Origin of the sequence: Arthrobacter jiangjiafuii (assembly GCF_018622995.1) — a bacterium.
Classification (GTDB): Bacteria; Actinomycetota; Actinomycetes; order Actinomycetales; family Micrococcaceae; genus Arthrobacter_B; species Arthrobacter_B jiangjiafuii.
The window spans coordinates 1,417,990-1,475,660 of record NZ_CP076022.1 but is presented as its reverse complement, the minus strand read 5'-3'; the positions used below and the strand labels follow the sequence as shown (position 1 = coordinate 1,475,660).

Annotated in this window: 45 protein-coding genes (2 of these 45 only partly in view); 21 read left to right on the top strand and 24 right to left on the bottom strand. The window is 67.1% G+C overall.

Features of this window, described 5'->3' with window-relative positions:
* Positions 1-1,705 carry the 5' portion of a bifunctional acetate--CoA ligase family protein/GNAT family N-acetyltransferase gene (locus tag KKR91_RS06860; protein ID WP_210230954.1) on the bottom strand. It extends 992 nt beyond the left edge of the window, so only the first 1,705 of its 2,697 coding nucleotides appear in the window; it begins with the start codon at positions 1,703-1,705; its stop codon lies off the left edge, out of view.
* 114 nt (positions 1,706-1,819) lie between these two features.
* On the opposite strand from KKR91_RS06860, the gene KKR91_RS06855 reads away from it, so the two are divergent.
* Positions 1,820-4,345: a DNA gyrase/topoisomerase IV subunit A gene (locus KKR91_RS06855; RefSeq protein ID WP_210230953.1), complete on the top strand. Its 2,526-nt coding sequence runs from the start codon at positions 1,820-1,822 to the stop codon at positions 4,343-4,345.
* Positions 4,346-4,811: 466 nt separating this feature from the next.
* Here the strand turns inward: KKR91_RS06855 and KKR91_RS06850 are convergent, their stop codons facing one another.
* From KKR91_RS06850 to KKR91_RS06835, 4 genes are all read right to left on the bottom strand, one after another.
* Positions 4,812-7,286, bottom strand: coding sequence for a heavy metal translocating P-type ATPase (locus KKR91_RS06850; protein ID WP_210230952.1), 2,475 nt, complete (start codon positions 7,284-7,286; stop codon positions 4,812-4,814).
* 83 nt (positions 7,287-7,369) lie between these two features.
* Positions 7,370-7,591 carry a heavy-metal-associated domain-containing protein gene (locus tag KKR91_RS06845; RefSeq protein WP_210230951.1) on the bottom strand — a complete coding sequence of 74 codons (222 nt, stop codon included), beginning with the start codon at positions 7,589-7,591 and terminating at the stop codon, positions 7,370-7,372.
* A 90-nt stretch (positions 7,592-7,681) separates the two neighbouring features.
* Positions 7,682-8,029: a metal-sensitive transcriptional regulator gene (locus tag KKR91_RS06840; protein ID WP_273544735.1), complete on the bottom strand. Its 348-nt coding sequence runs from the start codon at positions 8,027-8,029 to the stop codon at positions 7,682-7,684.
* Between the two features lie 142 nt (positions 8,030-8,171).
* Positions 8,172-8,747: a TetR/AcrR family transcriptional regulator gene (locus tag KKR91_RS06835; RefSeq protein ID WP_210230950.1), complete on the bottom strand. Its 576-nt coding sequence runs from the start codon at positions 8,745-8,747 to the stop codon at positions 8,172-8,174.
* Between the two features lie 151 nt (positions 8,748-8,898).
* On the opposite strand from KKR91_RS06835, the gene KKR91_RS06830 reads away from it, so the two are divergent.
* From KKR91_RS06830 to KKR91_RS06820, 3 genes are all read left to right on the top strand, one after another.
* A complete protein-coding gene (locus KKR91_RS06830; protein ID WP_210230949.1) occupies positions 8,899-9,930 on the top strand; it encodes an NAD(P)-dependent alcohol dehydrogenase in 1,032 nt (343 codons plus the stop codon).
* A 105-nt stretch (positions 9,931-10,035) separates the two neighbouring features.
* Positions 10,036-10,746 (top strand): metal-dependent transcriptional regulator, encoded by a 711-nt coding sequence (locus KKR91_RS06825; protein ID WP_210230948.1) that lies wholly within the window; start codon positions 10,036-10,038, stop codon positions 10,744-10,746.
* Between the two features lie 4 nt (positions 10,747-10,750).
* On the top strand, positions 10,751-11,326 hold the full coding sequence (locus tag KKR91_RS06820; protein WP_210230947.1) for a hypothetical protein: 576 nt from the start codon (positions 10,751-10,753) through the stop codon (positions 11,324-11,326).
* Between the two features lie 171 nt (positions 11,327-11,497).
* On the opposite strand, the gene KKR91_RS06815 is transcribed toward KKR91_RS06820, so the two are convergent.
* The 4 genes from KKR91_RS06815 to KKR91_RS06800 are packed head-to-tail and all read right to left on the bottom strand — an operon-like array spanning position 11,498 to position 18,715.
* Positions 11,498-12,493 (bottom strand): GNAT family N-acetyltransferase, encoded by a 996-nt coding sequence (locus KKR91_RS06815; RefSeq protein WP_210230946.1) that lies wholly within the window; start codon positions 12,491-12,493, stop codon positions 11,498-11,500.
* Positions 12,494-12,527: 34 nt separating this feature from the next.
* A complete protein-coding gene (cydD, locus tag KKR91_RS06810; protein WP_210230945.1) occupies positions 12,528-16,040 on the bottom strand; it encodes a thiol reductant ABC exporter subunit CydD in 3,513 nt (1,170 codons plus the stop codon).
* Positions 16,037-17,056 carry a cytochrome d ubiquinol oxidase subunit II gene (cydB, locus tag KKR91_RS06805; protein WP_210230944.1) on the bottom strand — a complete coding sequence of 340 codons (1,020 nt, stop codon included), beginning with the start codon at positions 17,054-17,056 and terminating at the stop codon, positions 16,037-16,039. The genes cydD and cydB overlap by 4 nt, the downstream gene beginning before the upstream one ends.
* Before the next feature lie 18 nt (positions 17,057-17,074).
* A complete protein-coding gene (locus tag KKR91_RS06800) occupies positions 17,075-18,715 on the bottom strand; it encodes a cytochrome ubiquinol oxidase subunit I (RefSeq protein WP_210230943.1) in 1,641 nt (546 codons plus the stop codon).
* Between the two features lie 220 nt (positions 18,716-18,935).
* Between KKR91_RS06800 and KKR91_RS06795 the strand changes: the two genes are divergently transcribed.
* Positions 18,936-19,313 (top strand): BlaI/MecI/CopY family transcriptional regulator, encoded by a 378-nt coding sequence (locus tag KKR91_RS06795; RefSeq protein WP_210230942.1) that lies wholly within the window; start codon positions 18,936-18,938, stop codon positions 19,311-19,313.
* 27 nt (positions 19,314-19,340) lie between these two features.
* Positions 19,341-20,306, top strand: coding sequence for a M56 family metallopeptidase (locus KKR91_RS06790; protein ID WP_210230941.1), 966 nt, complete (start codon positions 19,341-19,343; stop codon positions 20,304-20,306).
* A 117-nt stretch (positions 20,307-20,423) separates the two neighbouring features.
* Here the strand turns inward: KKR91_RS06790 and KKR91_RS06785 are convergent, their stop codons facing one another.
* Positions 20,424-22,535 carry a DNA gyrase/topoisomerase IV subunit B gene (locus tag KKR91_RS06785; RefSeq protein ID WP_210230940.1) on the bottom strand — a complete coding sequence of 704 codons (2,112 nt, stop codon included), beginning with the start codon at positions 22,533-22,535 and terminating at the stop codon, positions 20,424-20,426.
* 254 nt (positions 22,536-22,789) lie between these two features.
* Here KKR91_RS06785 and KKR91_RS06780 point away from each other — a divergent pair, with 254 nt between their 5' ends.
* Positions 22,790-23,014, top strand: a complete 225-nt coding sequence (locus tag KKR91_RS06780) for a DUF7455 domain-containing protein (RefSeq protein ID WP_210230939.1) — start codon at positions 22,790-22,792, stop codon at positions 23,012-23,014.
* A gap of 288 nt (positions 23,015-23,302) precedes the next feature.
* On the opposite strand, the gene KKR91_RS06775 is transcribed toward KKR91_RS06780, so the two are convergent.
* The 4 genes from KKR91_RS06775 to KKR91_RS06760 form a co-directional block, all read right to left on the bottom strand.
* Complete coding sequence (locus KKR91_RS06775) at positions 23,303-24,598, bottom strand: RNA polymerase sigma factor (protein WP_210230938.1); 1,296 nt, start codon at positions 24,596-24,598, stop codon at positions 23,303-23,305.
* Between the two features lie 389 nt (positions 24,599-24,987).
* Complete coding sequence (locus tag KKR91_RS06770) at positions 24,988-26,313, bottom strand: DUF4192 domain-containing protein (RefSeq protein ID WP_210230937.1); 1,326 nt, start codon at positions 26,311-26,313, stop codon at positions 24,988-24,990.
* Between the two features lie 114 nt (positions 26,314-26,427).
* Positions 26,428-27,786 (bottom strand): MFS transporter, encoded by a 1,359-nt coding sequence (locus KKR91_RS06765; RefSeq protein WP_210230936.1) that lies wholly within the window; start codon positions 27,784-27,786, stop codon positions 26,428-26,430.
* Between the two features lie 15 nt (positions 27,787-27,801).
* Positions 27,802-28,842, bottom strand: a complete 1,041-nt coding sequence (locus tag KKR91_RS06760) for a proteasome assembly chaperone family protein (RefSeq protein ID WP_210230935.1) — start codon at positions 28,840-28,842, stop codon at positions 27,802-27,804.
* A gap of 308 nt (positions 28,843-29,150) precedes the next feature.
* Between KKR91_RS06760 and KKR91_RS06755 the strand changes: the two genes are divergently transcribed.
* The 5 genes from KKR91_RS06755 (at position 29,151) to KKR91_RS06735 (ending at position 35,162) form a co-directional block, all read left to right on the top strand.
* Positions 29,151-30,683 carry a leucyl aminopeptidase gene (locus KKR91_RS06755; RefSeq protein ID WP_210230934.1) on the top strand — a complete coding sequence of 511 codons (1,533 nt, stop codon included), beginning with the start codon at positions 29,151-29,153 and terminating at the stop codon, positions 30,681-30,683.
* A 206-nt stretch (positions 30,684-30,889) separates the two neighbouring features.
* Positions 30,890-32,272 carry a dihydrolipoyl dehydrogenase gene (lpdA, locus tag KKR91_RS06750; RefSeq protein ID WP_210230933.1) on the top strand — a complete coding sequence of 461 codons (1,383 nt, stop codon included), beginning with the start codon at positions 30,890-30,892 and terminating at the stop codon, positions 32,270-32,272.
* A gap of 119 nt (positions 32,273-32,391) precedes the next feature.
* Entirely contained in the window at positions 32,392-34,146 is a 1,755-nt protein-coding gene (gene sucB / locus KKR91_RS06745; protein ID WP_210230932.1) for a 2-oxoglutarate dehydrogenase, E2 component, dihydrolipoamide succinyltransferase, read from the top strand.
* A gap of 159 nt (positions 34,147-34,305) precedes the next feature.
* Positions 34,306-34,653, top strand: a complete 348-nt coding sequence (locus KKR91_RS06740; RefSeq protein ID WP_210230931.1) for a hypothetical protein — start codon at positions 34,306-34,308, stop codon at positions 34,651-34,653.
* An 80-nt stretch (positions 34,654-34,733) separates the two neighbouring features.
* Positions 34,734-35,162 carry an OsmC family protein gene (locus tag KKR91_RS06735; RefSeq protein ID WP_210230930.1) on the top strand — a complete coding sequence of 143 codons (429 nt, stop codon included), beginning with the start codon at positions 34,734-34,736 and terminating at the stop codon, positions 35,160-35,162.
* A 92-nt stretch (positions 35,163-35,254) separates the two neighbouring features.
* Here the strand turns inward: KKR91_RS06735 and KKR91_RS06730 are convergent, their stop codons facing one another.
* Both KKR91_RS06730 and KKR91_RS06725 read right to left on the bottom strand, forming a co-directional pair.
* The gene (locus KKR91_RS06730) at positions 35,255-38,887 is read right to left on the bottom strand and encodes a S41 family peptidase (protein WP_210230929.1); all 3,633 of its coding nucleotides are present in this window, start codon (positions 38,885-38,887) and stop codon (positions 35,255-35,257) included.
* 64 nt (positions 38,888-38,951) lie between these two features.
* Positions 38,952-40,634: a serine/threonine protein kinase gene (locus tag KKR91_RS06725; protein ID WP_210230928.1), complete on the bottom strand. Its 1,683-nt coding sequence runs from the start codon at positions 40,632-40,634 to the stop codon at positions 38,952-38,954.
* A gap of 123 nt (positions 40,635-40,757) precedes the next feature.
* Here KKR91_RS06725 and lipB point away from each other — a divergent pair, with 123 nt between their 5' ends.
* The 3 genes from lipB (at position 40,758) to KKR91_RS06710 (ending at position 43,374) form a co-directional block, all read left to right on the top strand.
* Positions 40,758-41,474 (top strand): lipoyl(octanoyl) transferase LipB, encoded by a 717-nt coding sequence (gene lipB, locus KKR91_RS06720; protein WP_210230927.1) that lies wholly within the window; start codon positions 40,758-40,760, stop codon positions 41,472-41,474.
* Positions 41,471-42,475, top strand: a complete 1,005-nt coding sequence (gene lipA / locus KKR91_RS06715) for a lipoyl synthase (RefSeq protein WP_210230926.1) — start codon at positions 41,471-41,473, stop codon at positions 42,473-42,475. Before lipB ends, lipA begins: the two co-directional genes overlap by 4 nt.
* A 146-nt stretch (positions 42,476-42,621) precedes the next feature.
* The gene (locus tag KKR91_RS06710; RefSeq protein ID WP_210230925.1) at positions 42,622-43,374 is read left to right on the top strand and encodes a DUF4191 domain-containing protein; all 753 of its coding nucleotides are present in this window, start codon (positions 42,622-42,624) and stop codon (positions 43,372-43,374) included.
* A 312-nt stretch (positions 43,375-43,686) separates the two neighbouring features.
* Here KKR91_RS06710 and KKR91_RS06705 read toward each other — a convergent pair whose 3' ends face one another.
* Positions 43,687-44,133: an RDD family protein gene (locus tag KKR91_RS06705; protein ID WP_210230924.1), complete on the bottom strand. Its 447-nt coding sequence runs from the start codon at positions 44,131-44,133 to the stop codon at positions 43,687-43,689.
* Between the two features lie 252 nt (positions 44,134-44,385).
* Between KKR91_RS06705 and glnA (KKR91_RS06700) the strand changes: the two genes are divergently transcribed.
* Both glnA (KKR91_RS06700) and yczE read left to right on the top strand, forming a co-directional pair.
* A complete protein-coding gene (glnA, locus tag KKR91_RS06700; RefSeq protein ID WP_210230923.1) occupies positions 44,386-45,810 on the top strand; it encodes a type I glutamate--ammonia ligase in 1,425 nt (474 codons plus the stop codon).
* A gap of 161 nt (positions 45,811-45,971) precedes the next feature.
* The gene (gene yczE / locus KKR91_RS06695) at positions 45,972-46,592 is read left to right on the top strand and encodes a membrane protein YczE (protein ID WP_210230922.1); all 621 of its coding nucleotides are present in this window, start codon (positions 45,972-45,974) and stop codon (positions 46,590-46,592) included.
* A 15-nt stretch (positions 46,593-46,607) separates the two neighbouring features.
* On the opposite strand, the gene KKR91_RS16995 is transcribed toward yczE, so the two are convergent.
* From KKR91_RS16995 to glnA (KKR91_RS06665), 6 genes are all read right to left on the bottom strand, one after another.
* Complete coding sequence (locus KKR91_RS16995) at positions 46,608-47,315, bottom strand: DUF2510 domain-containing protein (protein ID WP_237687523.1); 708 nt, start codon at positions 47,313-47,315, stop codon at positions 46,608-46,610.
* Positions 47,316-47,433: 118 nt separating this feature from the next.
* The gene (locus KKR91_RS06685; RefSeq protein WP_210230921.1) at positions 47,434-47,607 is read right to left on the bottom strand and encodes a hypothetical protein; all 174 of its coding nucleotides are present in this window, start codon (positions 47,605-47,607) and stop codon (positions 47,434-47,436) included.
* A gap of 186 nt (positions 47,608-47,793) precedes the next feature.
* Positions 47,794-48,522, bottom strand: a complete 729-nt coding sequence (locus tag KKR91_RS06680; protein WP_210230920.1) for an amino acid ABC transporter ATP-binding protein — start codon at positions 48,520-48,522, stop codon at positions 47,794-47,796.
* Complete coding sequence (locus KKR91_RS06675) at positions 48,519-49,985, bottom strand: amino acid ABC transporter substrate-binding protein/permease (protein ID WP_337925048.1); 1,467 nt, start codon at positions 49,983-49,985, stop codon at positions 48,519-48,521. Before KKR91_RS06675 ends, KKR91_RS06680 begins: the two co-directional genes overlap by 4 nt.
* Positions 49,986-50,096: 111 nt before the next feature.
* A complete protein-coding gene (locus KKR91_RS06670; protein WP_210230918.1) occupies positions 50,097-53,114 on the bottom strand; it encodes a bifunctional [glutamine synthetase] adenylyltransferase/[glutamine synthetase]-adenylyl-L-tyrosine phosphorylase in 3,018 nt (1,005 codons plus the stop codon).
* Positions 53,115-53,169: 55 nt separating this feature from the next.
* A complete protein-coding gene (gene glnA / locus KKR91_RS06665) occupies positions 53,170-54,510 on the bottom strand; it encodes a type I glutamate--ammonia ligase (RefSeq protein ID WP_210230917.1) in 1,341 nt (446 codons plus the stop codon).
* A gap of 231 nt (positions 54,511-54,741) precedes the next feature.
* Between glnA (KKR91_RS06665) and panB the strand changes: the two genes are divergently transcribed.
* Together panB and KKR91_RS06655 are read left to right on the top strand one after the other, a co-directional pair.
* Positions 54,742-55,620: a 3-methyl-2-oxobutanoate hydroxymethyltransferase gene (gene panB, locus KKR91_RS06660; protein WP_210230916.1), complete on the top strand. Its 879-nt coding sequence runs from the start codon at positions 54,742-54,744 to the stop codon at positions 55,618-55,620.
* Positions 55,621-55,808: 188 nt separating this feature from the next.
* The gene (locus KKR91_RS06655) at positions 55,809-56,267 is read left to right on the top strand and encodes a hypothetical protein (RefSeq protein WP_210230915.1); all 459 of its coding nucleotides are present in this window, start codon (positions 55,809-55,811) and stop codon (positions 56,265-56,267) included.
* 48 nt (positions 56,268-56,315) lie between these two features.
* Here KKR91_RS06655 and KKR91_RS06650 read toward each other — a convergent pair whose 3' ends face one another.
* Positions 56,316-56,492 carry an SPOR domain-containing protein gene (locus KKR91_RS06650; protein ID WP_210230914.1) on the bottom strand — a complete coding sequence of 59 codons (177 nt, stop codon included), beginning with the start codon at positions 56,490-56,492 and terminating at the stop codon, positions 56,316-56,318.
* Positions 56,493-56,577: 85 nt separating this feature from the next.
* Between KKR91_RS06650 and map the strand changes: the two genes are divergently transcribed.
* Both map and ppgK read left to right on the top strand, forming a co-directional pair.
* Positions 56,578-57,456: a type I methionyl aminopeptidase gene (map, locus tag KKR91_RS06645; protein ID WP_210230913.1), complete on the top strand. Its 879-nt coding sequence runs from the start codon at positions 56,578-56,580 to the stop codon at positions 57,454-57,456.
* Between the two features lie 39 nt (positions 57,457-57,495).
* Positions 57,496-57,671 carry the beginning of a polyphosphate--glucose phosphotransferase gene (gene ppgK / locus KKR91_RS06640; RefSeq protein WP_210230912.1) on the top strand. 631 nt of this gene lie beyond the right edge of the window, so 176 of the gene's 807 nt are visible here — the first part of the coding sequence; it begins with the start codon at positions 57,496-57,498; the stop codon falls past the right edge of the window.

The following is a 57,671-nucleotide window of genomic DNA, read 5'->3' as shown; positions in this document are numbered from 1 at the left end:
CGATCTGCTCCACGGTCAACCCGGGTGCGGGCAGCAGGGTCACGACGCCGGCGTGCACGGCGTCGTCGGCGAGCGCCTTGGTGACGGCGGCGCGCAGCAGCGGCAGCGCCACGCTGAGTCCGGCGTCCAGTACCAGGTCCGTCTGCAGGCTGCCCACTTCCAGCCTCAGGCCGACGGCGGCGTCGGCCACCACACGGCCGAGTGCGGTGGAGTTGCTGAAGACGGCCAGTGACGGACCGGTCGGCAGCGGCTGGCTGACGGCAATCTGCGCCACGTCCATGAGTTGTTCGTTGGTGCTGACCCGGATCACTCCGGACTGGCGCAGCATGGCGTCCAGGGCGCCCGGGGGTGCCTGGGTGGTGCGCACGGCGTGGCCGGGCGGCAGCTGCAGCCCGGTGACATCGGACTTGGCGACGATGACCGGCTTGGAGGTGGCCAGGCGGCGGGCGATCCGGGAGAACTTACGCGGGTTGCCCACGGATTCCAGGTACAGGCCCACCACCTTGGTGTCGGTGTCGTCCTCCCAGTACTGCATGGCGTCGTTGCCTGAGACATCGGCGCGGTTCCCCGCGGAGATGGTGGAGGACAGCCCCAGGTTGCGGCGCTGCGCTGCGGCGTAGAGCAGGACCCCGATGGCAGCCGACTGGCTGAACAGGCCCAGTCCCCCGGGCACCGGCAGCGCCGGCGCCATGGACGCGTTCAGGCATACCCCGGGGCGGGTGTTGATCAGGCCCAGCGAGGCCGGCCCCACCACCCGCATGCCGTTGGCGCGGGCGTGGCGCACCAGGCGACGCTGCCGGGCCAGGCCGCGTTCGCCGTCGTCGGCAAATCCGGCGCTGGCCACGAGCAGCCCCTTCACCCCGGCCCGGGCACACTCCTCGGCGACGGCGAGGACCTGGTCGTAGGGGACGGCGATAATCGCCAGCTGCACCGGTTCGGGGATATCGCCGATCCTGGCGTACGAGACCATGCCGGCCACTTCGAAGGCCTCGGGATTCACGGCATACACGGAGCCGGTGAAGCCGCCCTCGACAATGTGTTCGAGCAACTGGTAACCAACGGTGCCCCACTCGCGGCTGGCGCCGATGACCGCCACCGACGACGGCGAGAGCAGGTCTGCGACGCTGCGGGCCTCGGCGCGGTGCTCACGGGATTCCATCACGGCCCGGGATTTGTCCGTCGGGTCGATGTTGAAGTCCAGGGCGATGACGCCGTCGTCGAAATGCCGGCGCACCTCATAACCGGCGTCGGCGAAGACGCCGATCATCTTGCGGTTCTCGGGCAGCACCTCGGCGGAGAACCGGCGGATCCCGTTTTCGCGGGCGGCGGCGGCCAGGTGTTCGAGCAGGATCGATCCCAGCCCGCGGCCCTGGTGCCCGTCGGCGATATTGAACGCCACTTCGGCTTCGGTGGGGTCATCCAGCCGGTCATACCGGCCAATGCCGATGATCTCCGAGCCGATGGTGATGACAAACGCCACCCGGTCCCGGTAGTCCACGTTGGTGAACCGCTCCAGCTCCTTGTTGCTGAGCTTGGCCTTGTAGGTGAAAAAGCGCAGGTAGATGGAGCTTTGCGACTGCTTCATGTGGAATTCCTGCAGGGCTTGGGCATCCGCCGGTGACACCGGTCTCAGATGCCCGGTGCCGCCGTCACGCAACACCACGTCAGCTTCCCAATATTCGGGGTAATGTCCCTGCTCAGCCATAGACTCAGAGTAGTGGGAATTTTTCTCCACTGTCTGCAGGGCACCCCGGCCGCAGCGCCGCGGTCTCCCGCTCACCCGTTTGCCCCCTAGACAATGCAAGGACCCGACAACAGCATGGCCCGGCGCCAACCCGTCTCCAAGACCTCACCCGGCGAGCAGATCGCCGAGAACATCATCGACATTGATGTCACCACCGAGATGGAAGGTTCCTTCCTCGAGTACGCGTACTCGGTGATCTATTCCCGCGCCCTCCCCGATGCCCGCGACGGCCTCAAGCCCGTCCAGCGGCGCATCCTGTACATGATGGCGGATATGGGCCTGCGGCCGGACCGCGGCCATGTGAAGTCCGCCCGCGTGGTGGGCGAGGTGATGGGCAAGCTGCACCCGCACGGCGACTCGGCCATCTATGACGCGATGGTGCGGATGGCCCAGAGTTGGGCCCTGCGCCTGCCGCTGATCGACGGGCATGGAAACTTCGGTTCGCTCGACGACGGCCCCGCCGCCTCCCGGTACACGGAGGCGCGGCTGGCCGCACCGGCCCTGACGCTGACGGACCACCTGGACGAAGACGTGGTGGACTTTGTCCCCAACTACGACAACCAGCTGCTGCAGCCCGAGGTGCTCCCGGCGGCGTTCCCGAACCTTCTGGTCAACGGAGCCACCGGCATCGCCGTGGGTATGGCCACCAACATGGCCCCGCACAACCTCGGCGAGGTCATTGCCGCCACCCAGCACCTGATCGCCAACCCGGACGCCACGCTGGAAGAGCTCATGCGCTTCGTTCCCGGCCCCGACCTGCCCAGCGGCGGCCGGATCGTGGGCCTGGACGGCATCCGCGACGCCTACGCCACCGGCCGCGGCTCCTTCAAGACCCGCGCCAAGGTGGAGGTGGAACAGCTCAGCGCCCGCCGCACCGGGCTGGTGGTCTCCGAACTGCCGTACATGGTGGGCCCGGAAAAGGTCATTGAGAAGATCAAGGACGCCGTCACTTCCAAGAAGCTCCAGGGCATCTCCGACGTGGTGGACCTGACCGACCGCAGCCACGGGCTGCGCCTGGTGATCGAGCTGAAGAACGGCTTCAATCCCAACGCCGTGCTGGCCCAGCTCTACCGGTACACGCCCATGGAGGATTCCTTCGGCATCAACAACGTGACCCTGGTGGACGGCCAGCCGCGCACCCTGGGCCTGGTGGAACTGCTGCAGGTGTACGTGGCGCACCGCCTGGGCGTGGTCCGGCGGCGCACCGCCTTCCGGCTGCGCAAGAAGCAGGACCGGCTGCACCTGGTGCAGGGCCTGCTCATTGCGATCGTGGACATTGACGAGGTCATCCAGATCATCCGTTCCTCGGATGAGACCGCCCAGGCCCGCGAACGCCTGATGGCCATCTACGACCTCACCGAGATCCAGGCCAACCACATCCTGGAACTGCGGCTGCGCCAGCTGACCAAGTACTCCCGGATTGAGCTGGAGAAGGAGCAGGAGGAACTGCTGCTGGCCATCAAGGAGCTGCAGGACATCCTCGATTCCGAGCCGCGGCTGCGCGCCCTGGTCTCCGACGAGCTCGGTGAAGTGGCTGCCAAGTACGCCACGCCGCGGCGCACGGTGCTGCTCGAATCCGAGGCCGCCTCACCGCTCAAGGGTGTTGCCGCTGCTCCCGCCGCCACCGGCAAGGGCGCCAAGGCTGCCCTGCCGCTGGAAATCGCCGACGATCCCTGCTGGGTCATCCTCACTGCCTCGGGCCAGCTGGCCCGGACCTCGAACCAGGAGCCGTTGACCGAAGCGGGGCAGCGGGTGCGGCACGACGTCTTCCGTTCGGTGGTGAAGACGACGGCGCGCGGCGAGATCGGGGCGGTGACGTCCTCGGGCCGGATGGTGCGTATCCAGGTGCTGGACATGCCGGCACTGCCGCCCACCTCCGGACTGCCGAACCTGGCCGGCGGGGTGCCCGTGAAGGATTTCATCACCCTGGGCAAGGGCGAAAAGCTGATTGCAATGGTGCCGCTGAACGAGGTCGTGGCGCTGGGTACCCGCAACGGCACGGTGAAGCGGGTCAACCCCGACTATCCGTTGAACCGCGACGACTGGGAAGCGATCACGCTCAAGCCCAAGGATGAAGTGGTGGGCGCAGGCGTGGCACAGAACGACACCGACGAGCTGGTGTTCATCACCGAACAGGCGCAGCTGCTGCGCTTCAGTGCAGGTCTGGTCCGGCCGCAGGGCCGCACCGCCGGCGGTGTTGCCGGGATCAAGCTTGGCGCCGATGACAAGGTGGTGTTCTTCGGCGTGGTGGCGCAAAACGATCCGGCCGCCGTCGTTGTCACCGTCTCCACCGGCAGTGAGACCCTGCCGGGCACTCCGGGCGGGTCGGTGAAGGTGACCCAATTCGCCGAGTATCCGGTCAAGGGCCGTGCCACCGGCGGCGTCCGGGCGCACCGTTTCCTCAAGGGCGAGGACGCCCTCTCCGTGGCGTGGGCCGGGCACGGTCCGGCCAAGGCCGCGGCAGCCAACGGCGTGGCGCGGGCGCTGCCCACCGAGCACGGGCGGCGGGACGGCTCCGGTATTCCGCTGACCAATCCGGTGGACCTCGTGGGCCCGAGCTGCACGCCCGTGGAGCCGGGCGAGGACCCCGCGGCCGGCTGACCCGGGCCCCGGCTTCCGGGCCAACGCTCCGGCGTCCCCTGGGGCCAGCACTCTCGGCGGCCCGGGCTGCCCGTATCCCACCGGACGTGTACGTTCGGTGCAACCGGGCCGCCGAGTGTGCAGCTATGGCGGGTTGAACACGGCCCGCGGCGCCGAGAGCGCAGCTATGGCGGGTTTGACCACAGCCCGGGGCGCCGGGAGCGCAGCTATGGCGACTTCGCCGCCGGGAAAATCACCAGATGTGTACTCTCGACGGCCCGGGCTGCCCTTATCCCACCGGACGTGTACGTTCGGTGCAACCACGGCGCCGAAAGCGCAGCTATGGCGGGTTTGGACAGAGCCCGGCCCGCCGAAGGCGCAGCTATGGCGACATCAGCACGCCGGTCCGGGCAAATCCACCGAACCGGATAAGCCTGATGGCCGCCATGGATTGCCCAGCCGGTGCCGCCCCCGCACCCCGGCACCCTTAGTTCGCAGGAAGGCGTTGCCCCGTCTTACCGAAGCGGCGCAGCCGCAGCGAGTTCCCCACCACCAGCACGGAGCTGGCGGCCATCGCGGCACCGGCGATCATCGGGTTCAGCAGCCCCAGGGCCGCCACCGGAATGCCGACCGCGTTGTAGAAGAAGGCCCAGAACAGGTTGGTCTTGATGGTGGCCAGGGTGCGCCGGGAGAGCTCGATTGCGGTGGCCACCTGTCCCAGGTCGTTGCCCATCACGGTCAGGTCTGCCGCTTCGATGGCGACGTCGGTGCCGGAGCCCATGGCGATGCCCAGATCCGCCTGCGCCAGTGCCGGGGCGTCGTTCACGCCGTCCCCGGCCATGGCTACCGTGGCACCTTCGGCCTGGAACCGCTTGATCGCCTCGACCTTGCCTTCAGGGCGCACGTCGGCCAGCACATCGGCCGGAGCGATGCCGACGGCGTCGGCCACCCGGGCGGCCACCACCGCGTTGTCACCGGTCAGTAGCACCGGGCGCAGGCCCAGGGCCCGCAGCCGGGCGATGGCGGCCACCGAGCCCGGCTTGAGGTTGTCCTGCAGGCTGATGATGCCGGCAGTCCGCCCGTCCACCGCCACCAGAATGGCCGTGGATCCGGCCTCCTGTTCCGTGCGGAGGGCGGTCCGGGTTTCCCCGGTCAGGGTGATGCCGTTCTCCTGGAGCCAGCCGGGACGGCCGGCGACGACGGCGTGGCCTTCCACGGTTCCGCGGACGCCGCCGCCGGGGGCCGAATCAAACCCTGTAACCGCCGGCAGCGGGGACAAACCGTGGCCCGGCAGGGCGCCGTCGTCGGCTGCGTTCTGCGCCGCGGCAGCGATGGCGACGGCGATGGGATGCTCCCCCGCCGCCTCCACGGCTCCGGCCAGCCGGAGCAGTTCGGCCTCGGCCGCCCGGCTCGCAGGCGAGGCGGCGCCGGCTTCGGCAGGCGCGCCGGAGGCGGCCGTCGCGAAGGCCAGGGTCCGCACCACGGAGAGCCGGCCGTCCGTCACAGTGCCGGTCTTGTCCAGCACGATGGTGTCCACGGTCCGGGTGTCCTCGAGCACCTGCGGGCCCCGGATCAGGATGCCCAGCTGGGCGCCGCGCCCGGTGCCGGTGAGCAGGCCCACCGGGGTGGCCAGGCCCAGCGCACACGGGCAGGCGATCACCAGCACGGCGACGGCGGCAGTGAACGCTGCCTGCAGGTCGCCGCCCAGGAGCAGCCACAGCACAAAGGTCAGCACCGCAATACCCAGCACGATCGGCACAAACACGGCGCTGATCCGATCCGCCAGCCGGGCGATTGGCGCCTTGCCCGACTGTGCCTCGCTGACCAGCCGGCCCATCTGGGCCAGGGTGGTTTCGCTGCCCACCCGGGTCGCGGTGACCAGCAGCCGGCCCGAGGTGTTCACGGTGGCGCCGGTGACAGCGTCGCCCGGGCCCACCTCCACGGGAACCGATTCGCCGGTGATCAGGGACGTGTCTACAGCGGACTGGCCCTGCGTGACGATGCCGTCGGCGGCGATCTTCTCGCCGGGGCGGACCACAATCAGGTCTCCGACGCTGAGGGTGTCGGCCGGGATCCGGACCTCGGTGCCGTTGCGCAGCACCACTGCGTCCTTCGCCCCCAGGGTCAGCAGGGCCTTGAGGGCATCTCCGGCGCGTGTTTTGGCATTGGCTTCGAGGTACCTGCCCAGCAGCAGGAAAGTGGTCACCACTGATGCCACCTCGAAGTAGAGGTGGACCTCCCCCGCTCCCCCCATGCCGGCCATTTCCGGGGCTGCGGTCAGGCCCGGGTCGGCGGCGAGGGTGGCCAGGGAGAACAGATAGGAGGCCGCGACGCCGATGGAGACCAGCGTGTCCATGGTGGAGGCAAGGTGCCGGGCATTGATGGCTGCCGCCCGGTGGAAAGGCCATGCTGACCAGGTCACCACCGGCAGCGCCAGGAGCGCGGCGACCCAGCCCCAGTTGCTGAACTGCAGGGCCGGAAGCATCGAAATCAGCAGGACGGGCACGGTCAGCACGCCGGCCAGGATCAGGCGCGGGCGGAGTGTTGCGGCGGTGCCGCCGTGGGCCATGTGGTCCATGCCGTCGTGGTCCGTGTCCTCGGGGCCCATGCCGGTGTGGTCCGTGCCGGTGGGTCCGGTGCCTTCGACGCTGTGGCGGCCGCCGTCGTCATTCCCGGTTCCAGCCCGGGCCGCCGTATGCGTGGCCCGTGAACCGTGCGGGTGCACCAGCCGTGCCTTGTAACCGGCGGAGTCAACGGTCTGCAGGATCTGCTCGTCGCTCACGCCCTCGGGCACGTGAACCCGCGCGGATTCCAGCGGAAGGTTCACCGTGGCTTCGACGCCGTCGATCTTTCCGAGTTTGCGCTCCACCCGGTTGACGCAGGAAGCGCACGTCATGCCCTCGATCTTGAGGTCAACTACCCGCACCTGCGGTTGTTGCAGCAGTTTGTCGTTGCTGGTCATGATGCTGTCCTTCCAATACCAATGGCTGCGCGCAGGAATCGGCCTGCGCGCCGTGCGCCTGTGCGGCGGCGGTAGGCCCGCGGCTAGGCGGAGAGTTCCACCACGAGGTAGCCGGCCTCGGCCACCGCTTCGCCGAGCTCGGCGGGGGAAAGGCTGCGGCTGGAGGTCACCACGGCGGTTGAGATACCGCCTGTGTTGAGCTCGACGCTGACCCGCTCGACGCCATCGAGGGCCTCAAGTTCCTCGGTCACCGACGAGACGCAGTGTCCGCAGGTCATGCCGGATATGTTCAGTGTGGTTTCCATGGGTGTTCCTCTTTCGAATGCGCGTGCCGCACACCGGAACCCGGTGCGCAGCGTAGTGGGGTGCGACGAGCGCTGGGCCTCGGTGCGGGATTAGCGCAGCAGGCGTCCGATGGCGTCGGTGGCCTCCTGGACCTTGGCCTGGACCAGGGCGGGATTGCCGGTGGCGTCTGCCTCCCGGGCGGCTCCGACCACGCAATGGGACATGTGGTCCTGCACCAGGCCCAGGCTCACGGCATGCAGCGCCTTATTGATGGCTGCGACCTGGGTCAAGATGTCGATGCAGTATTTGTCTTCTTCAACCATGCGGGCGATCCCGCGGACCTGGCCCTCGATGCGGCGAAGCCGCTTCAGGTAGGCCTCTTTGTCAGTGGTGTAGCCGTGTTCGGCGGGTGCAGGATCCAGGTCAAGTTCCCGCTCAAGTTCCGGTGACTGGCTCAATGTTTCTCCCCTTAGGTATGGAATCCGGTTCTCAACTTATACCCCCCTAGGGTATCCGTCAAGTACCCCCAGGGGGTATTAGCAGAGATCGAAACGGTTGTAGCGCTCCAGTGCACCGCTGATCTGCCCCGGCCGGCTCCAGCTACGTTGCCGGCGCGAAGGTTCTGTGGACGATTCTGGTTAATACCTCGCGTCGGCGTTGATGTTCGGCGGGTGCGTCGGCCGACGTCGCAGTGAACGTTGTGCTGGCCGGAGACCAGGTCATTGAGATTGCGATAACCGTAGTCAGCACCTCGAACGGGGTGAAGTACTTGTCGATATAGCCGGCGTTCTGGGCGTCTGCGATATTGGCGAGCTTGTCCGAATCGAGCCGGTCAGCGTCGGCGGTCAGGTGCCCGGCCGGACGCCGCTCCAGGCGGGCCCAGGTCGCCAGGCGGACCAGTTCGGGGTGCTCGAGATATTCGTTGTAAAGCCGCACCGCATATCCCGGAAGATCTTTTCCGTCTATCGGAACGGCGTTGACGATGCCGTCAAGGGCTGCACTGAAGACTCTTTCAAACAAGGCCTCCTTGCTGCCGTAGAACGCGTAGAGCTGGGCCTTGTTTGCCTGGGCGTTGGCCGCGATCCTGTCCACCCGGGCGCCGGCAATCCCGTATGCCGCGAACTCCTCGCTTGCGGCAGCGAGTAGGCGTTCGCGGGTAGCGTCTCCTGGCTTCATCCTTCCACCCTAACAAACTAGTTGGTTTGTCTTTTTTACGCACACGGCGTAGTGTCGCCGAATCAAGTAACTAACTAGTTTGTTTTTGAGGCTCTTGAAGTACCCGCTCCCACGCCCGCCAGCAGCAGTTCCCACCGGAAAGAAGATTCCCATGCGGAAAACCACGGCACTCACCGCTACCGCAGCCAACCAGCCCCTGACGGTTGAGACCATTGAACGGCGGGACCTCCGCAGCAACGACGTCGCCATCGATGTGACCTTCTGCGGGGTCTGCCACTCCGACCTCAACGAGATACACCGCCCCGGAAACAAGCCACTGGTGGCAGGCCACGAATTCGTCGGCACTGTCACGGAAACAGGACGGGACGTCACCAGGTTCCGTCTTGGGGATTCAGTTGCAGTCGGCAATATCGTGGATTCCTGCGGCAGTTGCACCATGTGCACCGCCGGCCAGGAGAACTACTGCGAGCAATTCCCCACTCTGACGTACGGCGGCACCGATCGGATTGACGGGTCCACAACCCAGGGCGGATTCGCCCGCGAATACATTGCCACTGAAAAGTTCGTCTATCCGCTCCCCGAAAACCTCGACCCCGCCGGAGTCGCCCCGCTCATGTGCGCCGGGGTCACGGTATGGGAACCCCTTGTCCGCTGGAACGCAGGACCAGGCATGACTGTAGGAATCGTCGGCCTCGGAGGCCTGGGGCACCTCGCCGTGAAGTTCGCCCACGCACTCGGCGCGCACGTCGTCCTGTTCACCACATCCCGGGAAAAAGCCTCCGGCGCCAAACAACTGGGGGCCGACGAGGTTGTCGTATCGAAAGATTCAGCCGCTATGCAGGCCCAGTCAAACCGCTTTGACCTCATTCTTGACACGGCCTCCGCTCCTCACGACCTCACCCCTTACCTCCGCGCCCTCGGACTTGACGGAACACTCTGCGCACTCGGCGCACTCGGATCCATGGAGTTCGATCCATTGGCGTTGCTCATCGGCAGAAAGAGTATTGCCTCTGCCGGCAGCGGCGGGATCGCCGGGACACAGGCCATGCTCGATTTCTGCAGCCGCCATGGAATCACCGCAGATGTGGAAGTACTGCCGGCACGGGACATCAACACTGCCCTCGCCAGACTCGAACGCAATGACGTCCGGTTCCGCTTCGCCTTGGATATGAAGGAATTCTGAGCCGGGAACCCCGGCGCGGAGTGAACGGTGCACCGGGCACGCGTGACGACTGACCCGCGGCAGGTGCCGCCCGCCGATCCGGACCGCAACACGTAAGGTAAAGGGGTGGGTACCAAACAGCTTTCAACCGCGTCCGAGGACTATCTCAAGGTCATCTGGACCGCCCAGGAGTGGACCGACGCACCCGTGACCGTATCGGCACTGTCGGCCCATGTGGGAAACTCGCCCTCGTCGGTCTCCGAAGCGGTGAAAAAACTGACGACCCAGGGGCTGCTGACCCACGCACGGTACGGATCAATCACCCTGACCGAGGCCGGAACCCGCGAGGCCGTGGCCATGGTGCGCCGGCACCGGCTGATCGAGACCTTCCTCGTGGAGTACCTGGACTATGGCTGGGACGAGGTCCACGACGAGGCCGAACACCTGGAGCACGCGGTGTCGGACAAGATGGTGGATGCCTTGGACCGGCGGCTGGGGTATCCCGTCCGCGATCCGCACGGCGATCCCATTCCGTCCAAAGACGGCAGCTTCCCCCCGCTGGCCGCGGTCCGGCTCAGTGCCTGCGAGGACGGCACCAGCGCCACAATTGCCCGCGTCTCGGACACCGACCCGGAACTGCTGCGGTATCTGGCGACCCTGGGCCTGCATCTGGATGTGCAGGTGCAGGTGCTGGCGCGCCAGGCCTACGCCGGCACGCTGACTCTGGCTACCGGCGGGAAGAGGCTGGAGCTGGGGCTTCCCGCGGCCCAGTCGATCTGGGTCCTGCCCGCCGCCCTTGACCCGGCTGCCGCCCAACCCACAGCCGCGCACCCCTAGCGCCATGGATACGGCCCGGGTACAGCTGTGGTGGCTGCCGGTCGGAGCGGGCGGACACGTGGTGGTCCACACCAGCCGATGGTGGGAATCCGTCCACGCCCGGCTGGAGCACCGTGTACCGCAGCCGCTGTTCCACAGTGCCCTCATCGTGCTTCTGGGCGGGGCGGAGTACGTCATTGAAATGTCCCCGGCCTGGGTCCGGCAGGATCCAGCCCGCGGGGTCGTAGCCACGGGACCGGTGGGGCTGGGCTGGCTGGGCCGCTCACGACTGTTCCGCTACGAGGTCCGCTGCTGGCGCGACGGCGTCCTGCCGGACCGCCCGTATGCGGCCGCGGCACCTGTCGAATTCCGGCTCTCCCCCTCAGCCGGCGCCGCGATGCTGCAACGCACAGCCCAGGTGCCGCGCCATATCTGGGGACGCAAGGTGCCCGGCTCGGCCGACATGTGGAACTCGAATTCGCTCGTGTCCTGGCTGCTTCACGGCGCGGGGATCGACGCCGGAACCATCCGCCCGCCGCACGGCGGCAGTGCGCCGGGCTGGGCCGCGGGTTTAGCGGCCGCCCTCGTCCAGCGTCCCTAACCTCTTGAATGCCGACCGGCCGTCACTCCGGCCCATCGCTCAGCTGCCCATCGCTCAGCTCGGACCTCTGTGCGGCCGGCATCGAGTGTCGGGCTCACGCCCCTGCCGGACGGCCGTTAGGGCATCAACTCCACAGTGGGAGTACCGGCCGGGCGATCTTCGACTTGCGCCTTACGGCAGCACGTGGAAGTCGAAAAAGACCTCGCGGAAGGTCGGCTCGTACCCGAGCCGCTCATAGAGCCCCAGCGCGCCGGAGGGGTTTTCGGTGTCCACGCCCAGACCGGCACGCTCCATGCCCGACGCCTTGTACCGGCGCATCGCTTCTCCCAGCATGGCCGGTGCCAGGCCCAGGCCCCGCCAATTCCGGCGCACACCGAGCAGCTCGGTGTAGCCCTCGGTGTAGCCGGTGAGGTTTTTGGCCTCCGGATCAAAGGAGGCGATGTTGTAGCCGGCAATTTCCCCGGCGGCGGTGTCCATCACCACGAAGGTCCAGTCCGCGCGGAAGTGCGGGTGTTCCACGTTGTGCTGCCAGCGCTCGGAATCCCGTTCCTCGCTGCCCCAGTGGTCCCGGAAGACTTCGTTGTGCGCTACGCGCAGTGCCTCGGAAATGTCCTCGTGGAAGGTGACGTATTCCAAACCCTCCGGCAGCGGCACGTCCGCAATGCCGGCATCCAGCGGCCGGCTCATCTCCGTAAAGTAGCGCACCACCTTCCCACCGGCCGCGTGGAACAGTGCCACGTGCGAGGCGTTGTCCTCCTCGGCCATGAACCGCAGCAGGCCCTTCTCGTGGCCGGTTTCCAGCAGGCGTTCGCGGGCGCGCTGCTGCTGCCAACGCAGCATGGCGGTCCCGATACCGCGACGGCGCCACTGCGGGTCCACTCCCCCGGCACCGTGGATTTTGTCTGAACCTTCGGTCCGGACCAGGTAGCCGTAGGCGCGCGGCACGCCGTTGCGGTCCAGTCCCAACAGGGTGTCCCTGGCCGGGTTGTCCGAGCTGGCGGCCAGGACATGCTCCAAATCCGCACGCTGCTGGACATATCCCGGCTTGTCCACTGCGGCGATGCGCCGGACCAGTTCCAGCCAGGCGTCAACGTCTTCGGCCGAGATGGCCCGCCAGCGCAGGCCCGTCGCGGGTCCAGGAATTTCCGGAGGCATGGAGATCGTCATGTTTCCAGCCTATGACAGGGACCCTTGGGCACTCTTACGCCTGTGGTGCCGCACACACCGGCTCGCCCAGGGTGATGCTGCTGCTGCACCATGCGGCATCGGCCGGATTGTGTGTCACCACCACCACGGATTTGCCGCGCAGCCCGCCGGCCAGGTCCGCCATCAGCTGCTCGCCTGCCTCGGCATCCAGGTGCGCCGTGGGCTCGTCCAGCAGAACGACGTCGGCCTCGGTCAGGAGGGCGCGCGCCACCGCCAGGCGCTGGCGCTGTCCGCCGGACAGGAAGTGTCCGCCGGCGCCGACCCGGGTATCGAGGCCGTCGGGCAGTCCGGCCAGGAACGGGCCCAGGCCGACGGCGTGCAGTGCGTCAGCCATTTCCGCTTCGCTTGGAGCATGGCGGCGGTCGCGGGCCAGCAGCAGGTTCCCGCGCAGGGTGGAGTCAAACAGGTGGGCCTCCTGCGGGCACCAGGCCATCCGCCGGGCAGCGGCGGGCAGCGCCGCGGCCTCGACGCCGTTGATCCGGAAGGATCCTTCCTGCGGGGTCAGGAATCCGAGCAGGACGCCCAGCAGCGTGGATTTTCCGCTGCCGGATTCTCCGGTGACCGCCAGCCAGGAGCCGCGCTCCAGGTCCAGGTCCAGGTTTTCGAAGACCGGCCGGGTTTGGCCCGGATAGCTGTAGCTGATGCCGCGCAGCTGCACGGTTTCCACGGCGGGGATTTCCGGCTCCGGACCGTCGTGCCGCTCGCCCAACTCATCGTCCAGCTCATCCCCGGACGCTTCCCGGGGCTCGACGTCGTCGGTCCCCAGATCCGGCAGGACCTTGTCGCCGAGCGTCCGCCAGGCAGTGAACTGCTGGATGGACCCGTTGACCGCAACGAACGCTTCGATCAGGGCCAGCTGCATAAGTACGACGACGGCGGCCACCGTAGCGGGCACCGAGCCAGCCAGCGTGAGCATGTACAGCGCGCCGAGGGAGCAGACCAAGGCCGTGAGGGCGTTGGCCAGACCTTGTGCCCAGGCGCTGCGGCGGACCGCTGCGCCGGCACGGGCGTCGAGTTCCTGCTGCCGGGCAAAGACGGCGGTGGCACTGGCGTTGGCTTCCAGGTCCGGTGCCGCAGAGAGCAGTCGGGCCATGGCGGACATGGACCGGGACTGCAGGCGCACGGTTGCGGCGCGGGCAGCGGAGTCGGCGGCGTGGGCCAGCAGCGGAGCGAGGAGGAGTCCGGCCACGCAGACTCCGATTTGGGCGGGCAGCGCCTCGGGCAGCAGCAGGCCGGTGGCGATGCAGGCGGCCACCGCGGTGAAGAATCCGGTCAGCGGTGCGAAGACGACACGGGGCGCGATATCGCGCAGCTCGTCCACATCACCGACCAGGCGTTCCAGGGCACCGCCGCCGCGGGCAAGCCGGCGCCACCCCTCGGGGCGCTGCAGCAGCCCGTTCCAGAGCCGGATCCGGATCGAGTTGGTGCCCCGGAAGACGGCGTCGTGCAGGCGCAGCCGTTCCATGTACCGCAGGATCGACCGGCCGATGCCGAAGAACCGCACGCCCACGATCGCCATGAGCAGCAACAGGATCGGAGGCTGTTCGTACGCACGGACAATCAGCCAGCCGGACAGCGAGGTCAGGGCAACGGCAAAGAGCGTGGCGCCGGTGCCCAGGAACAGTGCCAGCAGGAACTGCCGGCTCCAGGGGCGCAGGACCATGAGGTTTTTCCACAGCGGCTGGTGCACCGGGTGGGTGCCGGTATCGGCGAGCTCCTCCTGCCAGCGGGCGGAAGAAGCGGTTGGTGCAGGAGCGGCGGCGGGACCGGTGTCGCGGCGGCCGTCCGGTTCGTTGCCGGAAAGACTGTCGGCGTCGGAACCGGCCAAAGCGGCGGAACCGGCCAACGATGCAGCCCCGGCGTCGCGGACGGCGCCGGCAGCGGCTGTCTCCTGCGCGGCGTCCCCCTGATGATTCGTCACCGGAATCAGCTGCCCGGCAATCGCTGCGGCGTCCTGGTCATGGGCCACCAGCAGCACGGTCACGCTTCCGCGCAGGCGTTCGAGCGCCTCGATAACGGCGGCAGCGCTACGGGCATCCAGGTGTGCGGTCGGCTCGTCGGCGAGGAGGATGCGCACCTGCGGCTGACAGGCGACCCGGGCCAGGGCACGGGCGACGGCGACCCGCCGCTGCTCCCCCGGGCTCAGGTCGGCGGTGCATGCGTCCAGCAGGTGCAGGGAATCGATGGCGGTCAAGGCCTCGATGGCAGCCTGCCGTCCCTCCTGCGCGTCCAGTCCGGAATAGAGGGCGATCTCGGCGGCGGCAGTATCCTCCACCAGCACCGGGTGCTGCGGAATCCAGGCAACCGCTGCCCGGTCCACACCGGCTACGGTGCCTTCGATCGTGGTGTCACCGCCGCTGCGGCGCAGCCCGGCGAGTGCCTCCAGCACCGAGGTCTTGCCGGTGCCGCTGGGTCCGGTCAGGGCAGCGATGCTGCCGCTGGGCACGGTGAAGCTCAGGTTTGAAACCGCCGGCTGCGGCCGACCGGCGTACCGGATGCTCAGCCCGGACACCGCCAGGCCCGCTCCAGCCGGACGCCCGGCCGAGCCTGCCTTTTCCGGCACCAGCGACACAGCCGCGGGGGCATCCAGCACGGCGTTGGTGCGTTTGAGGGCTTCCAGTCCGTCCTCGCTGGCGTGGTGGGCGGTGCCCAGATCACGCAGCGGCTGGTAGCACTCGGGGGCCAGGATCAGGGCCAGCAGGCCCAGTTCCAGCGACATGTCTCCGTTGACCAGGCGCACGCCGATCACAACGGCCACCAGGGCCACTGAGATAGTGGCGATCAGTTCCAGCGCCATGGAGGACAGGAACGCCACCCGCAGGGTTTCCAGGGTGCGGAGCCGGTAACGGTCGGCGACGTCGCGCAGTGCGCGGGTCTGCGCACGCGCCCGGCCCAGGCCCACCAGGACCGGCAGCCCCTTGGCCAGTTCAAGCATGTTGTCCGAAAGCCGGTTCAGGGCATCCACGGCTGCCGCCGTCTTGTCGCCGGTGTGCAGGCCGATCAGGATCATGAACACCGGAATCAGCGGCACGGTCAGCACCACCACGAGCGCGCTGAGCCAGTCCGCGGAGAGGATCCGCAGTCCCACCAGCAGGGGCACGACGGCGCAGGTCACCAGGGCGGGCAGGTACTTGGCGTAGTAGTTATCCAGGCCGTCCAGGCCGCGGGTGATCAGGACGCTCAGCGCGCCGCTGCCCATTCCCGGAACGCTGCCGCCGTCGTCGAGCACGCGTTTGGTGAGGGAGGCACGCAGTTCCTCCTTGACCCCGGCCGCTGCCCGCTGGGACACCGTCTCAGTGCCCCAGACCGCCAGTGACCGCAGCGCCGCGCCGGCGACGCCGTTGGCCAGCACCCAGCGCCAATCGGGGCCGCCGGCGGCCAGCCCGGCCACGCCGGCGGCTATGCCGGTGGCCAGCAGCACCAGGCCGGCGGCCTTGACGGCAGCCAGGAGTCCCAGGAGGTACAGCGCCCGCCGGCTGGCAGCACTGACCGGAAGGACCGGTTTCACTGCGCGTTCACCGTGTGGGCAGCCGGAATCGACGCAGCCGTGATGCGCTTACGGAAGACCCAATAGGTCCAGCCCTGGTAGAGCACCACCAGGGGCAGGCCGAACAGTGAAACCCAGGAGATCACGGTCAGGGTGTAATCGGAGGAGGAGGCGTTGTCCACGGTCAGGCTCCAGGCCGGATCCAAAGTGGAGGGCAGCACATTCGGGTACAGCGAGGCGAAGATGGTGACTACTCCGGCCACCAGGAACAAACCCATCCACGTGAAGCTCCAGCCTTCGCGGCCGCGGCGTGCCGTGATCCAGGCCAGCACCACGGCCGCTACGGCGATCACCAGCGGAATCAGGGTCAGCGCCTTGCCGTTCTGCAGCTGCACCACAATGGCCCAGGCGGCCATCGGGAGCACGCCCAGCGGCAGCCAGCGGACGACGGCGCGGCGGGCGCGCACCTCGATGTCGCCACGGGTCTTCAGCGCCAGGAAGGCGCAGGCGTGGACCAGGCAGAAGGCGACGACGGCGAAGCCGCCCAGCACGGCGTAGCCGTTGAACCAGGCGAAGGCCCCACCCACCCGGTCGCCGTTCTCGTTCAGCGGCAGCCCGGTGGTGGTCAGGGCCAGCGCGGCGCCGACGCCGAACGCGGACACGAAGGAGCCCAGCGCCATGGCCCAGTCCCAGCGGCTGCGCCACCGGTCATCGTTGTGCTTGCCGCGGTACTCAATTGACACGGCCCGGAAGATCAGGCCGAGCAGCACGAACACCAGCGGGATGTAGAGGGCCGAGAACAGGGCGGCGTACCAGAGCGGGAAAGTTGCAAAGGTCATGGCCCCGGCGGTGATCAGCCACACCTCGTTGCCGTCCCAGACCGGGCCGATGGTGTTGAGCATGACCCGGCGGTCCTTCTCGGTGCGGCCCATGAGCTTCATGAGCATGCCGACACCGAGGTCGAATCCTTCGAGGAAGAGGTAGCCGGTCCAGAGAAAGGCCAGGACGATGAACCACAGGGTAGGTAGCGAAATCACAACTGGTCTCCAGAGCGTCTAGTAGGCAAAGCCGAGGACATCGTCGGGCTGCTTGGTCTTGGTGGTGCCGCCGGATCCGTCGCTGCCGGAGCCGTCGTCGCCGCCGGCGGAATCCATGCCGCCGGAGGAGCCGCCGTCGTGCCCGTCACCGTGCAGCAGTTCGGGCATTGCGGAGGGAACACCGCCGCGGGTGAACTTGAACAGCAGCCTCACTTCCACGATCAGCAGGGCCAGATAGACCAGGACGAAGGCGGCGAGCGAGAACAGCAGCTCGGCCCGCGAGACCCCCGGCGACACCGCGGAGGCGGTGAACATGAACACCTGGTCGATGCCGGTGAAGCTCGGGTTGGGCGCCACGACAAAGGGCTGGCGGCCCATCTCGGTGAAGATCCAGCCGGCGCTGTTGGCGCCGAACGGGGCAAGGATGCCAAACACGGCCAGCCGCATCAGCCACTTGGACGCCGGCACGGTGCCCTTGCGGGTCACCCACAGGGCAGCGGCTGCGGCAACTGCGGCAACACCGCCGAAGCCGATCATGATGCGGAAGCCCCAGTAGGTCACCGACATCACCGGCAGGTAGTCAATCTCGGTGCCGGCCTGCTCCCCGTACTTGGGATCGTCGGGAATGTGCGTGCCGTAGGCCTCCTGGTATTCCGGAATCAGGGTGTTGACACCCTTGACCTCGGTATCGAAGTCGTTGTTGGCCAGGAAGGACAACAGACCGGGGACCTCGATGACCGCCGTGACGTCGTCGCAGTTCTTGGCGCCGACATCGCCGACGGAGAGGATCGAGAAGGAGGTGCCGTCGTGGCAGGCGGCTTCGGCTGCGGCCATCTTCATGGGCTGCTGATCAAACATGAGCTTGCCCTGCAGGTCACCGGTGATGGCCGTTCCGGCAAAGGAGATCATCGCGACGACAGCACCGATACGCAGGGATTTGATCCAGACACTGTGGTCGGTCGTGTCGCGGCCGGTTTCCGGGCGCGAACCGACGGTCACCGTACCGTCGGCATTGACGGTGTCGATGCCGTCCCTGCGCCGCTTCCAGAGGTGGAACCAGGCGATACCCAGCAGGAAGCCGCCGGCCACCGAAAGGGCAGCGGTGATCTGGTGCGGAAAAGCAACGAGCAGGGTGTTGTTGGTCAGCACGGCCCAGATATCGTTCAGGACCGGGCGGCCGTCCACCATTTCAACACCCACGGGGTGCTGCATCCAGGAGTTGGCAGCGAGGATGAAGTAGGCCGAGAGCACAGATGCAAGGGTGGCGATCCAGATGGTTGCCAGGTGCAGTTTCTTGGGCAGCCGATTCCAGCCGAAGATCCACAGGCCCAGGAAGACCGACTCGGTGAAGAAGGCCAGGAGGGATTCCAAGGCCAGCGGTGCGCCGAAGACGTCACCAACGAAGCGGCTGTATTCGCTCCAGGCCATGCCGAATTGGAATTCCTGCACCAGGCCGGTGGCCACACCCATGATGAAGTTGATCAGGAACAGCTTGCCCCAGAACTTGGTCATCCGCAGGTACTGCTCTTTTCCGGTGCGGACCCACATGGTCTGCAGAGTAGCCACCACCAGCCCCAGGCCGATGGTCAGGGGCACCATGAGGAAGTGGTAAACCGTGGTGATGCCAAACTGCCAGCGGGCAATATCGAGTGCTTCCAAGGGATGTTTCCTTTACTCGGACCAGAAGTTCTACAGACGGTAGAAGTTCATTCTGCTGACGATCCTAGAACACTTCCCAAGACTTTTCTACGTGATGTAGAACCAGCCCCGGAAACCCTGTACATTAGAGGGATATTGACCCTCCTCCGGTCCCGGCACCTCCGCGATAATCACGGAGCGGCCAGGGCCGGCGGATTTAGTGGAAAGACGGGAACATCAGATGGCTACCCTCGGCGAGCTGGAGCGGGCAACAATGGACCTCCTGTGGGAGTCGTCCGAGGCCGCAACGGCCAACGAACTGCGTGAGAAACTGGCCGAGGCCAACCCGTCCGCCGGCACCGGCCTGGGCAAGGGCCTGGCGGTCACCACCATCCTGACCGTGCTTTCACGGCTGGAGAAAAAGGGTCTGGTACAGCGGGAGCGGAACATCCGCCCGCACCGGTACCGTGCCATCACGTCCAAGGCTGAACACACGGCTGAGCTCATGCATGAGGTCCTCGGCTCCGTAACGGACCGCGAGGCGGTACTGGCCCGGTTCGTCGGCTCGGTGTCAGTCAAGGAAGCGGAAACCCTGCGCCGGCTGCTCGGCGGCGCCTGACCCCGGCCGCAACTCCCCTCCGCCGCGGTGTTCTGGGCCTCATATTGCCTTGCTGCGCTGGCCCTCGTGCTGGCGTGGCCGGTTCCGATTGCCCTGTCCCGGGCGAAGTGGCCGGCACGGTCCCCATTCACCGCCCTGGTGCTGTGGCAGGCCATAGCACTGGCCGGTGGGCTGTCCATGATCGGGGCCATGCTCACGTGGGGCCTGGAGCCCCTGGGCCCGAACCTGATCGATGCCCTGCGCGGGCTGGGGAATATCCTGCTCAACGGCGCCCCCGCCACCACGCTGGGCCTCGTGCACGTGTTTGCCCTCAGCGCCGCCGTGCTGCTGACCGCACACCTGCTCTTCACCCTGCTGCTCACGTACTACCGGATCCGCCGCAGCCGCAACCGGCACCGCGACATGCTGACGCTGCTGAGCTCACCGTCTGCCACCCGCCCGGCCACGGTGGTCATCAACCACCCCACCCCGGTGGCCTACTGCCTGCCCGGTGGAGCCCGATCCGTCACGGTGCTCTCCGACGGCCTGCTGGACATGCTCTCCGACGACGAACTCTCGGCCGTGCTGACCCACGAAAAGGCCCACCTCGCCCAGCATCACCATCTGCTCCTGTGGGCTTTCGCCGCCTGGCGCGCCGCCTTGCCCTGGCTGCCCACGTCCCAGCTGGCCCAGCAGTCCGTGAACGAACTGATTGAAATGCTGGCCGACGACGACGCCCTGGCGCAGGTGCCATCCGAGACCCTGGTGCGGGCGGTGGCGATCGTCGGAACGGGTGCAGCCCCCACTGACCGCGGTATTCCGGCTCCCGCCGTGAGCACCCCGCTGCTGGGCAGCCCCGACGAACTGGAACAGCTGGGCACGGTCCACCGCCTGAGCCGCCTCCTCACGCCCCAGCCTCCCCTGCCGGCCTGGCAGCGCACCGCGGTCCTGATACTCTCCGGACTGCTCCTGGCCGTGCCCACAACGCTCCTGGTGGCCCCGGGCATCGTATGAGCCCGGGTCGCCGGGGAAGCCGCTGAGCCCGGTATCGCTCGATCCGGTCCAGGTTTCTCCGGCTCGATCCGGTCCAGCCCCCCGGCTCGATCCGGCCAGGCGTACTGACCTGAGAGGTTAGGCGTCGATCCGGTCGCGGTCCAGCATCGCCGCCCCGGCCACGATGAAGTCCTTGCGCGGAGCGACGTCGCTGCCCATCAGCAGTTCAAAGGCGCGTTCGGCGTCGGCCGCCTGGTCGATCCGGACCCTGCGCAGGGTCCGGTGCCGCGGATCCATGGTGGTTTCGGCCAGCTGGTCTGCATCCATTTCACCCAAACCCTTGTACCGCTGGATCGGCTCCTTGTAGTTCTTGCCGTCCTTCTGCAGCTTCGCGAGCAGCTGGTGCAGCTCCTTCTCGCTGTAGGTGTAGATCATCTCGTTGGCTTTGGCGCCGTGGTTGATGACCTCCACCCGGTGCAGCGGCGGAACGGCGGCGTAGACGCGGCCGGCCTCGACCAGCGGGCGCATGTAGCGGAAGAACAGCGTCAGCAGCAGCGTGCGGATGTGCGCGCCGTCGACGTCGGCGTCGGTCATGAAGATGACCTTGCCGTACCGGGCGGCGTCAAGCTGGAAGCTGCGCCCGGACCCGGCCCCGACCACCTGGATCAGGGCTGCGCACTCGGCGTTGGAGAGCATGTCCGCCACCGAGGCCTTCTGCACGTTCAGGATCTTGCCGCGGATCGGCAGCAGCGCCTGGTAGTCGGAGGACCGCGCCAGCTTGGCGGTGCCGAGCGCGCTGTCACCTTCGACGATGAACAGTTCGGAGCGCTCGTTGTCGTCAATCCGGCAATCGGCCAGCTTCACGGGCATGGAGGAGGTTTCCAGGGCGTTCTTGCGCCGCTGGGTCTCCTTGTGGACGCGCGCGGAGATCCGGGATTTCATCTCCGAAACGACCTTTTCCAGCAGCAGCGCCGACTGGGACTTGTCGTTGCGGGCGGTGGAGTTCAGGCGGGCGGAGATTTCCTTGTCCACAACCTTGGCCACGATGGCCCGCACGGCCGAGGTGCCCAGGATCTCCTTGGTCTGGCCTTCGAACTGTGGCTCGGCCAGCCGGACGGTCAGCACTGCGGTCAGGCCGGCGAAGACATCGTCCTTCTCGATTTTGTCGTTGCCGGCCTTGAGCTTGCGTGCATTGGCTTCAATAACCTTGCGGAACGTCTTGAGCAGCGCCTGCTCGAAGCCGGCCTGGTGGGTTCCTCCCTTGGGGGTGGAGATGATGTTGACGAAGCTGCGGATGTTCGTTTCGTAGCCGATCCCCCAGCGCAGCGCGATGTCGACTTCACATTCCCGCTCCACTTCGGTGATCTTGCTGTGCCCGGAGGCATCCAGCACAGGAACGGATTCCTTGAACTTGCCGCTGCCCTGAAGGCGCCAGATGTCCGTGACAGCTGCGTCTGCGGCCAGGAACTCGACAAACTCGGCGATCCCGCCGTCGTGCTGGAACACTTCCTCCACCGGGCCGGCTTCTCCCGGTGTGCCGGGAAGGCGGCGTTCGTCGCGGAGGGTGATCCGCAGTCCCGGAATCAGGAACGAGGTCTGCCGGGCGCGGTCCTGCAGTTCGGTATAGGAGAACTTGGCATCGGGGGTGAAGATCTGCCGGTCAGCCCAGTAGCGGATCCGGGTTCCGGTGACGCCGCGCTTGGCCTTGCCGACCACCTCAAGGCTGGAGCTTTCGAGGAACGGTGAGAACTTCGCGTCGGGGCTCGGAGACTTGCCGGTGTCGGCGAAATGCCCGGGCTCGCCGCGGCGGAAGTTCATCTGGTAGGTCTTCCCGGCGCGGTCCACCTGGACGTCCAGGCGGGAGGAGAGCGCGTTGACCACGGAAGCGCCCACGCCGTGCAGTCCGCCTGATGCGGCGTAGGAGCCGCCGCCGAATTTGCCGCCGGCGTGCAGTTTCGTGAAGACCACCTCGACGCCGGTGAGTCCGGTCTTGGGTTCAATGTCCACCGGGATGCCGCGGCCGTCGTCGTGGATTTCCACCGAGCCGTCCGGATGCAGGATCACCTTGATGCTCTGCCCGTAGCCGGCCAGGGCCTCATCGACGGAGTTGTCGATGATCTCCCAGAGACAGTGCATCAGCCCGCGGGAGTCGGTGGAGCCGATGTACATACCCGGACGCTTCCGGACGGCTTCTAGCCCTTCCAGGACGGAAAGGTGGCGGGCGTTGTACTCAGTGTTCGGGGGCGCCACGTGTTCAAAACTCCTCAGGCCTTGGGGACCGTTAGTCGGCGGATCGCCGAGCAAGCTGTGGACCCGGACAAAAACCGGGCCACTTCCAAGGTTAAGGCCCTGCACCGACACTGGCCCGCAGCGACTCAGCGCCGTGAATTACCTCACGAAAGCGCGCCGGATTGGTACGCGTAGAGCGAAAGGCGGGCCCATGCGCCAAGGAGCGCGGCGTAAAGATGGTTATATGAAGTATCAACACCCTTGAGGAGGCTTTCATGACGGCAGCAGTAGCTACTCGTGAACTGAATACGCTGGACCGCTGTGACCGCTGCGGCGCGCAGGCGTACGTACGTGCGGTACTTGAATCCTCGGGCGGTGAGCTGCTCTTCTGCGGCCACCATGCACGGGCCGTGGAGGCCAACCTCCGTCCCCTTACCTCGGAATGGCAGGATGAAACCTCCAGGCTGACGGTAAAGGCCGTTCCGGTCCCCGCAGACTAGGGACGCAACACTGGCGGTGTGACCGGAACACCCGGGCACCGCATACAGCTTGAAAGGATCCCTTCCGCCATGCGGGAGGGATCCTTTTCATGTCCGGTTGGGTTTCGCCGCCAGGTACCTGTGCCGCACCCCAACCGGCGGGACCCGGCCGGCGGGACCCGGCCGGCGGGACCCGGCCGGCGGGACCCGGCCGGCGGGACCGTTAACGCAGGATGCCTCCGCCCCGCCGAAGCGGAGCGGAGGCATCATCCCACAGGACTCAATGCAGGTGCGGGGCACCGGCAGGGATTAGTCCAAGTAGTCGCGCAGCACCTGGGAACGAGACGGGTGACGCAGCTTGGACATGGTCTTGGACTCGATCTGGCGGATACGTTCGCGGGTGACCCCGTAAACCTTTCCGATCTCATCCAGTGTCTTAGGCTGGCCGTCCGTCAGGCCGAAGCGCATGGCCACAACACCGGCTTCACGCTCGGAGAGGGTATCCAGCACCGAGTGCAGCTGTTCCTGCAGCAGGGTGAAGCTCACCGCATCGGCAGGGACAACGGCTTCGGAGTCCTCGATGAGGTCACCGAACTCGGAGTCGCCGTCCTCGCCCAGGGGCGTGTGCAGCGAGATGGGTTCCCGGCCGTACTTCTGGACTTCAACAACCTTTTCAGGAGTCATGTCCAATTCCAGGGCCAGCTCTTCCGGAGCGGGCTCGCGGCCCAGGTCCTGGAGCATCTGGCGCTGGACGCGGGCCAGCTTGTTGATGACCTCGACCATGTGCACCGGTATACGGATGGTGCGGGCCTGGTCAGCCATGGCGCGGGTGATGGCCTGGCGGATCCACCAAGTGGCATACGTGGAGAACTTGAAGCCCTTGGTGTAGTCGAACTTCTCGACTGCACGGATCAGGCCCAGGTTGCCTTCCTGGATAAGGTCCAGGAACAGCATGCCGCGGCCGGTGTAGCGCTTGGCCAGGGAGACCACCAGGCGGAGGTTGGCCTCCAGGAGGTGGTTCTTGGCGCGCTTGCCGTCGTGGACGATAAATTCAAGCTCGCGCTTGAGCTTGGGGTCCATGTCCGGATCCGCTGCGAGCTTCTCGTCGGCAAACAGACCGGCTTCGATGCGCAGGGCCAGGTCAACTTCCTGCTCTGCATTCAGCAGGGCAACCTTGCCGATCTGCTTCAGGTAGTCCTTGACCGGGTCGGCCGTGGCGCCTGCGGAGACGACCTGCTGGGCAGGGGCGTCATCGTCGTCGGCGTCGGAGTACACAAACCCGGAACCTGTGGGTACTGCCTCGGGCGCTGCGGCTTCGTCGAGCTCCGGCTCAGCGGGCTCGGCGGCACGCCGGGACTCTTCCTCCTCCGCTGCAGCTGCTGCCTTGGCGGCCTTGGCCGACTTGGCGGCGGGCTTGCGGGCTGCAGCGGTGCCAGCCTTAGCAGCGGCGGGCTTCCGTGCCGCGGCCTTGCGGACCGTCTTCACAGCAGTCTTCTCGCCGGCAGCAGCTTCCATCGGAGCCGGAGCGGCCGACGCTTCGTCCACGGCAGTGCGCTTGCTTGCAGTGTCAGTCTCTTCGACTGCAGTTGTCTTTCTCGGCGACACAGAAAACCTTTCATACGGCGGGCTGTGGAATCGCCATTGGGGGCAACACCACTATGACCCTGTCAAGTCCGTGCTTGATTTCAAGCGATCCCGATAATGGTTGCTCCTGAGGGAACACTCACACTTCGGTTTCTGTTCCCTCTGCAACAGCAAAAGGTCCAAGAAGCGATACTTGATACACGAACCCGACCGGGTCTCGGTTCCCATTGTCTCACGATTTCCCGTCGGTGCCATCAACCGCGGCGGCATCGGCCGGGCGTCCCGGGCAGGTCCCGGAGCGGCGCGCTGTGCGTCGAGTTGTGCGCCGCGTTGTGCAGCGAGTTGTGCCGCCGGCAGCCCGTCCGGACCCGTTCCTTGCCGGGCCTCGTGGTGGCCGCGCCTGCACCGGGCTATTCCGGGCCACGGCTGGCACGTTCTCCGGCGGCTCCCTTCCATGCCGTGGCCGGGTTCTGCGCCCAGGCCGGGAACATCCCGGTGGCCAGCAGTTCCTGTAACAGCTCCGCCAGGCGGTAGCCGGGATGGGAGTCCAGGCACCGGGCCAGATAGATCTGTGCACGCGATCCGCGCCCCCGCGCCCACTCCGCCCAGGCCAGGAGGCTGAGCAGGGCAGCGGCTGCCTCACCGTCCTCGTCCCCGCTCTCCGGATCTGCGTGGGCCGCAAGGAGCTCAGCGAAGACCAGGGATGCGGCGTCCAAACCGCGCCAATCCGGAGCCTGGCCATACTGCCCTACCAGGACGGACCGGAAATCCGCCCCGGCTTTCCGGTCCGGTTCCAGCGGGTCCAGTGAGTCCGGATCCAGGGAGTCGGCCTGGACGGCGTGAGCTGAAGGCAGGACGGGACGGCGGGTATCGGCCGCCAGCAGCCCGCAGGCAGCAGCGCCGGCAACGGCCCGGCTGCGTCCCAGTGCCGCCATCACCAACAGCGTGTCCCGCACCGGCCGGGCCCGCAGGCTTGCCAGCAGGAAACCGGCTGCCTCCGGGTCGGCGCGAAGCTGTGCGCAGCCCCGCGGCCGCTCCCCGGGAGCACCGGCAGGTGCCGCGGCTTCTGTGAAGAACCGGTCCCAGACCGCAAGGGTGCCGGAGAACTGCGGATACCGGCACCAGTGGCCGCTGATCCGGCGGGCAAAGGCCCGGGCATGGGCGGCTGTTTCCCGGCCGTGTTCCCACGGCGCCGGCTGGTCCTGGCCAACGGCTTCATCGAGGGTTCGGGCGTAGGCGCTGCCGCGGAACACCATTTCAGCGCTCAGGGAGCTGTCTGAAATCTGCCCCAGCGGGTGGCCGGGCCAGGGGCAGCAGGCGTTGTCGCTGCAAAAGTAGTCGCGCCAGGTGGCTGCCGACACCAGCCATCCATCACGGATGGGCAGCCCCGCATCGGCAAGGCACTCCCCCAGCGCGGTGACAAGCCGCAGGTACGGCGGGCTGTCCGCCCGCTTCCATGCACGGTCCGTGTACACAGCCATGAGGACACCGTCCGCGCTCTCGTCGGAGCGCAGGAGTCCGGCCACCCTGGCGGCGTACCCGCGGTAGTCCAGAGCCGCAGCGGGCAGGTCAAGGCGCAGCGTGGCACCGAGCCGCGCGGTGTTCATGGTCATCAGGACCAGCGATTCCTGCGGAGCGAAACCGAGACTGTGGGGAATGAACGCCAGGATGTCGGCCGGACCGCTTACACGGAAGGGCTCCTGCTGGGATTCGCGGGCACTGGGGATGTTCGTCATGCCCCGAGCCTGGCCCGGTGCGGCGCCGGCAGCCAGCACTGCGCCACCGGCTGTGCACAACGCGCATCAGCACCAAAGGAACCCGCCGGCGGTGGAGGGCCGGTGCCCGGAGCGTTACCCGGTTTCGTTGCCCGGGGAGGACTGTTCCGTGCCCCTGCGTGCGGCCTGTTTGCGCAACCGCTCCCGGGCCAGGGCCTGCCGCAGCGGCGGCAGCCGAACGCCGTCGTCGGCCATCCGCGCCCGGACCTTGGCCCGCGTCGATAGGATCCCGGCGACACCGAATCCCATCACCACAAACTGGACGGCGAGGGCGATGCGGAAGGAATCCAGGGCGTACAGGTCCCCTCCGGAGAAGCCGGCGGCATTGAGCACATCCAGCACCACACCGATCAGGTACATGGATACCAGCGAGGCAATGAATCCCCCGATGTTCACGATGCCGGTGGCGGTGCCCAGCCGGTTCCCGGGATTGTAGGTGCGCGCAAAATCAAAGCCGATCATCGACCCCGGACCGCCGATCGCCAGGACGGCCACCAGCAGTGCCAGGAGCCACAGCGGTGCCGGGCCCGGATAGAGCAGCACGGCCAGCCAGGCGCAGGCCATCGCCCCGGCGATCAGCAGCACCATCGTGGAACGGCGCAGCGGATGCCGTCCCACCCAGGAGCCCAGCCAGGGACCGCAGATCACGGCCACCACCACAAAGAGCGTCATCAGGGCCGAGGCCCACGAGGAATCCACCCCTTCGGCGCTGACCAGGTACGGGAAGCCCCACATCATCACGAACACCGTGCCGGGGAACTGGATGGTGAAGTGCGTCCACATGCCCAGGCGGGTGCCGGGCTGGCGCCAGGCCTGCGCAAGGGAGGTGGCGGTCTGCCGCAGCGGCAGCACCTGCGGGCCTGCGGTCCCGGGCGGCCGGTTCCGGACCAAGAGAAGAGTCAGCACCAGGGCAAGGACCGACAGTGAAGCCGCCGACACAAAGGCCGGGCTCCAGCCGAACCGGTGCAGGACAAAGGCAAAGGGAATGGCGCTGGCAATCTGGCCCAGCTGCCCCACGATCCCGGTCCACTGGGTCAGGATCGGGATCTGCCGGCCGGTGAACCAGGCCGGCAGCAGCCGCAATACGCTGATGAAGGTCAAGGCATCGCCGGCCCCGACCAGGGACCGACCCAGGATGCCGCCGGCCACCGAATCCGCCGTGGCCAGCTGCAGCTGCCCGGCCATCATCAGCCCGGCGCCGCCGGCAATCAGCAGGCGCGGACCAAACCGGTCCACCAGGACGCCCACCGGGATCTGCAGCCCGGCGTAGACCAGCAGCTGCACCACGGTGAAGACCGACAGGATGGACGCGGTCGCGTCAAAACGGGCGGTCGCTTCGAGCCCCGCAACGCCGAACGTGGTCCGCTGCGTGACCGCTGCCAGATAGGCCAGGACGCTGACGCCCCACACCAGCCAGGCGCGCCTGCCGTTCACGCAGCCACCCCGGGATTAGGAGTCGCGCGGCGACTGATCCCGCGGCGTCGTTCCGAACTGCTGGTCGGCGTGCCCGTCCGTTGTCCCACCGGTTTCCGTTTCCTCCGTTGCCTCGTGTGTTTCGGGCCGCAGCGCTTCCGACTCCTCTTCCGCCTGCGGGCTGGCCAGGTAGGCCTCGACGGCGGCACCGAGTTCCTCGGCGTCGGCAAGTTCGTCGTTGTCCTTCACGAGCAGGGAACGGCGCACTGTGCTGTCGGTGTATTCGTCGTAGCGCTTCTCGAGTGTGGCCACCACACCCTTGACGTCGGCTGAGGCCTCCACCTGTTCGGCGATCTGGCGTTCGACGTCGCGGCCGGCCTCGCGGAGCCGGTCCGTGGGCAGCATCAGCGAAGCAGCTGCACCCAGGTACTCCAGGCCGGCGACGGCGGCGGGTGGGAACTCGGCCTCGGCCAGATAGTGCGGCACGTGCATGGCATGGCCAAGGACATCGATCCCCGCCTGCGTGAGCCGCAGTTCCAGGATATGACCCACGGCCGCCTGGATCTGGGCGGTGGGCCGCCAGGCGCTGATGCCTGTCATCAAGTCCGGGCGGTTGCCGTGCACGGTGACGCCCACCGGCCGGGTGTGCGGTACGGGCATGGGAATGGAGTGGATCCAGCTCACCAACTGCACGTCAAAGGTTTTGGCCAGGTGCACGACGGCGGCCGCGAAGCGTTCCCACTGCACATCGGGTTCAAAACCGGTCAGGAACAGGAACGGCTCCCCCAGCCCGTCATACATCCGGTACAGGTTCAGCAGCGGCGGCTCGTAGTCCTCCAGATGGTCTTCCTGGAAGAAGATCTGCGGCCGGCGTGCCCGGTAGTCAATGAGCTGGTCGGCGTCGAACGTCGCCACCACGTCGTGTTCCAGGGTCTCCAGCAGTTCGTCCCGGATCTGCGACACCACGTGGCCGGCTTCGGCGAACCCGGTGAAGCCCACCAGAAGCTGCAATCCGTGCAGGGCCTCGTCGTCGGCCACCTCGGGATTCAGGTTGAACAGGGTCAGCGGATCAAGCATGTCTTCCCCTTCTGTGCTTCCATGCGCTTCGGTCCCCCGGGCTCTGGATTTCCTCTGCCGCGGCGGGAGAAACCTCGGCCGCCGGCAGGTACGGCGCAGGACGCGCTGTGTACTCAACCCTAAACGCCGCCGCCCCCGCGTTTCATTCCCGTCTCCCCCGATGGCGCACGGTAACGCTTCACGAACGGACGCGGTGCGGGCAAGAGACTACGATCGGTACGAGGAGCCGCTCCCGGCGCATGCATGTCGGGAAACGTTAGACCGCGGCGCTCACCACAATTCGCGCAAAACGCTAAGGATGAAACTTCGTGATCAGAACGAACGAGCCAAACCTGTCGGTGATTTCCAGGGACGTACAGAAAGTACCGGCCCAGGCATTGGTGGTGGGGATCGGCCAGACTCCCGGCGGCCCCGTTTTGATTGAGAGCCCGCTCAGCCCCAAGGCTGCCTCAGCACTGGCTGCCTCACTGCCGCTGCTCGGGGTCACCGGTGCCGCCGACGAGGTTCACCGCCTGCCCGGCCTGCCCGAGCTGGAAGCCCAGATGCTGGTGCTCGCCGGAGTGGGCAAGGTTGCCGCCGGCGTTCCGCTCACTTCCGAAGCCCTGCGCCGTGCCGCGGGCTCAGCGATCCGCCAGCTGGCCGGCACCGAATCGGTTGCCCTGGCCCTGCCCGCCGCCACCGTGTCCGACGCCGCAGCCGTTGCCGAGGGTGCGCTCTTCGGCGCGTACAGCTACAGCGAGCACCGCACTGCCAAGGGCACAGCGGTCAAGTCCCCGGTGGCCAGCATCATCATCGTCACGCCCGCCGCCGATGAGAAGGCACTCAAGCCGGCTTTGGAGCGCGCCCGCATCCTGGGCCGCGCGGTCAATGCGACCCGCACCCTGGTCAACCAGCCGCCGAGCCACCTCTACCCCGAGACGTTCGCCGCCGCTGCCAAGGACCTGGCCAAGCCGCTTGGCGCCAAGGTCAAGATCACGGTGATGGATGAGAAGAAGCTGGAGCGGGACGGCTTCGGCGGCCTGATGGGCGTCGGCAAGGGCTCCTCGCGGCCGCCGCGCATGGTCAAGCTGGAATACGCCCCGCAGCGCCCCAAGGCCAAGCTGGCCCTGGTGGGCAAGGGCATCACCTTCGATTCCGGCGGACTCTCGCTGAAGCCCGCTGCCGGCATGCAGACCATGAAGTGCGACATGGGCGGCGCCGCCGTCGTCCTGAACGCCCTGCTCGCCATCGCCGAACTGGGCCTGCCGGTCAAGGTCACCGCCTGGCTGTGCCTGGCGGAGAACATGCCCTCGGGCACCGCGCAGCGTCCAGGCGATGTCATGACCACATACGGCGGCCGTACCGTCGAGGTGCTGAACACCGACGCCGAAGGCCGCCTGGTCATGGCCGACGGCCTGGTTGCGGCTTCCGAGGAGGCACCGGACGTCCTGATTGACGTCGCCACCCTGACCGGCGCGCAGATGATCGCCCTGGGCAACCGCGTTTCAGCCGTCATGGGTGAAGAAGGAGTGCGCGACGCCGTGAAGGCCGCCGCGGACCGCGCCGGCGAGCTGTTCTGGCCGATGCCGATTCCGGAAGAACTCCGTGCCAGCCTGGATTCTCAGGTTGCGGATATCGCCAACCACGGCGAGCGGTTTGGCGGCATGATGACCGCCGCGACGTTCCTGCGGGAATTTGTCGGCGAGGTCGACGGCGTGAAGATCCCGTGGGCGCACCTGGACATCGCCGGTCCGGCCTTCAACGAAGGCTCACCGTACGGCTACACGCCCAAGGAAGGCACCGGCGTCGCAGTCCGCACGCTTGTGGCCTACGCCGAAGACGTGGTTTCCCGCTCCGCATAACGGGCGCACCTATAGCACCGCCCCCTGCCCGGGGGCACCTGGAATGACAGTTGTGGCTGGTGTTTCTCCTTACAGTTCCCGCCGGCGGACCTTCATTGAGTGGATGGAGCCCTGCCGGCGGGATAGTGTGAGAGACGATCACAACCGCCCAAATCACTAAAACGACGCGCCCATGTGCGTCACCGATTACGCGAGGGAGCGTCCAAGTGGCCGAAAAGGCAACTGCGCAAGAATTCGACATCCTGATCCTCGGAGGGGGAAGCGGCGGCTACGCCGCTGCCCTTCGCTCCGTGGAACTGGGTTTCTCAGTAGGACTCATTGAAAAGGGGAAGCTGGGCGGCACCTGCCTGCACAACGGCTGCATCCCCACCAAGGCGCTGCTGCACTCGGCGGAAATCGCCGAAAACGCCAAGTCCGCAGCGAAGTACGGCATCAACGCCACCTTCGACTCCATTGACATGGTGGCGGTGAACTCCTACAAGGACAACATCATCGCCGGCAAGTTCCGCGGACTGCAGGGCCTGATCAAGTCCAAGGGCATCACTGTCATCGAGGGTGAAGGCAAGCTCACCAGCGAAAAGACCATCGAGGTCAACGGCACCACCTACACGGGCGCCAACATCATCCTGGCCACCGGCTCCTACTCCCGTTCACTGCCGGGACTGGAAATCGGCGGCAAGGTCATCACCTCGGACCAGGCCCTGAAGATGGACACCGTTCCGAAGAGCGCCATCATCCTGGGCGGCGGCGTCATCGGCGTCGAGTTCGCCTCGGTCTGGAATTCCTTCGGCGTGGACGTCACCATCATCGAGGGCCTTCCCTCGCTGGTGCCGAACGAAGACGCAGCGATCGTGAAGCAGCTTGAGCGCGCCTACAAGAAGCGCGGCATCAAGTTCAGCACGGGCATCTTCTTCGACAACGTCAAGCAGAACGACGACGGCGTGGTCGTCACCCTGGCTGACGGCAAGACCTATGAAGCGGACCTTCTGCTCGTGGCCGTCGGCCGCGGACCGGTCACCGCCAACCTGGGCTACGAAGAGGCCGGCCTCACCATGGACCGCGGTTTCGTGATCACCAACGAGCGCCTGCACACCGGCGTCGGCAACGTCTTCGCCGTCGGCGACATTGTTCCCGGCCTGCAGCTGGCCCACCGCGGCTTCCAGCAGGGCATCTTCGTCGCCGAGGAGATTGCCGGCCTCAACCCGGTTATCGTCGAAGACGTGAACATCCCCAAGGTCACCTACTGCGAGCCGGAAATCGCCTCCGTGGGCCTGACCGAGAAGGCTGCCAAGGCCAAGCTGGGCGACGAAAATGTCCAGGTCCAGGAATACAACCTGGCCGGCAACGGCAAGACCTCCATCCTGGGCTCCTCCGGCCTGATCAAGATGGTCCGCGAAAAGGACGGCCCCATCGTGGGCGTCCACATGATCGGCGGACGCATCGGCGAGCAGATCGGCGAAGCTCAGCTGATCGTGAACTGGGAAGCCTACCCGGAAGACCTGGCGAGCCTGCTGCACGCCCACCCCACGCAGAATGAAGCTCTCGGCGAGGCCGCCATGGCCCTCGCCGGCAAGCCGCTTCACGGCTAGACCAAGTACCACCTGCCCAGTGCACCCGGCAGCCGGACCACCGGGTGCACTAGGCTTCACACCACCAGCACCAGCGGTACGGCTGGTCAACAGATCTAATAAGGAGAAACGGGGACAATATGTCTGAAACCGTGAACTTACCCGCCCTTGGTGAAAGCGTCACCGAAGGTACCGTCACCCGCTGGCTCAAGGCCGTGGGAGAGCGCGTCGAGGTAGACGAGCCGCTGCTGGAAGTTTCCACCGACAAGGTGGACACCGAAATCCCGTCGCCGGTTGCCGGCGTCATCGAGGAAATCCTCGTAGCCGAAGACGAGACCGCTGAAGTTGGCGAGGCGCTGGTGCGCATCGGCGACGGCTCCGGCTCCGCCGACGCTGCCCCCGCCGAAGAAGCCCCGGCTGAAGAAGCTCCCGCGGCCGAGGAAGCACCCGCACAGGAGGCTCCCGCCAAGGAGGAAGCAGCCGAGGAAGCCCCCGCAGCCGGGTCCTCCGACTCCACTGAAGGCACCGAAGTGACCCTGCCTGCCCTGGGCGAGTCCGTCACCGAAGGCACCGTCACCCGCTGGCTGAAGGCCGTCGGCGACGACGTCGAAATGGATGAGCCGCTGCTCGAGGTTTCCACCGACAAGGTAGACACCGAGATCCCCTCCCCCGTTGCCGGCAAGCTGCTGGAAATCCGCGTCAACGAGGACGACACCGCCGAGGTTGGCGCCGTCCTGGCCGTCATTGGTTCCGGTGCTGCCGCTCCGGCCAAGGCCGAGCCGAAGGAAGCCGAGCCGGTTGCGGCCGCTCCGGCCGAGGAGCGCGAAGCTCCCGCCGCAGAGCCGAAGAAGGAAGAGGCTCCCGCTCCGAAGCAGGAAGAGAAGAAGCCGGAGCCGGCTCCCAAGCAGGAAGCCCCGAAGCAGGAAGCCCCGGCGGCTTCCGACTCCGAAGGCACCTACGTCACTCCGCTGGTGCGCAAGCTCGCCAACCAGCACGGCGTGGACCTGTCCACCGTCAAGGGCTCCGGCGTCGCCGGCCGCATCCGCAAGCAGGATGTCCTCGAGGCTGCCGAAGCCAAGAAGGCATCCGAGGCCAAGCCGGCTGCTTCCGCACCGGCTGCCGCTTCCACGGACCAGACCGCACCGGCGAAGATCAGCGAAGAAAGCGCCAAGCTGCGCGGCACCACGGTCAAGGCACCGCGGATCCGCCAGACGATCGCCCGCCGCATGGTCGAGTCGCTGCAGGTTTCAGCCCAGCTGACGCAGGTCCAGGAAGTGGACATGACGCGCATCGCCAAGCTGCGCGCCTCGGCCAAGAATGACTTCGCCGCCCAGAACGGCGCGAAGCTCACCTTCCTGCCGTTCATCGCCAAGGCCGTCACCGAGGCACTGAAGCAGCACCCGAAGCTGAACGCATCCTACGATTCGGATGCCCAGCAGATCACGTACCACGACGCCGAGCACCTCGCGATCGCCGTGGATACGGAAAAGGGCCTGCTGGTTCCGGTGATCAGCGATGCCGGCGACCTGAACCTTGCCGGTCTGGCCAAGCGCATCGGCGACGTCGGCTCGCGCACCAAGCAGGGCAAGATCGGTCCGGACGAGCTCTCCGGCGGAACCTTCACCATCACCAACATCGGTTCCGTTGGCGCCCTGTTCGACACCCCGATCATCAACCAGCCGCAGGTAGCCATCCTGGGCACCGGTGCCATCGTGAAGCGTCCGGTTGTCCTGACCGACGCCGAAGGCAATGACACCATCGCCATCCGCTCGATGATGTACCTGTCCCTGTCCTACGACCACCGCCTGGTGGACGGTGCAGATGCAGGCCGCTTCCTGCAGACGCTCAAGGCACGGCTTGAAGAAGGCAACTTCTCCTCGGACCTGGGGCTCTAGTCCCGGACTGACGGCTTAGCACCGCAAAGGGCGCTTCCCCAAAGGGGAGGCGCCCTTTTGCTGTCCGGTCCCGCACCCCCTCTACATGTTGTAGAAAAGTTACCGTCCCCACAGGTCGTCGGACAGAAAATGCTGACGGGGTGTCGATAAGATGGGTCAATGGACTTCCTACAGAGCTTTCTTGTCTTCCTGCACATCTTGGGCGCAGCAATCATCGTCGGTATCTGGTTCGCCAAGATCAAGAACCCCACGGTCATGCCCGGCCAGTTCCACGCTGCACTGCTGCAGCTGGTAACCGGTCTGCTGCTGGTTGGGCTGGCCGAAATGGGTGACGCCAGCCTGAACCACATCAAGATCGCCGTGAAGCTCACGGTGGCCCTGGTCATTGCCGTGATGGCCTTCATCGGCCAGCGCAAGTACAAGAAGGGCCAGCCCGTGGGCAAGGGCCTGGCCAACGGCGTGGGCATCCTCACGGTGCTCAACATCGCCCTGGCCACCATGTGGTAGCAGGCACAACGTTCTGAAAGGATGGGATGAAGCGCCGGCACCTGCCGGCCTTCATCCCATTGCTTTTAAGGAGCCCCCCCATGGCTACAGTCCGCTCAGCCCACACCGTTTGGAACGGCGACCTCTTCAACGGCAAGGGCAACGTCACCCTCGACAGCTCGGGCCTTGGCACCTACGACGTCACGTGGAAGGCCCGTGCCGAGGAGGCCAACGGCAAGACCAGCCCCGAAGAACTCATTGCCGCAGCCCACTCCGCCTGCTTCTCCATGGCCTTCAGCAACGGCCTGGCCGATGCCGGCAAGACCGCAGAGCGCATTGAAACGTCCGCGGACGTGACCTTCGTACCCGGAACCGGGATCACCGAGAGCCGTCTGAAGGTCACCGCCGTGGTACCGGGGCTCACTGCCGAGGAATTCAGCGACATCGCCGAGGCCGCCAAGGTCGGCTGCCCCGTCTCGCAGGCCCTGGCCGGGATCACCATCACCTTGGACGCCACCCTCGAATCCTAGGGTTTAGGCACCTCGACTACAGGACCTCGAACGCCAGAGCGGCCCCTGTTCCATTCGGAACAGGGGCCGCTTTGGTCAGAAACCGGACCGGACTAGTGGCGCCCGGCCTCACGGTCGGAGGTGGAACCTGCGGCCCCCACCGGCCCCGGAAGACCGCCGCGCGCAGCGCCCTGGCTGCCTGCCTGCCCTTCCGTGCTGCCCGCCTGGGGGCGGGGTGGCAGCGGGGCCGGCACCAGCGACGGATAGCCCGCCAGTGCCGGCGGCTGGTCGGTGGGCAGCTCGGAGAGCATCTCCTTGAGGATGCCCACGCCGTGCTCCAGCTGGGGATCCTCGCCTGCGGCGTAGGCGTGCGGCGGGAACGGTACCTCGATGTCGGGGTCCACGCCGTAGTTCTCCACCGACCACTCGATGCCGCCGGCCATCCAGAATCCGTAGCGCGGCTGGTTCACGCCGGTGCCATCCATCAGTTTGAACCGGCCGTCGATGCCGACGACGCCGCCCCAGGTGCGCATCCCGATGACCGGGCCGATGCCGCGCAGCTTGGCGATCTGCGTGATGATGTCGCCGTCGGATCCGGCGAATTCGTCGGTCAGGATGACCACCGGGCCGCGCGGTGCGTGCGCCGGGTAGGTGGTGGGCTGCTCGCCGCGCGCCATCGTCCACGCGCTGACCTTGCGTCCGATCAGCTCGGCCACCAGCTGGGACGTGTGGCCGCCGCGGTTGCGGCGCACATCGACGATCAGGGCATTGCGGGAGGATTCCTGGTCCAGGTCTCGGTGCAGCTGCGACCAGCCGTTGGCCACCATGTCGGGGATATGCAGGTAGCCGAAGCTGCCGTTGGAGGCTTCCCGGACGATGCTGCGGTTCGTGGTGACCCAGTTCTGGTAGCGCAGGCGTTCCTCGCTGCGCAGGGGCACCACGGCGATGCGGCGCCGGCGGGGCGCGGCGTCGTCGGATCCGCTGATGACGGTCAGTTCCACGGTCCGGCCGGCTGCATTGGCCAGCAGCGGCGCCGGCCCCTGCCCGGCAGGCACCGGACGGCCGTCGACGGCGGCGATGATGTCCCCCGGGTGCACATCGGCGCCGGGGGCGGCCAGCGGTGAGACGGCCTGCGGGTCGGAGGATTCCGCCGCGAGGATCCGCACGACTTCCCAGCCGCCCGGGCCCGGCCGCAGATCCGCGCCGAGGAAGCCCTGGGCACCGGCTCCGGGTTCCGTCGTCGGCTTCGGTGCCACGTAGGCATGGGAGGTGCCCAGCTCGCCGTGCATTTCCCAGAGCAGATCCACCAGGTCATCATGTGAACCCAGGTTCTCCACCAGCGGGCGGTACCGGGCATGCACGCCGCCCCAGTCCAGTCCGCCCATGTCCGGGGCCCAGAAGAAGTCGCGCTGCAGGCGCCAGGCTTCATCGAATTCCTGGCCCCAGACCTTCAGCGGCTCAAGCTGCACGCGGATGCGGCCAAGGTCCACGCTGACGTGGTCCGGGGAATCCGCGTCGGCCCGTGCCGAGGAGGGCACGGCATGCACCTGGCGTTCGTGGACGTAGACGACCCTGCGGCCGTCCCCGCTGACCTCGTAGTCCTCCAGCGCCGGAACGAGCACGGAGACGTCCTTCTTCTCCAGGTCGAACCGTTCCAGCCGGCTGGCCGGCGGACGCTCGGACGTGGAAGCCCGGCCGTCACCGGTCACGCCGTACGTGTCGGAGGCCAGCCACAGCAGGGAACCGTCGGCGGCAGTGAGCTTTTCGTAGCGCCCCTGCGGCACCGGAACCGCGATGATGCGGTCCTGGATCCCGGCGGCATCAACTTCCGTGACCGGCCCTGCGGGCGCTGCCTCGGCGGGGTCGTCGGATTTCACCGGAACCAGCTCGGCCCGGGGCACCGGCAGCCCGTGGACCGACGGCCCGAACGGCGACGGTGTGTCAGCGGCCAGGGCTACCAGGAAGGGTTTGGTCGAGGAGGGGAAGCTCAGGTCGAAGCGGTGCGTGTCGTAGACCGGATCGAAGCTGCGCTCGGAAAGGAAGGCCAGGTAGCGCCCGTCCACCGTGAAGGACGGCGAGTGGTCGCGGAAGCGGCCGTCGGTGACGTCGATGGCGGCGGCGCCGGGCTCCGTTACGTGCTGCAGCCGGATCCGGGACCGTGCAGCTTCGGCGGTCACCGGCTCGGACCAGGCGAGCCAGGCGGAGTCGGCGGAGAAGGCAAGCTGGTCCACGGCACCGTGGCCGGCGGCCGCGACCCGCCTCAGGGTTCCCTGCTCGGGATCCAGCAGGTAGACCTCGCCGTATTCAGTGGACACCGCTACGGCGGAGCCGTCCGGGCTGGCCGTAATCTGGGCGACCCGGGTGGGCTTGTCGAAGCTGATGCGGCGGGTGGAGCCGTCGGCTGACTCGCCCGCTGCCGTTTGGCCGCTCCCGGACCCGGCCTCCGCCGCCGTGGCAGCCGGAGCCGGGGCGGCTGCAGCACCATCCGCCTCATGTCCGGCTGCCGGGGCGGACACGGGCTCCGAAACCTGCACCGGCGTGCCGGTGGCTGCCGATACGGGGCGTGGCAGCGGAATTTCGGCGTCGTCGTCGGCCGGTGCGCTTGGAACCGGCTCCGGCCTGCGGACCGCGGGTGTATCCCCCGCGCCGGGGACTGCAGGGTCAGCGAACACGTTGCGGACGTAGAGGGCTTCCTCGCCGCCGACGTCGGCGACATAGACGGCCCGGCCGCCGGCCAGCGGCCGGCCCAGCCTGGCCCGCACAGCGGAATCGGCTTCAATGATGCGGGAGGGTCCGTCGCGGTGGGTCAGCCAATGCAGGGTGCCGTGGGTTTCGAGAACGGAAGCCGTTCCCTCGGCGTCCGGCTTGACCGCGGCAAGGTGCGCCGCAGGATCCAGCGGCCTGGGCCGGCGGCCGGTGCCTGCGGAGCCGAGCGTAATCGGCAGCCGCCGCGCGTCGTCGTCCAGGGAGGGCAGCAGCCACAGCTCGCCGGCGGCTTCGAAAACGATCCGGTGCCCGTCGGTGGAGGCGTGGCGGACGTAGAAGTCGGAAAAGTCGGTGTGCCGGCGCAGCCCGGTGCCCTGCGGAGTCACGGAGTAGAGGTTGCCGTAGCCCTCGTGGTCGGAAAGGAAGACCACGCGGCCGTCGATCCACATCGGATCGGTCAGGTTTCCGTCGAGCTCGGGGGCGAGGCGCTCGAATTCGCCGTTGCCGTCGGCGTCGATCCACAGCTTGCCGGCGGTGCCGCCGCGGTAACGCTTCCACCAGGCCGGTTCGCGGGTCATGACGGAGCCAACGACGACGGGGCGCTCATCGCCCACTGCCGGCCCGTAGGCCACGGAGTCCACCGGGCCGTAGGGAAGGGCCACCGGAGCCGCACCGTCCAGCGGCACCTCATACGCCCAGCGGAGCCGGAAGTCTTCGTGCTCGAAGGGGCTGATGGCAATGACGTTTCCGTTCGGACTGAACCCCTTGACCCGGGTGCCCTGGTTCCCCCAGTACGTCAGCTGGCGGAAGTCTCCGCCGGCCGTGTCGGCGGCCACGACCTCGGGGGCGCTGCCCTGCACGACGGACCAGGCAATTGTGGCGCCGTCGGGCGAGAAGCGGGGGTTCCGCGCCGGCAGCTGCATGGACGAGATCCGCCACGCACGGCCGCCGTCAAGAGAAGCCACCCAGACATCGTCTTCGGCCACAAAGGTGACCAGGTCGGCGTGCAGATCGGGAAAACGCAGATATGAAGAACTCATCCCCCGATCCTATCTTTCGCCCGGGCCGCGATGCCCGAGGACAGGCAGGACGCGGCCGGAAAGGTCACGACGGCGCCAGTATGTCCTGGATCCGCCAGCCCTGGGGTCCGGGAGCCAGGACGAGTACCACTTCCTGTTTCGGCAGCGCCGCGACGGTGCGGATGCTGCCGCCGCCGGGATCCCGCTCGCTGTAGGCGGAGGTGGACACCGTTGCCGGAACACTGATGTGTCCGCCCGCCGCTTCCGCCGGCACGGCAGGCCCCACGGAAAGAACCTCCACGCCCAATCCGTCCAGTACGGTTCCGGCGCCGGTGAGCGTGGCGAGTTCGGCGGTGTCGGCAGCCATGGCCGGTGAACCGGGAACGTTGACCGCTTCCAGCTGCGCCGCGTCCCCGGCCAGGAAGGCCCGGGCCCGCAGTTCGGCGAGCGCCCGCACCGCCTGGGCCGGATCATCCGAGCGCTGCATCCGCGTGAGCTCCTGCCCGGTCACCCCGGACAGGGTGCCCTCCCCTGTTCCGGTGGGCCTCTCCGGTGCCGGCTGCGCTGCGTCTGCTGCCTTCCCTGCCCCGGGATCCTCCTCTGCCCCGGCAACGTCCTTTGCCGCCGCGACACCATCAGTCACGGCATCCGGCGGCGGAGCCAATAGTCCGGGGGCAGCAACGGCAACAGCACCCAAACCCAGAGTTGCGCTCACCAAGAGGGCCGCGGCGGCCAGCCCCAACCGCCGTGGGCCGGGAACTCCCCTTGCCAGGGCGCGACGGGTGGGGCCGGGGTTGAGCCAGCGGGGGCGGACAGCGGTGAACGGATCCGCCCCGCGCTGCTCCGACGGCAGGCCGTGCCGGGGGTAGTGTGCCCGCCTGCCCCTGCGCGGACGTTCCCGGGAGCGGCTGGGCCGGATGTCCTCCTCAGCAGGTGCGGCCGAGGGAAGCGCCAGATCCACCGGTTCAAATGGCGTGCCGGTAAGCACGAGTTCACCGAAGGCCGCGGCGTCCGGGCGCCGCCGGGGTTCAGGATCCAGCCCTGCTTCCAGTGCCGCGGCCAGGGCCGGTGGAATGCCTGCCGCCAGCGCCGTCGACGGCCGCCGGTGCTCGGGGGCGGGCGGCAGGTGGCCGGCCAGGATGAACCAGCCCACTGCTGCCAGGGAGTAGACATCGGCTTCCGGGTTGCGCGCCGGGCCGCCCGGACCCGCGCTGGTTGCCGGGTCCCGGAACCCGGAGGTCCAGGGGATTTCGTCCTGTGCAGGTCCGGCCAGCCCGCGGACGCCCAGATCCGCGAGCAGCGGTTTGCCGTGGGCAGTGAAGAGGATGTTCCCCGGCGAGATATCGCCGTGCGTCATCCCCTGGTCCGCCAGGTACGCCAGCGCCGAGGCAATGCCCGCGAGGACGGTGACGGCCTCCCCCGGCGCGAGCTGCCCGCGCGCCGCCGCCAACCGGGCCAGTGACTGTCCGGGAGCGTACTCCATCAGCAGCCCCGCACCCTGGTCGGTGTCCAGCACCGTATACAGCTGCAGGAGGTTCTCATGCTCAAAGCGGGACAGGATGTTCAGCTCGCGCCGGGTTTCGAAGGTGCTGGTGCGGCCGGGCTGTTCCGTAACGGGGATTTTCAGGGCAAACCGGGCGCCGTCGTCCTCCCGGACCGCCAGCCATACCCTGGCCCTGGCGCCGGAACCGAGCAGCCGGCCCACGCGGAACCCCTGCTCCACTACAGGCGGACGGGCCGCGCCGGAACCATCGTTATAAACGTCCATGCCCTCTGTTCTAGACCCGATCGGTCCGCCCTGCAGGGGTTATCCACAGCCTGTCCGGGACCTTTCGGGAATGTGAGGCATCGCACAGTCGGAACTTCGGTCCAGTCAGTCTAGGCTGGGCCCATGGCTTTGGAGTTCCGGCGCGTCGGTTTCGCCCCGCACTACGTGGACTATCTGGATGGTTGGCAGCGCCAGCGCGCCCTGCACGAGCGGGTGCTGGCCGGTGAGGCGCCCGGCACCGTGCTCCTGCTGGAGCATTCCGCGGTGTACACCGCGGGCAGGCGCACCGAGGAACATGAACGCCCCTTTGACGGCACGCCGGTGATTCCGGTGGACCGCGGCGGCAAGCTCACCTGGCACGGCCCGGGGCAGCTGGTGGGTTATCCGATTCTCCGGCTGCCCGATCCCAGCGGCGTTGCCCGCTATGTGGCAACCCTCGAAGATGCGCTCATCAGCGTGCTGGCGGACTACGGCATCTCCGGAGAGCGGGTCGGCGGTCGTTCCGGGGTATGGGTGCGCGACGGCGGCACAGACCGGAAGATCGCGGCCATCGGCATCCGCGTAGACCGCGGCGTTACCCTGCACGGCTTCTCCCTCAACGCCAGCAACGACCTCGCCCCGTACGACCAGATCATTGCCTGCGGCATAGCCGACGCCGGCACCACATCCATTACGGCCGAAACCGGCCGCACTGTCACCCCCGCCGATCTGGCGGACCGTGTGGAAGAAGAACTCTTCCGACGCCGGGAGCAACTCGTCCGCGAACAATCCGTTCACGCCCCGGACACCGCCGTACCGGACCCCGGCACTGCCGGCCGGTCGAAAGGAGCCCTCCTATGACTCTTGCACCCGAAGGCCGCCGGCTGCTGCGCATCGAGCAGCGCAACGTGGCAGTACCCGTGGAGCGCAAGCCTGAGTGGATCCGGGCCAAGGTGGCCATCGGCCCCGAGTACGTGCAGCTCAAGAACCAGGTTCAGAAAGAGGGCCTGCACACCGTCTGCGAAGAGGCCGGCTGCCCCAACATCTTCGAGTGCTGGGAAGACAAGGAAGCCACGTTCCTGATTGGCGGCTCGGCGTGCACGCGCCGCTGCGACTTCTGCCAGATCGACACCGGCAAGCCCTCCGCCGTCGACCTCTTCGAACCCACCAAAGTGGCGCGCTCGGTGCAGAAGATGAACCTGCGCTACGCCACGGTCACCGGTGTCGCCCGCGACGACCTCGAGGATGAGGGCGTCTGGCTCTACGCCGAAACCATCCGCAAGATCCACGAACTGAACCCGGGCACCGGCGTCGAAATCCTGATTCCCGATTTCTCCGGCAAGCCGGCGCACATCGAGGCGATCTGCGAGGCCAGGCCCGAAGTGTTTGCCCACAACGTGGAAACCGTGCCGCGCCTGTTCAAGCGCATCCGCCCGGCCTTCCGCTACGAACGCTCCCTGGATGTCCTGACGCAGGGGCAGAAGCTGGGCATGGTCACCAAGTCCAACCTGATCCTGGGCATGGGTGAAACCCGCGAGGAGATCTCCGGTGCCCTGCAGGACCTGCACGACGCCGGTTGTGACCTGATCACGATCACCCAGTACCTGCGCCCCAGCGAGCGGCACCTCCCGGTGGACCGGTGGGTCAAGCCGCAGGAATTCGTGGAACTCAGCGAAGAGGCGACCGAGATGGGCTTCCTTGGGGTCATGAGCGGACCGCTGGTGCGCTCGTCGTACCGGGCCGGGCGGCTGTGGGCCGGCGCCATGCGCCGGAAGGGCCTGCCGCTGCCGGAACAGTTGGCGCACATCGAGGATTCAGGCACTACACTGCAGGAGGCCTCCTCCATCCTCGCCCGCCGCTGAACCGCACGCCGGTGCTGCGCGGGCAGAGAGTTCGGGGAGCACGTGTACGCCTGCCGCGAACCGTGCACTGCCGTCGCCCCCATCCCGCTCCACGCCCTTCCGGCACGCACCGGACGAGCCACCAGATCACGTAGAATTGAACCACTATGGCCAACAGCACAGATTCAGACGCCCCCAAGAGCGCCCGCCGCGGTCTCTTCTCCCGCAAGCCCAAAGCGGAGAAGAAGAATAAAGGCCCGGGCCGCATGAAGCAGATCGCCGACGTCTTCAAGATGACGCGGCGCAATGATCCCAACGTCGTGTGGCTGATGCTGGGAGCTTTCCTGGGCATCATCGCCGTCGGGCTGATCATCGGGCTGCTGATCGACAACTGGATCACCCTGCTGATCATCGCAGTGCCGCTGGGCCTGCTGGCAGCCGTGTTCATCCTCTCCCGCCGCGCCGAGCGGGCGGCCTTTTCGCAGATTGAAGGCCAGCCCGGTGCCTCCGGCGCTGCCCTAAGCATCCTGCGCCGCGGGTGGATCCTGGAAGAGCAGCCGGTTGCCATCAACCCGCGCAGCCAGGAAGCCGTGTTCCGCGCCATCGGCCGCCCGGGCATCATCCTGGTCACCGAAGGTGCCCCGGGCCGTGCGAAGGCCCTGGCCGACGGCGAACGCCGCAAGATGAACCGCATCGCGCCGAACGTTCCCGTGCACATCATCCAGAGCGGCCGCGGCGAGAACCTGACCCCGCTGTCCCAGGTGGCCAAGAAGGCCAAGAAGCTGCCCAAGGCCCTGACCAAGCAGGAGGTCCAGGCCGTGAACAAGCGGCTGACCGCCCTCGGTACGCGCCTGCCGATCCCCAAGGGCATTGACCCGTACAAGGCCCGCCCGGACCGTAAGGCTTCCCGCGGGCGCTAGCCCGGAAGAAAGCTGACCGGCAGACGCTGCAGCACAGCGAGCGTTGCGGCGCACACCAGACGTTGCACAACAAAGGGCCCCTCTTCGGAGGGGCCCTTTCGCTTTGTCCCGACCGTGGCCGAGTCTGAACCGCCGAGTGTGGAGATCATGCCGGACCCCGTCCCCCATCGTGGAGATCATGTCCGAATAAGCGCGCGAAAACGGCATCAGCCCGACAGTCGACGGAGGGGAAGGGCACGACGTCGACACTCGACCGGAGCAAAGGGCACGACGTCGACGCTGGGCGGGTGCCGTGCGGCCGGCCCTGGTACGTCAGCGCTTGTGCTGAACCTTGACCAGGACGGTTCCCATGGCCCGGTCGTGCACGCCGCGCTGATCGGCGTCGAAAACCACTGCCGGAATCACCAGGCAGAGCAGCAGGGTACGGACGAGGGCGGCCAGCGGGCCGGCCGGGGTCCCGTCGAGCTTCTGGACCTGCAGGCTGAAAACGCGGTGTCCGATGCCGTAGCCCAGCAGCGCCACGAGGATAATCTGCTCGGCGGCGAAGACGACCAGCGTGGCCGTGGAAGAGCCGCCAAAAAAGGCGTAGGCGATGACGGAGGCGATGGCCCAGTCAATGATGATCGCCCCCAGGCGCGGACCTACCCGGCCAATACTGCCGGGCCCTGTCTTGGGCCGCCCCAGGCGCTTGCCCGGCCAGGAGTTTTCGTCGGAGGGAGGGCCTTCCAGCCATGAGCCTAAGCTTCTTCTATCAACCACGGTTTAAGACTACCCGGCCCCGGTGTTGCGCCCGTCCGTGCCGTGAATGCCCCGTGTGCAGTTGTTCACGTTAGGGTAGAGGAGAGACTTCGGTTTGCGTAACGTGCCTGAAACACCGCCGTCATGGTTGAGAAATTTGCTCCCCCTACAGTTCTAAGCAGTTGACAGGGAAGCTATTTCCTACCTGCGGCAGGTCAGGCTGGGGCAGTCCGGAGTCATTCACCCAAATTGTGTAAAAGGAGCAAAGAACCGATGTTCAAAACTGCGGACGAAGTCCTCAAGTTCATCGCTGACGAAGATATAAAGTTCGTCGACGTCCGATTCACCGACCTTCCCGGGGTGCAGCAGCACTTCAACGTGCCGGCCAAATCCGTCGATGCAGATTTCTTCGTCAACGGCCAGCTCTTCGACGGTTCTTCCATCCGCGGCTTCCAGGGCATCGCAGAATCCGATATGCAGCTGATCCCGGACGTGACCACCGCGTTCCTGGATCCGTTCCGCATTGAAAAGACCCTGGCGCTGAACTTCTCCATCGTCAACCCGCGCACGGGCGAGCCGTACCACCGCGACCCGCGCGGCGTTGCCGAGCGCGCCGAGGCGTACCTCTCCTCCACCGGCATCGCGGACACCGCGTACTTCGCGTCCGAGGCCGAGTTCTTCATCTTCGACAACGTGCAGTACGAGTCCTCCCCGCAGGGCAGCTTCTACAAGGTCGACTCCATTGAGGCACCGTGGAACAGCGGCCGTGAGGAAGAGGGCGGAAACCTCGGCAACAAGACCCCGTTCAAGGGTGGCTACTTCCCCGTCTCTCCCGTCGACAAGCAGGCCGACCTCCGCGACGCCATCTGCGTGGAGCTGGACAATGCCGGCCTCGAGGTTGAGCGCGCCCACCATGAGGTTGGCGGCGCCGGCCAGGCTGAGATCAACTACAAGTTCACCACCCTGACGCACGCTGCCGATGATCTGCTGAAGTTCAAGTACATCGTCAAGAACACCTCCGATGCCTGGGGCAAGTCCGCAACCTTCATGCCGAAGCCGATCTTCGGTGACAACGGTTCGGGTATGCACTGCCACCAGTCGCTCTGGAACGGCTCCACTCCCCTGTTCTACGACGAGAAGGGTTACGCCGGCCTGTCCGACGTCGCCCGCTGGTACATTGGCGGCCTGCTGAAGCATGCCTCCGCAGTGCTGGCGTTCACCAACCCGACGGTGAACTCCTACCGCCGCCTGGTCAAGGGCTTCGAGGCTCCGGTGAACATGGTGTACTCGCAGGGCAACCGCTCCGCCGGTATCCGTATCCCGATCACGGGCTCGAACCCGAAGGCCAAGCGCATCGAGTTCCGTGCTCCTGATGGCTCCTCGAACCCGTACCTGGCCTTCTCGGCCCAGCTGATGGCAGGCCTGGACGGCATCAAGAACCGCATCGAGCCGGCCGACCCGATCGACAAGGACCTCTACGAGCTTCCCCCGGAGGAGGCCCGCGGCATCCAGCTGGCCCCGGGTTCCCTGGAAGAGGCACTGGAAGCACTGGAGAACGACAACGAGTTCCTCCAGGCCGGCGGCGTCTTCACCCAGGACCTGATTGACACCTGGATCGAATACAAGCGCGAAAACGAAATCAAGCCGCTGCTGCTGCGCCCGAACCCGTACGAGTTCGAGCTCTACTACGGCTGCTAGGACCTAGCACCCTGGACTGAATCTGCCTTTCAGTCGGAAAGAGCCCGCGCGGACTGCCATCTCGGCAGGTCCGCGCGGGCTCTTTTGTGTGTGCCGCTTTGTTTAGCTGCGCGTCCCCGCGGATCATGCCTCCGGATCGCAGATGTGGTTGGCTGGCACTCATGTCTTGGAATTTCCTGCGCCGCGTTGTGCAGTTGCTGGCGGGTGTATTCCTTTACGGCTTTGCGATCGCCATGATGATCCGGGCCGGAATGGGGGTTTCCCCGTGGGATGTGCTCAGCCAGGGAACTTCCCTGCAGTCCGGCCTCCCCTTCGGCCTCGTGACGAATCTGATCGGCCTGGGCGTGCTGCTGCTGTGGATCCCGCTGCGGCAGCGGCCGGGAGCTGGAACGGTGGTCAATGCCCTGGCAGTGGGGCCCAGCGCCGAAGTGGGGCTGGCGCTGCTGGAGCCCCAGACAGCGCCGGCGGGCCAGATAGCGATGTTCTCCGGCGGGCTGGTGCTGCTTGCCGTAGCCACGGGGCTGTATATCGGCGCGAGGATGGGCCCGGGTCCGCGGGATGGCCTGATGACAGGCGCGCACGCCCGCTTTGGCTGGCCTGTCTGGGCTGTCCGGACCGGAGTCGAAGTCACCGTGCTGGCGGCCGGCTGGCTGCTGGGCGGGAGCATGGGGATAGGCACCGTGGCCTTCGCCATGCTGGTCGGACCACTGGTCAACCGCACGCTGCCGCTGCTGGATGTTCGAACGGACCGGCCGACGGCGTCAGCCGGCAGGGCCGGCTGACAATCGGGCTGTCGGCTATACCCAGTAGCTGGTCGAGGTGGACGCCGACTCCAGGGAGGCGAAAACCAGCACCAGGACCAGGATCGAAAGCAGCGTGAAGATGATGCCCAGGACCAGTCCGATAATCGCGAACACCTTGTAGAGGGGTGCCCGGTCGGGTCCCTGCTTGGACAGGCCGATGGCGGAAAAGACTCCGGCGCCCAGGCCGATGCCGGTTCCGAGGAACGGGATGAAGAACAGGAAGAAGGCTGCGATTCCCAGGATGAATCCGGTCAGTGCGGCCGGGTTGGTGCGCTGGGGCGACGACGCGTAGCCGGGGTAGCCCGGATAGCCGGTGTAGGCGGGGTGGGAACCGGCGTACCCCTGCTGGTACCCGGAATATCCGGGGTAGGCGGGCTGGTCGGTGTAGCCGGGATAGTCGGCCTGCGTCCCGGGGTAGGAGGCCGCGCCGGAGTAGTGCTGGCCGCCGGCCGCGGATTGACCTCCGGAGGCCGGCGTTCCGAACCCGGCGAAGGCAACTGCGGCGGCTCCGGTCGGGGAACCGCTCTGGGCTCCGGGCTGTACTGCTTCTCCGGCTTCTGCGGACGTTTCCGGGGCTGCGGACGTTTCCCAGGCTGCGGAGCCCAGCGGCGCTGTGTAGTCCGTCCAGGCAGTGCCGTCCCACCACTTTTGCCGGTCCGGGTTAAGCGGATCCTGGTACCAGCCGGGCGGGGGCAATGTCATGGGTTCTCTCCTGTGTTGGACGGCGGCGGCATTCCGCGGTGACGGTGACGGTTACTCTGCTCTTACGGTAGCCGATGACCAGCATCGGCAGCCCGTGACTTCTGCGGCGAGCCGCAGGTCAGGGCACGATTTCGGTGCTGACGGACGTTACGGCGTCCGGGCCGTTCAGCATGGAAATCTCCGCTGCGGACACACCACCGGCCACCAGAGTGCAGCCAACGACGATGGCGGTGATCTGGGTGGTCACGGATGAGCCGGTGACGCGCCGGGTCTTGGCCGCATGCTTCAACATGGGCAGTCCTCCTTTCAGGTTCCGATGGATTCCTGGCACGGTTAAATCCCTGCCGGTTCCAATTTTAAGAGCCTCATCTCCACCGCCTCAACGTGGCGCCTGCCACAGGAAACGACGACGGCGGCCGTCCCCGGGAAGGGAACGGCCGCCGTCGTCGTCGTGCTGGAAGCGAGGGAGGAAAGGCTCCTAGAGCACCTTCGCCAGGAAATCCTGCAGGCGGGGCTGCTCGGGTGCGGAGAAGAGCTGCTCGGGAGCGCCCTCCTCGACGATGTGTCCGTCGGCCATGAAGATTACGCGGTCCGCGACTTCACGGGCGAAGCCCATTTCGTGCGTTACCACCACCATGGTCATGCCGGCCTTGGCCAGGTCGCGGATGACCTGGAGCACCTCGCCAACCATCTCGGGATCGAGCGCGGAGGTGGCTTCGTCGAAGAGCATGATGTCCGGTGCCATGGCGAGGGCGCGGGCAATGGCGACCCGCTGCTTCTGTCCCCCGGACAGCTGTGCCGGCCGGGCATCGGCCTTGTCTTCCAGGCCCACCTGCTTCAGCAGGCGCAGGGCGTTGGCACGGACTTCGGCCTTGGATCCCTTTTTCAGCTCCAGCGGGGCCAGCATGACATTCTGCAGCACGCTCATGTGCGGGAACAGGTTGAAGTGCTGGAACACCATGCCGATGTTCTGGCGCACCTTGTTCAGGTCCACCTTGGGGTCGGTCAGGCTGTAGCCGTTGACCTCGACCTCGCCGGCGGTGATGTCCTCAAGCTTGTTCAGGCAGCGCAGGAAGGTGGACTTGCCCGAACCGGACGGGCCGATCACGCACACCACCTCGCCTTCGGCAACCGTGACGTCCAGGCCCTTGAGGACCTCGTTGGAGCCATAGGACTTGCGCAGTCCGCGGGTTTGGATCTTGCTCACTTGTTAAACCTCTTATCCAGAACATCCGCCAGCTTGGTCAGCAGGGTGATGACGATGAAGTACAGGGCGGCGACGATCAGCAGCACCTCGGCGGTGCGGAAGTTCACCGCATAGATCTGCTGCGCCTGGTAGGTGAGTTCGGCAAAGCCGATCACGGCCAGCAGCGAGGTGTCCTTCAGGGTGATCACGAACTGGTTGATGAATGACGGGGTCATGATCTTGATGGCCTGCGGGATGACCACCTTCTGCATGGTCTTGCCGTAGCCCAGGCCGAGGCTGCGGGAGGCTTCCATCTGGCCCGGGTCCACGGACTGGATGCCGCCGCGCACGATCTCGGTCATATAGGCACCGGCGTTCAGCGACAGGGTCAGCACGCCGGCGGTCAGTACATCCACCGGCTGGCCGATCAGCTGCGGCAGGCCGAAGTAGAAGAAGAAGGCCTGGACCAGCACCGGGGTGCCGCGGAAGATGCTCACGTAGGTGGTGGCAATGCCGCGCAGCACCACGTTGGAGCTGACCTTGAAGAAGCCGAAGAGCACACCGAGCACCAGGGCGAAGACCAGGGACAGGGCGGTGGCCAGCAGGGTCAGGCCCATGCCCTTGGCGAAGGCCGGGGCATTCTCGGTCAGCAGCGACCAGAAGCTGGAGTCCTTGGCGCCGGCCTCCAGGTAGCGGTCCATGATTTCGTCGTATTCGCCGCTGGCCTTCAGCTCGGCCAGGCCGGAGTTGAAGGCAGCCAGCAGTTCCTGATTGGTCCCCTTGTTGACAGCGAAGCCATAGGAGGAACCGGCCTCCTTCTCGGTAACGGTTTTCAGGCCGTTGCCGGAGGCCACGCCGTAGGCCAGTACCGGGTAGTCATCGAAGACAGCCACGGAGCCGCCGGACTTGACGTCGTCGTACATCTGCGCGGACTGCGCAAAGGCGACCACGGTGAAGCCGTACTGGTCCTTGATGGATTCGGCGAAGGCCTGGCCCTCGGTGCCGGTCTTGACCGCCACCCGCTTGCCGGCCAGGTCCTCGTAGCCCGAGATCTCGTCGTCGCCCTCGGCGACGGCCATCTGGATGCCGGATTCAAAGTACGGGTCCGAGAAGTCGAACACCTGCTGGCGTTCCTCGGTGATGGACATGCCGGCGATGACGCCGTCCACCTGGTTGGACTGCAGGGACTGCAGCGCCGCGTCAAAACCGAGGGAGCGGATGTCGACGCTGAAACCCTCCTCCTCGGCAATCTCGTTGATCAGGTCCATGTCGATGCCGACGAGTTCGCCGTCCTGGCGGAACTCGAAGGGGGCGAAGGTGGTGTCCGTGCCGATGGCAAAGCTCTTGCCCTCGACGCCGGTGGAATCTGCTGCGAAGGCCCCGGTTGCGGGGACGCCAAGGAGCAGCGCGGTGGCCGCAGTCACCGCGATAAAGGGAGCGGCGAATTTAGCCGGTCCCCGGAGGGCCCGTTTGCCAGTATGCAAGGTGAAAACGTCTCCTAGATGTTCCGGAACGGCACAGAAATGCCGATAATGCCTCATAGAGCCTACCGAGCGCGGGGCAAAGGAACTAACCGGGAGGCTGCCGGCTCCGGATCAGTGGGAGTTGTAGCCGTAGAAGAAACGCTCGAAAACGGCCCGGGAACGGCGGGTCAACCGCAGGTAATCCTCCTCCAAAACGCCGCCCTGGCCCGGTCCGTAGCCGCACCAGCGGGCCACAGCCTCCAGTTCCCGGCGTGATGAAGGCAACACGTCCGGATTGCGTCCGCCGCGGATGACGTTGGCGGAGCGGATCCGGCTTGCCAGCAGCCAGGCATCGCGCAGGATGGCGGTATCCGCCTCCGGCAGCAGCCCTGCCGCGGCCAGCGCGTCGAGTGCCGGCAGCGTGGCCGTGGTCCGCAGCCCGGGGTGGGTGCCGGCGTGTTCAAGCTGGAGCAGCTGCACCAGCCATTCCACGTCGCTGAGGGCGCCGCGGCCCAGCTTGAGCTGCCGCGACGGATCGGCTCCGCGGGGCAGGCGTTCGTTTTCCACCCGGGCCTTGATCCGGCGGATTTCACGGACATCGTTTTCACTTATGCCGCCGGAATAGCGGATCGGATCGATCAGGTCGATGAACTCTGCGGCCAGGTCGTCGCTGCCTGCCATGGGCCGGGCCCGCAGCAGGGCCTGCGCCTCCCAGGCCAGCGACCAGCGGCTGTAATACTCGCGGTAGGAGCCCAGGCTGCGCACCAGCGGGCCATTGCGGCCTTCGGGGCGCAGCCCGGCATCCAGGACCAGCACCCGTTCGGCCAGGATGGCCGGGGTGCACGGCTGCTGCAGCAGCGCCGAGAGCTGGCTGACAATGCGCTCGGCCTGGGACTGGGCGGCGGCGGGATCCGCGCCGGGCAGGGCGCGGTGCACGTACAGGACGTCGGCGTCGGATCCGTACCCGATTTCCCGGCCGCCCTGGCGGCCCATCGCCACCACGAGCATCTCGGTGAGTTTCTCGCCGCTGCCAAAGACCTGTCCTTCGGCCACATGCAGGGCGCCCAGCACCGCCGCCCGGTCGGCGTCGGCCAGGGCAGCGCCAACCTGCTCCTGCGTCAGCAGCCCGGCACTGTCCGCCAGCGCGATGCGCAGCATTTCGCGCCGGCGGATCAGGCGGATCAGCCGCATCGCCGGCTGCGGATCGGGATGCCGGGACATCTTGGACCGGATCTCCTGCCACTGCGCGTCGAAGGAGAGCGGCACCAGATCCTTGTCGGTGCCCAGCCAGGCGGTGGCCTCCGGCGAGACCTCCAGCAGGTCCGTGATGAACCGGCTGGAGGACAGGATGGAGCACAGCCGCTCCCCCGCCGCCGAGGAGTCACGCAGCATCCCCAGATACCAGTGCGTCTCCCCCAGGGCCTCGCTCAGCCGGCGGAACCCCAGCAGGCCGGCGTCGGGGTCCACGCCGTCGGCCAGCCAGCCCAGCAGCACCGGCAGCAGCTGGCGCTGCAGTGCAGCCCGGCGGCTGATCCCGGCGGTGAGCGCCTCGATGTGCCGCATCGCCCCCTTGGGGTCCGCGTAGCCCAGTGCGGCCAGCCGGGCCTGCGCGGCCGTGGGCGAGAGCTTGACCTCGTCGACGCTGAGGCTGGACGCGGTGTTGAGCAGCGGCCGGTAGAAAATGCTCTCATGCAGCCGGCGGACCAGCCGCTTGGTGCGCTGCCAGGTATCGCTCAGCCGCTCAGCGGTGGGACGGCCGACGGCGAGCGATCCGCTGGCGGCCTTCGCCAGTGCCCGCAGGGCCGGTTCGGTGTCCGGCATCAGATGGGTGCGGCGCATGTGCACCAGCTGGATACGGTGTTCCAGCACGCGCAGGTAACGGTAGGCGGCGTCGAGGTCGACGGCGTCGCTGCGGCCGATGTAGCCGCCCTCGCTCAGAGCGGCAATGGCAGAGGTGGTGCCGCGGACGCGCAGCGATTCGTCGGTGCGGCCGTGGACCAGCTGCAGCAGCTGGACCGTGAATTCGACGTCGCGCAGCCCGCCGCTGCCCAGTTTCAGCTGCCGGCCGGCTTCATGGGACGGGATGTTCTCGGTGACGCGGCGGCGCATCGCCTGCACCGATTCCACGAAGCCCTCACGCTCGGTGCTGGACCAGATCAGCGGGGCCACCGCCTCCTCGTAGCGCCGGCCCAGGTCCGGATCGCCGGCAGCGGCGCGGGCCTTGAGCAGGGCCTGGAACTCCCACGCGTGGGCCCAGCGGCCGTAGTAGCTCAGGTACGAGTCCAGCGTGCGCACCAGGGGGCCGTCCTTGCCCTCGGGACGCAGATTGGTGTCCACTTCCCACAGCGCCGGTTCCGGGGCGCCGGCGTTGATCGCCCGGGAAATGCCGGCAGCGAGGGCGGTGCCGATTTTCGCCGCCAGCGTTTCGTCCAGCCCGGAGGAGTCCATCACGTAGATGACGTCGACGTCGGAAATGTAGTTCAGTTCCCGCGCCCCGCACTTGCCCATGGCAATCACGGCCAGGCGGACCCGGGATATGTCCTCCGGTGAGTAGCTCACGGCGAGCTCGGCGCGGGAGACGGCCAGGGCCGCTTCCAGCGCCGCCCCGGCCAGGTCCGCAAGCTCGCGCCCGACGGCGGGCATCACGTCAACGGGCGACGCCGAGCCTAGGTCGCGCACGGCCAGGTCCAGCAGGTGCCTGCGGTACCGGGTACGCAGCGCCACGTAGGCCTCGGTGCCGGTCAGGCCCGCCACCGGCGCGTTGCCGGTACCGGCCTTTACGGCTTCCAGCAGCGACGCCCGGAGGACGTCACCGGGGATTTCCGCCGGTTCGGCCCGCAGGGGGGCCCGCAGGCTCTCCGCCGCCTGTGGGTGGCGCATCAGGAATTCGGCCAGCGCCTCGGAGGCGCCGAGCAGCCTGAACAGGGCTTCGCTCTCCTGCTCGCCGCCCTCGACCAGCTCCCGCAGCTCCGGCACGCGGTCCAGCAGCCGGACCAGCGACTGCAGGGCCAGGTCCGGATCCGCTGCCTGCAGGAATCCGGTGAACAGCACCGACTCATCCAGGCCCTCGAGTTCGGCAGCCTGCAGGAAGCGGCTGCTCTTTTCCAGGTCGGTGAACCCTGCGGCAATCAGCCGGCGGGTGAGACTCATCGGAGGTCCTCCATGGTTTTTTGCTTCCTCCAGAACGCTCAGTACCGGCGGTCGCCTAGAGGATGCCGAGGTTGTTCTTCAGCTCGAACGGGGTGACGTGCTGGCGGTATTCGTGCCACTCATGGCGCTTGTTGCGCAGGAAGTTCTCGAACACCTGCTCGCCGAGGATCTCGGCCACCAGTTCGGATTCCTCCATGGCCCGGACTGCGTCATGCAGCGATGCCGGCAGCGGGTTCAGGCCCATGGCGCGGCGCTCCGCTACCGACAGGCTCTCGACGTCGTCCTCGGCACCGGCGGGAAGTTCGTAGCCCTCCTCGATGCCCTTGAGCCCGGCGCCCAGCAGCACGGCGTAGGAGAGATACGGGTTGGCCGCAGAGTCGATACCGCGGTATTCGAAGCGTGCAGACTGGCCCTTGCCCGGCTTGTACAGCGGCACACGGACCAGTGCGGAGCGGTTGTTGTGGCCCCAGGACACGTAGCTGGGGGCTTCTCCGCCGCCCCAGAGCCGCTTGTAGGAGTTCACGAACTGGTTGGTCACGGCAGTGAATTCCGGGGCGTGGCGCAGCACTCCGGCGATGAACTGGCGGGCCGTCTTGGAGAGCTGGAACTCGGCGCCGGCCTCGAAGAACGCGTTGGTGTCACCCTCGAACAGGGACAGGTGCGTGTGCATGCCGGAGCCGGGATGATGGGAAAACGGCTTGGGCATGAAGGTGGCGTAGCAGTTGGTGGTCAGGGCAACTTCCTTGACCACGGTGCGGAACGTCATGATGTTGTCCGCCGTCTGCAGGGCGTCCGCGTACCGCAGGTCGATCTCGTTCTGGCCGGGACCGGCCTCGTGGTGGCTGAACTCCACCGAGATGCCCACCGCTTCGAGCATGGATACCGCGGTGCGGCGGAAGTCCTGGGCCACGCCGCCGGGCACGTGGTCAAAGTAGCCGGCGCGGTCCACGGGGACCGGCTCGCCGTCGGGCCCGAGCTCATCGGACTTCAGCAGGTAGAACTCGATCTCGGGGTGGGTGTAGCAGGTGAAGCCCATGTCGGCGGCCTTGGCCAACTGGCGCTTGAGCACGTTCCGCGGATCTGCCGCCGAGGGCTGGCCGTCGGGGGTAAGGATGTCGCAGAACATGCGCGAGGTCTGCTCGGAGTCTCCGCGCCAGGGCAGGATCTGGAAGGTGGACGGGTCCGGCTGGGCCAGCATGTCGGATTCGAAAACGCGGGCCAGGCCCTCGATCGAGGAACCGTCAAAGCCCAGGCCCTCTTCGAAGGCGCCTTCCACCTCGGCCGGAGCCAGCGCCACGGACTTCAGCGTGCCCACGACATCGGTAAACCACAACCGCACAAACCGGACGTCTCGTTCTTCGATGGTGCGCAAAACGAATTCCTGCTGGCGGTTCATCCCTACCCTCTTCCTGGACGTTGGCCCGGCCCCGGATCATCCGGCGTCGTGCCCGTGGTTCTACCTGCCTTCACTCTACCTATCCGGCGCCCGATTCCCGCCGCCGCGCTGCCGGTCCCGCGCCGCGTTACGGACCCCGGGCCGGCAACAGGCCAGCGCGCGCCGCAACTCCTCCGAGAAGGCTCATGGAAGCAGGCCCGCAACTCCCGGCGGATTTAGTAGGCTCAGCGCATGAGTAACGCCGAACAGCCTGCCCCGTACGCCGGCACTCCCGCCGATCCGACTGCCGGTGCAGCTGCCGGGACGGGCGCCGGACCGCGCCGGATCCGCATTCCGCACCTGCAGCAGTTCAAGGATTCCGGGCAGCATTTTGCCATGCTCACCGCCTATGACCAGTACACGGCGGCGATCTTTGACGAGGCCGGCATCGAGGTGCTGCTGGTCGGTGATTCGGCGGCCAACAACGTGATGGGCCACGCCACCACCCTGCCGATCACCCTGGACGAGATGATCGTCTTCGCCCGGTCGGTCACAGCAGGCGCACAGCGTGCCCTGGTGGTCGCCGACCTGCCCTTCGGCTCCTACGAGGTCTCCCCCGCGCAAGCCGTAGAATCCTCCATCCGGCTACTCAAGGAAGGGCTGGTCCATGCGGTGAAAATGGAGGGCGGGGCCCATTACGTCCCGCACGTGAGCGCCCTGGCCGCCGCCGGCATTCCGGTGATGGCCCATGTGGGCTTCACCCCGCAAAGCGAGCATGCCCTGGGCGGCTACCGGGTGCAGGGCCGCGGCGACGCCGCGCAGGCAGTGCTCGACGACGCCGTCGCCCTGGCTGACGCCGGAGCCTTCTGCGTCCTGATGGAAATGGTCCCCGCCCATGTCGCCGCCCAGGTGGATGCCGCCGTCGCCGTCCCCACCATCGGGATCGGTGCCGGGAACGCGACAACCGGGCAGGTGCTGGTCTGGCAGGACATGGCCGGCATGCGCGGCGGCAAGGCACCGAGATTCGTCAAGGCCTTTGCCGATGTCCGCTCGGTCTTGTCGCAGGCCGCGAAGGAGTACGCGGCAGAGGTGCGCAGCGGCAGCTTCCCGGGCCCGGAGCACAGCTTCTGAACCCCTTGGTGGGAGGGCGTGTGCCCGGCGGGACGGGTCCAAGCTCCCCGGCGGCCCCGCGGACGGACCGGGCTGCCCCACTGCCACGGAGGAGGCAGCTGTGGGGAGGGATGCTCATCGTGGGGTCGGCGCTTTTGGTGTGGGCAGCCCAGAGGTTCACCGCCATCCCGCCCGATGGCCCCGATTTGATGTTCTTCCTGACATCGGGGCACAACCTGCGGTTGCTGGCGCTCTCGCTCAGCGGACCCGCCACAGCGGCGGGACTGCTGATGCTCCTCCCGCCGCTGCTCGGCCTGATCCGCCGTCGCTGGCTCCGCCTGCTGACCGGCTCGGTCCTGGGCCTCGCGGCAGCGGCCGGGGCGCTGCTGTTCCTGCTGTACTGGTTCTTCCACCTGATTTTTGCGGACACGGACTACTCCCTGGTGGAGGGGCCGGACGGAGAGCGCGTCGTCGTTATCGTTTCCTTCTACGACAGGATGGAGTTCGACGTGTACCGGCACGTATCAGGTGTCTGGTACGACGCAGCGCTCAGCAGCACCGTGACCGGCGATTCCATCCTCGATCCGGGCAGCTGCACGCTGGATCCAGCCAAGGCCGGACATCTGCTCACCTGCCGCCAGGGAACGTGGGAGATCCCGGGCTCGTGAGCGGCCCTGCGGCGGCGGCCGCGGTATGGTTCCAGCCGCCGGGCGTGTCTACCAGTTGCGGTTCTCTTCGTCTTCCTTGTCCCAGGCCTCATTGCGCGCCTGGACCTTCTGCAGGGCCAGCTCCGCTTCCTCCGGGGTCTTGTAGGGGCCCAGCAGCTTGGTCCAGTCGGACTGGGGGCCCTTTTCGACCTCGTGCGTAACGACGTTGAACCAGTACTCAGCCATGATGTGCTCCTCAAAAGTGCTTTAGGGCCCCCGGGTGGGCACCGCCATGCCGTGGCGCAAGCCGTCCGGCGATAAGATCGATGGTATGCCCCACACTGTTGCCACTGCACCCCTTGGCCGTCTCACCCCGGGAACCGTGAGTCCCCGCCTGCCGGTTCCCGCGTCGATCCCCCGCCCGGAATACGTGGGCAAGGAAGCGCCTACCCCGTTCACCGGCTCCGAGGTCAAATCCCCGGAGACCATCGAAAAGATCCGCATTGCCAGCAAAATTGCCGCCCAGGCCATCGTCGAGGTCGGCCGCCACATCGCCCCCGGCGTCACCACCGATGAGCTGGACCGCGTCGGCCACGAATTCCTCCTGGACCACCACGCCTATCCCTCAACCCTGGGCTACCGCGGCTTCCCCAAGTCCCTGTGCTCCTCGGTCAACGAGGTGATCTGCCACGGCATTCCGGACACCACGGTGCTGAACGACGGCGACATCATCAACATCGACATCACCGCCTACATCAACGGCGTACACGGCGATACCAACTGGACCTTCCTCGTGGGCGACGTCGACGAGGATTCCCGGCTCCTGGTGGAGCGCACGCAGGAATCCCTGCGCCGGGCCATCAAGGCCGTCATGCCGGGCCGCGAAATCAACGTCATCGGCCGGACCATCGAGTCCTATGCCAAGCGCTTCGGCTACGGCGTGGTGCGGGACTTTACCGGCCACGGGGTGGGCGAGGCGTTCCACACCGGCCTCATCATTCCGCACTACGACGCCGCGCCGGCGTACAGCCGGCTGATCGAACCCGGAATGGTGTTTACCATTGAGCCTATGCTCACACTCGGCACCATCGAGTGGGACATGTGGGACGACGACTGGACCGTCCTCACGAAGGACCGCAAACGCACTGCCCAGTTTGAGCACACCCTGCTCGTCACAGACACCGGCGCCGAAGTCCTGACCCTGCCCTAGACCGTCACCGACCCGAGACAGACCAACCTCTGGAGAACCATGGCCAAGAAGCACAAGAACAAGCACGGTGACAAGAGCGCCGTCATCGGTATCGATATCGGTGGCACCGGTATCAAGGGCGGCATCGTCGACCTCAACAAGGGCAAGCTGATTGGCGAACGGTTCCGGATCCCCACTCCCCAGCCTGCTACGCCGGAGGCAGTGGCAGGGGTCGT

What these genes read in the sequence shown, in the direction of transcription:
- KKR91_RS06855 (WP_210230953.1), top strand. Translation starts at nt 1,820, where the DNA reads ATGGCCCGGCGCCAACCCGTCTCCAAGACCTCACCCGGCGAGCAGATC.
- KKR91_RS06850 (WP_210230952.1), bottom strand. Translation starts at nt 7,286, where the DNA reads ATGACCAGCAACGACAAACTGCTGCAACAACCGCAGGTGCGGGTAGTT.
- KKR91_RS06845 (WP_210230951.1), bottom strand. Translation starts at nt 7,591, where the DNA reads ATGGAAACCACACTGAACATATCCGGCATGACCTGCGGACACTGCGTC.
- KKR91_RS06835 (WP_210230950.1), bottom strand. Translation starts at nt 8,747, where the DNA reads ATGAAGCCAGGAGACGCTACCCGCGAACGCCTACTCGCTGCCGCAAGC.
- KKR91_RS06830 (WP_210230949.1), top strand. Translation starts at nt 8,899, where the DNA reads ATGCGGAAAACCACGGCACTCACCGCTACCGCAGCCAACCAGCCCCTG.
- KKR91_RS06820 (WP_210230947.1), top strand. Translation starts at nt 10,751, where the DNA reads ATGGATACGGCCCGGGTACAGCTGTGGTGGCTGCCGGTCGGAGCGGGC.
- KKR91_RS06815 (WP_210230946.1), bottom strand. Translation starts at nt 12,493, where the DNA reads ATGACGATCTCCATGCCTCCGGAAATTCCTGGACCCGCGACGGGCCTG.
- KKR91_RS06795 (WP_210230942.1), top strand. Translation starts at nt 18,936, where the DNA reads ATGGCTACCCTCGGCGAGCTGGAGCGGGCAACAATGGACCTCCTGTGG.
- KKR91_RS06780 (WP_210230939.1), top strand. Translation starts at nt 22,790, where the DNA reads ATGACGGCAGCAGTAGCTACTCGTGAACTGAATACGCTGGACCGCTGT.
- KKR91_RS06770 (WP_210230937.1), bottom strand. Translation starts at nt 26,313, where the DNA reads ATGACGAACATCCCCAGTGCCCGCGAATCCCAGCAGGAGCCCTTCCGT.
- KKR91_RS06760 (WP_210230935.1), bottom strand. Translation starts at nt 28,842, where the DNA reads ATGCTTGATCCGCTGACCCTGTTCAACCTGAATCCCGAGGTGGCCGAC.
- sucB (WP_210230932.1), top strand. Translation starts at nt 32,392, where the DNA reads ATGTCTGAAACCGTGAACTTACCCGCCCTTGGTGAAAGCGTCACCGAA.
- KKR91_RS06740 (WP_210230931.1), top strand. Translation starts at nt 34,306, where the DNA reads ATGGACTTCCTACAGAGCTTTCTTGTCTTCCTGCACATCTTGGGCGCA.
- KKR91_RS06735 (WP_210230930.1), top strand. Translation starts at nt 34,734, where the DNA reads ATGGCTACAGTCCGCTCAGCCCACACCGTTTGGAACGGCGACCTCTTC.
- KKR91_RS06730 (WP_210230929.1), bottom strand. Translation starts at nt 38,887, where the DNA reads ATGAGTTCTTCATATCTGCGTTTTCCCGATCTGCACGCCGACCTGGTC.
- KKR91_RS06725 (WP_210230928.1), bottom strand. Translation starts at nt 40,634, where the DNA reads ATGGACGTTTATAACGATGGTTCCGGCGCGGCCCGTCCGCCTGTAGTG.
- lipB (WP_210230927.1), top strand. Translation starts at nt 40,758, where the DNA reads ATGGCTTTGGAGTTCCGGCGCGTCGGTTTCGCCCCGCACTACGTGGAC.
- lipA (WP_210230926.1), top strand. Translation starts at nt 41,471, where the DNA reads ATGACTCTTGCACCCGAAGGCCGCCGGCTGCTGCGCATCGAGCAGCGC.
- KKR91_RS06710 (WP_210230925.1), top strand. Translation starts at nt 42,622, where the DNA reads ATGGCCAACAGCACAGATTCAGACGCCCCCAAGAGCGCCCGCCGCGGT.
- glnA (WP_210230923.1), top strand. Translation starts at nt 44,386, where the DNA reads ATGTTCAAAACTGCGGACGAAGTCCTCAAGTTCATCGCTGACGAAGAT.
- yczE (WP_210230922.1), top strand. Translation starts at nt 45,972, where the DNA reads ATGTCTTGGAATTTCCTGCGCCGCGTTGTGCAGTTGCTGGCGGGTGTA.
- KKR91_RS16995 (WP_237687523.1), bottom strand. Translation starts at nt 47,315, where the DNA reads ATGACATTGCCCCCGCCCGGCTGGTACCAGGATCCGCTTAACCCGGAC.
- KKR91_RS06685 (WP_210230921.1), bottom strand. Translation starts at nt 47,607, where the DNA reads ATGTTGAAGCATGCGGCCAAGACCCGGCGCGTCACCGGCTCATCCGTG.
- KKR91_RS06670 (WP_210230918.1), bottom strand. Translation starts at nt 53,114, where the DNA reads ATGAGTCTCACCCGCCGGCTGATTGCCGCAGGGTTCACCGACCTGGAA.
- glnA (WP_210230917.1), bottom strand. Translation starts at nt 54,510, where the DNA reads ATGAACCGCCAGCAGGAATTCGTTTTGCGCACCATCGAAGAACGAGAC.
- panB (WP_210230916.1), top strand. Translation starts at nt 54,742, where the DNA reads ATGAGTAACGCCGAACAGCCTGCCCCGTACGCCGGCACTCCCGCCGAT.
- KKR91_RS06655 (WP_210230915.1), top strand. Translation starts at nt 55,809, where the DNA reads ATGTTCTTCCTGACATCGGGGCACAACCTGCGGTTGCTGGCGCTCTCG.
- KKR91_RS06650 (WP_210230914.1), bottom strand. Translation starts at nt 56,492, where the DNA reads ATGGCTGAGTACTGGTTCAACGTCGTTACGCACGAGGTCGAAAAGGGC.
- map (WP_210230913.1), top strand. Translation starts at nt 56,578, where the DNA reads ATGCCCCACACTGTTGCCACTGCACCCCTTGGCCGTCTCACCCCGGGA.